The following is a 56237-nucleotide window of genomic DNA, read 5'->3' as shown; positions in this document are numbered from 1 at the left end:
CGCGCGCAGCGTGTCCTATGTTTCAGTTAGGGTAATCTCAAACGACCACTGGAGGCACCGCAAACATACATGTCCACTTGCGCATTCTGCGGCACTCAATCGCTTCTCGGTTCGCATTACCTCGCGCACCGGATAACGACGTTGCGCACGCGGACCGTCAAAGTATGCGAGCATTGCGCCGACGAAGCGCAAGACGCCGGTTACCGCGTTGCCGAACGCGAGCCGTCCATTCTTCCCGCGACGCTAGCGCCAGAATACAGATACGCCAGCTAAATCGCTGTAGGGCCGACTTTTATGGTCGGCCTTATTTTTTTTGCGCTGGGCAAGCGATGCTTGCCCTAGTACGAGAGATGGAAAAAAACGGGGCAAGCGATGCTTGCCCTCCTACATAATCGGAATTGATTACCAGTAGCGTTCCTCTTTCCAAGGGTCGCCGTTGTTGTGATATCCTCGGACTTCCCAAAAGCCCGGCTGATCCACGGCGCTGAATTCGACGCCCGTGCACCACTTCGTGCTCTTCCAAAAATAACGCTTCGGCACGAACATCCGCAGCGGACCGCCGTGGATCGGTTCGAGCGGTTTGCCCTCGTACGTGTACGCGAACAGGACGTCGTCGTCTAGCGCGACGCTCAGCGGCACGTTTGCCGAGTAACCGTTCGCCCCACTCGTCACGACGAACTTCGCGGCGGGTTTGACGCCGGCGAGCTTTGCGATCTCGGCGAAGGGAACGCCCTCCCACGTCGTGTCGAACTTGGTCCAGCGCGTCACGCAATGGATGTCGGTCCGTACGATTTTGGTCGGCAGCGACATGAAGTATTCCCACGTGAACACCTGCGGCCGCTCGACTTCACCGCTCACGGTGAACCGCCACTTCTTCGGGTCGAACGGTGGAACCGAACCGACGTGCAAGACCGGAAAATCGCGTGCGGCATATTGGCCGGGCGGCAGCCGGACGGCGAGATCATCGTTCGGAGACGGTTGAGACATGACAGCGGGTTCGCGCCGGACGCACAGCGCGCCTCGCAAAATGCCGGGGCGGGATAGGCGCGCGTATCTCGAGGTGTGCGGGACATGGCATGCGCAAGGCGAGGGCTTTGCGACGTGGCTTTGCGCTCTCCGACCGATAGTTACAATAACACGCATCATCGAGCAGAAAGTCGTCAAACGCATTCATGCCCGCTTCCCAACGCGGCGACGTCCGGGTTCCACTCCGGGCGCTCCTCATCCAAGGTCGACAGATCGACGCCGATCTCATCGTGGCCGAATTACGGCATGCGGGATTCGACGTCGAGCACGCACGCGTTGACGACGAAGCTTCCATCCGGCGCTCGCTTGCGTTAGGGACGTGGGACGTCGCCGTATGCGACTACGAACTCCCGCGATTGCACTCAAAAGATGTCTGCGCGATCCTGCGCACATCCGGTTCTGACGCGCCGCTAATCGTGGTGGCCGGCGAGCTGGATGCTTTGTCCGCCGCAAGCGTCATCAAGCGCGGCGCGTGCGATCTTATCCTTAAACACGATCTGACTTCGCTTCGCGCATGCATCGATCGCGAAATGGCGCGCCGCCAATCGCCGGCCGGACTCGAAGCCTCGCGCAACCGGCTCGAGCTTCTGACCGCCGTCGTCGCCGATTGGGATGCCGGCGTCGTCGTGTACGATGCGGAAGTGCGCGATGACGGCCTCGTCCGCATCGTGTATGCCAACGACGCGATCGAACGCTACACGGGTTACGTGCCGGCCGAACTGATCGGCCAGAGCCCCGCAATATTCTATCACGACGCGGAACAGAACGCCGCGCTTGGCAAGATTCGCGACGCCGTTCAAGCCGGCGTCGCGTCTTCGGTCCGCCACCGGCGCGACACGAGCGATGGCATCGTCATGTGGGTGGAGCTGACGACGTCGCCGATCCGCAGCGCGGACGGATCGATCCTCAACTGGATGACGATCCGGCACGACGTCAGCGAGCAGCAGCTGAACAAAGAGGCGCGCGTTGCGACCGAAAGCCGGCTCGCGCTGTTGATGTCGCAGTTGCCGGTCGCCGTATTGACGTACGATCGCGAAATGCGGGTCACATCGGCCTCCGGCGCGCAGCTTCCGGTGTTCCGCGGTCCGGTGACGTCGTTCGTCGGCCGCAACATCCGTGATCTATTGGCGAGCGACAACATATATACGGCCGCCATCGTGCAAATGCACGAGCGCGCGTTCGGCGGCGAATCTTCAACCCTCGTCGAAGACGAGCCGGGCGGTTCGGTCGAATCGTTTGTCGAGCCGTTTCGCGACGCAGGCGGCGATATCATCGGCTCCGTCTCGGTGCTCGTCGACGTAACCGTTTCACGGCGTGCCGAAACTGCGTTGCGCGCGGAAGAATCTCGATCCCGCATCATCCTCGACGAGATGCCGGCGACGCTGTGGACCGTCGACACCGATCTTCGCATCACGTCTTCGAAGGGCGCCGGCTTGGCCGTGCTCGGTCTGAGGCCCGAACAGCTCGTCGGCACGCTGCTGCACGAAATTCCGCGATCCGGCGAGTTCACCACAGAGACGCTCGAGGCGCATAGGATCGCACTGAACGGCGAAGCGTGCAGCTTCCTCGCTACGATCGGCGAACGCCGCCTCCGGGCGCACATCGAACCTTTACGCGATGCCGGCGGAACGATCACAGGAGCGATCGGCATTGCGCTCGACATCACGGCGGAGATGGAAGCGCAAGAATCGGTGCGGGCAGCCGAAAGCCGGTTGGCGCTTCTCGTGCGCCAATTGCCGGCGCTGATGTGGGCGACCGACAATGACATGCGCGTCACATGGACCGACGGCAAGGCGCTGAATAGCATCGGCCTCGACCGCGAGAACGCGGTGGGGATGGAATTGCAGACGTACTTCAAAGGCATCGATCCCGAGGTCGCGATCGAGCAGCATCACCGCGCAGCGCTGGACGGGATGTCGACGGAGTATTTCCAGGATTGGATGGGCCGGCTTTTCAACGTGCATTTGGAGCCGATACGCGCGGCCGACGGAAGCGTGAGCGGTGTGCTCGGCATCGCTATCGACGTCACCGATCAGAAGCGGGTTGAAGCCGAGCTAAGGAAAAGCGAAGTCTCACTCGCCGCAGCTCAGGAGGTCGCTCACCTCGGCAATTGGGAGCGCGATTTTCACTCCGGCGCGACAACGTACTCGGACGAGTGCTACAGGATCCTTGGACTCGTGCCGGGCCGAGACTCGATCGCGCCGGCCGGTTTTTACGAGTTCGACCATCCGGAAGACGTCGACGCCGTGCGCCGGACGATAGTCGAATCCGAGGCCAACCACGTCCCCTATAGCCTCGATCATCGCATCAAGCGGCACGACGGTGAGGTGCGCTGGGTTCACGAACAAGGCGGGTACGTGCTGGACAAGGACGGCGTTGCCCTGAAGCTCTTCGGCACGTTGCTCGACATCACCGAGCGAAAACACGCGGAAGAGCGGCTCGCGCATCTCGCGCATCACGACGCGCTTACCGATCTTCCGAACCGAGTGATGCTCGACGATCGTCTCGCGCAGAGCATCGCTCACGCCGGGCGCAACGGCCGCGTCACGGCGGTGCTCTTCCTTGACCTGGATCGTTTCAAGGACATCAACGACACGCTCGGACATTCGACCGGCGACAGGCTGCTCAAACGCGTCTCGGAACGGCTCTCGCAGTGTCTGAGAACCGGCGACACCGTGGCGAGATCCGGCGGCGACGAATTCATCATCGTGCTCGCGGATGTCGCGCACGTGGACGACGTGACGGTGGTCGCCAAACGAATCGTGGACTCGTTCACCACGCCGTTCTCCGTGGACGGCCGCGAACTCTATGCGAGCGCGAGCATGGGAATCAGCGTATTTCCGTTCGACGGACGCGACGTCGACAGCCTGATCCGGTTCGCCGATGCGGCCATGTACAAAGCCAAGGACGCCGGCCGCAATCATTTCCAATTTTTCACCGCGGACATGAACGCGAAAGCGTTGGCCCGGTTGACCCTCGAAGGCGATCTGCGGCGGGCGATCGACCGCGGACAGCTCGTGCTTCACTATCAGCCGGTCCTCAGTCTGGCCTCCGGATCCATCGTCGGCGCCGAAGCGCTGCTGCGCTGGAACCATCCCGAGCACGGCTTGGTGATGCCCGCCGACTTCATCCCACTCGCGGAGGAAACGGGTTTGATCGTGCCCATCGGCGAGTGGGTGCTGAATTGCGCCTGCGCACAAGCGCGCGCTTGGGACGCAAACGGTCACGATCCGCTGCGGATGATGGTCAATATCTCGGCCCGGCAGTTTCAAGAGAGAAACCTCGGCGAAGTGATCGACCGTGCTCTGGCCGCGTCCGGCCTGCCGGCGAATCGCCTGGAGCTCGAGATCACGGAATCGGTGGTCATGCGGGATACCGAAGAGACGATCCGCTCGCTCAAGAGCCTCAAGGCGAAAGGCCTCCGGCTTTCCGTCGACGACTTCGGCACGGGTTACAGCTCGCTCGGCTATCTCAAGCTCTTTCCGGTCGACACGCTCAAGATCGATCGCTCGTTCGTCCGCGATATCTCTGTCGATGCATTCGATGAAGCCATCGCTGCCGCGATCGTCGGTCTTGCGCGCAGCTTGCGCCTTCACGTGATCGCCGAGGGCGTCGAGACCCAGACCCAGCTCGCATTCCTGCGCCGGGTCGGATGCGACGAGATGCAGGGCTACTTGTTCAGCAAAGCGGTGCCGGCCAGCGAATTCGAAGCGCTGTTGTCCGAAGGGCGCAGGCTAGCGGCGAGCGCCTGAGGGCAGCGCGGCGATCATCTCCAAGGCGGCCGCCCTTGGATCGCGCGCTTGTGAAACCCAGCGCAGCACCGATACACCGCGTCCTCCCGCCGCGACGACCTCCGCGACGTTCGACGGCTCGAGCCCCCCGATCGCGAAAAACGGACGCGTGCAATGAGCTGCGGCGTAGCGAACAAGTGCGGTGCCGACTGCGGCGCGGCCAGGCTTGGTCGGCGTGGCATGCACCGGGCCGACACCTATGTAATCGACGGGCTCGCGTTCGGCGGCGCCGATCTGTTCGGGCGAGTGCGTCGACAGCCCCACGATCGCGGTCGGACCGACGAGGCGGCGCGCGAGCGACGGCGGGATGTCGTCTTGACCGAGATGGACGCCGTCCGCACCGGCGAGCACCGCGATGTCCACCCGGTCATTGACGATGAACGGAACGCCAAGGCGCGAGCAGACCTCTGAGCCCCGGATCGCCATCGAGAGAAGCCCGGCATCATCGAGTTCGCGATCGCGTAACTGCACCATGTCCACGCCGCCCGCGATGGCGGCTTCTAAGAACGCTTCGAACGGCCGAAGCGCGGGGCGCGCGTCGGTGATGAGATAGAGGCGCACCCGGTCGACCCGTGCAGGCACGGTCACAGCGTCAACCGCCGCCGACCATCTGCACAATCTCGATCGCATCGCCTGGGCCGAGAACGGTCGTCGGAAACTCTTCGCGAGAAAGCGGGGCGCCGTTCAATTCGACGATGACGATTTTTGTCGCGAGCTTGAGCTGGGCCGCGAGATCCGTGACGGTCGCGCCGTGCGGCACGGTGGTCGAACGTCCATTCACGCTGACGATGATGTTGTTCATGCGCGCGCCGCGCTCGCGGGTGCCTGCATGACTTCCCAATCCTTGAAGACGGGTTCGTAGCCCATGGCGCGGAGTCCGGAGGCGACGTCGTCCGGCGATCGCAGATCCTCCAGCTCGAACTGCTCGCCGGCTTCACCCGGATTTTCGTATCCGCCGGGTTCCGTGCTCGAGCCGGCGCTCATATGGGTGACGCCAAGCGGTGCGAGCCGATCTCGCAGGTCGGGCGCTTCTCGTGTCGAGAGCGCGATGCCGGCGGTCGGCAATGCCAGCCGGATCATGCAAAGGATGCGGACGAACTCCGCGACGCCGACGGGATGTGCGGGCGTGAAGCCGCCCTCCGCAGGATTGATGCGTGGAAACGAAACGTTGATCTGCGACCGCCAACAATGCCGTTCGAGCCAGCGCGCGTGCTGCAGGAGCGCAAGCGCTTCGAACCGCCAGTCCCCGAGACCGAGCAGCGCGCCGATTCCCAGATGACGTATGCCTCCGCGGGATGCGCGCTCGAGTGCGTCCATCCGCCAGGCGTAACGCTTTTTCGGCCCGCCGAGATGGTGCGCGGCATAGACGTCCGGATCGTAGGTCTCTTGATACAACACGACCCCGTCGCAGCCCGCGCCCACGTAGATCCGGTAGTCCTCTTCTTCGGCAGCGGCGATCTCCAACGCGACGTAAGCGGCATGGCGCTTGGTCTCACTCACGCATTGCGCGACGTAGTCGGCGCCGACCCGTTTGGGGTGCTCCGCGGAGACGAGCAGGATGTTGCGAAATCCGCGGTCCGCGAGCGTGCGCGCTTCCCGCGCAACTTCGTCGAGGCGCAACGTCTTACGCCGGATGTCCAGGCCCATCGAAAATCCGCAATACGTGCACGTGCACACGCATTCGTTGCTGAGATAGAGCGGCGCGAACATCTGCATGGTCAAGCCGAATCGCTCGACCGTGGCGCGATGGGCGAGCGTCGCGATCTCCTCGATCATATCGGCCGCGGCGGGCGAGATCAACGCGGCGGCCGCGTCGAGATTTTCGACACCTGAGGAGAGCGCGGCTCGCACGCCGCGTGCGTCGACGTGATCCGCGCGCGCGAGCGCGTCTCGTATCAACGTCGGTTGGAAGTTTTCGGAGAAAGTCATAGCGACGCCGCTAGCGCACGATCGGGGATAGAAAACCCGTGAGCGGGCTCGACGCGCTCCCCGCGGCGAACTCCGGAGCGCGGCCCGCAAGAAACGCGAGCCGGCCCGCGCGCACGCCAAGCGCGAACGCGCGCGCCATCGCTTCGCTGTCGGAAGCGGTCGCAACCGCGGTGTTGACGAGCACGGCGTCCGCGCCCATCTCCATTGCTGCGGCCGCGTGCGAAGGAACGCCCAGCCCGGCGTCAACCACCACCGGCACGTTCGCTTGCTCGATGATGATCGCGATGGCGGCCGCCATCTTGAGCCCACGGCCGGAACCGATTGGCGCGGCCAACGGCATCACAGCAGCAACGCCGACTTCTTCCAGGCGCTTTGCCAAGACAGGGTCGGCGTGTATGTAGGGAAGCACGGTGAATCCGTCTTGCACCAGCCGTTCGCACGCGCGCAGCGTCTCGATGGGATCGGGCATGAGATAACGAGGATCGGGTATGACCTCGACCTTGATCCACGGCGGAAGCCCAGCGCTGCGTGCGAGCCTGGCTAAGCGCACCGCCTCATCTGCCGTCGAAGCGCCCGACGTGTTCGGTAGGATGAGGATTTTCGAGCTGTCGATGTACGCCGTTATCGGATCCGAAGGCGCATCGAGATCGACGCGCCGCACGGCGACCGTCACCATCTCGGCCTCGGATGCCGCGATGGCGGCCCTCATCGCTTCGTTGCTCGCGAACTTACCGGTGCCGAGGATGAGGCGTGAGCGCAACGCCCTCCCGCCGATGATGAGCTGGTCGGACAACGTGGGGACTCCCTGAGGCGATGTGGGATAGAAGATGGTTCTGCGCGGGAATGAACGCTCCCCGCACCCGCGGACGCAGGAGATAGCCATGGCTGTCCGGCCATTCGACCCCGTCCAAGAGGCGCCGATCATCGTCGCCATACTTATTCCGGTTCTCATCCTGCTGGCCTTCGGCGGATTCGCATTTTTCGGGGCGCTCATGTCGCCGGCCGCGCTTTCGAGTCCGGCTACGATCCAAAACATCTTCACCCCAACGCTGCTCGTGGGATTTGGTCTTGCTGCGCTCGTGGGCTTGGTCTTGTCGCTGCTGTCAACCGGCGCCGTGTACGGAGCCTCCGCGGACGCGCTTGCCGGCCGGACGGTGGACTTTGCGTCGTTGATGACGAGCGGCCCGAAGCATGCCGGAAGCATATTCGTCTTCTACGTCATCATCTGCGGCGTCGGACTCGTGGCCGAATTGGTCGTTGCGCTGCTCGCCATGATTTCGCACGGCATCCTCGGCGTTTTCGGTTTCATCGCGCTTTTTGGAGCCGCCATCTACGCCGCGTTCCTCCTCATGTATGGGCTGCCGGCGATCGTCGTCGGTGGAAAAAACCCTGGCAATGCGATGCTCGATTCGGCGGATCTCGCTCGTGCCAACGTGGGCCCGACGTTGATCTTGATTCTGGCCGGTATCGTGCTCGCGATCGGCGTGGGAGTCGTGAACTTGGCCGCGTTCATCGCCCTTTTCTCAGTCCACTTCTACCACGCTGCTTTCGGGCGCACGCGTTGATACGAGCGCCGTTGCCGCCGCAAGCGCGACGCCGCCGCCCGGCGCCCCCTAAGGGAATTCACAGCCACGACGCCGTAGAAGATAGGCGATGGTCGCTCGACGGTAGTCAGCGTCCGCCTTACCGTGCATGAAGGAGAGCTGCGATGGCAGTCAACCGGACGTTCGATCCCGTCGCCGAAGCGACCGCGGCCTTTCAAGTCGTCGTCAAGAATTGGATGCTCGCGGTTCCGCAGTTGATCGTAGGGATCATCGTCGTCGTGCTCGCGCTTGTTCTCGGACTTGGAAGCATCATGGCAGCCGGCGGGTTAGCGGCCATGATGAGTCACGGCGACAACGGCGCTGGCTTGGCCGCACTCAGCAGTTTGATGGGCACGATTTGGATCATCGCGCTTGTCGCCGTCGTGTTGGGATTGATCGCCTGCGCCGCCACGATCATCGCTGCCAACGACGCCTTGGCCGGACGTCCGGTAGATATCGGAGGGGCCGCGGGCAAGGCCGTCGCGAACCTCGTCCAATTGCTCATCTTCGGGGTCATCATGGGCGTCGCGTGTGCGATCGTCGCCATCACGTTCATCGGACCGCTCATCATCGGAATCCTCATGATGTACGGCTTTCAGGCGATCGTCTTGGGCGGACAATCGGGCATCTCCGCGATCTCCGAGTCTTACCGGCTCGTGACGAAGAATTTCGGACCGAGCATCATCGCCGTGTTAGCCGCCATCGTCGCGTATATCGTGGGATTTGTGATCAACATGGTGCTCGGCATCATTCCGGTCATAGGCCAGATCATCGCGTTGATCGTCGGCGCGTTCATCTTCGCATACACCATAACCGTTATAACGCGCTTCTATTCGCTGCTTCAAAGCGGCGCGGTCGTGACTGCTACGCCCGTTCCGCCCATGATTCCGCCGGCCGCATCGTAGGCCTAGACTCCGCGCTGACCTATTTAGCGAATACCGAATCGGGTATGTCGATATTGAGCTTGTAGGTGCCGTAGTCGCTCACGACGTGCGCCTTGTATTGGGTCAGATCGAAATCGCCGATCGCTTTGCGTGGCAGCAAGAATCCACCGACCACGGCGTTTGTCTGGTGCACATCTATCGAGCCGCCGTCCTTATAGTGCCATCGTTCGCGCACGATGCCGTAGTCCGCAGGATCGACATCGACGATGACTGCAGCAACGTTGCCCGCCTTCTTGGGCACAAGTTTCAATTCGGTGTCTGAATTCAGGGTGATGTCGTACGTCTGCGGCCAAGTCTCCGGCGTGCCCAGCGTGCCGGCTAGATGCTTGAACGCATCCGCAAGCATCGGCACCGTGTCGAAATCGACGGCGCTTTTGTCCGGCCGTTTGAAATAGGCTTTGCCGTCAAGTCCCGTGTGCATCGAGAGAAACGAGTGCAGGTCGACATCGAAGTGCACCGGCACTTCGTACGATGTGAGCCCGGCATTGGGCGCCGCCATGTGTGCCAGCAGATCGCCGGCGAGCACCACGGCCAAAATTATTGCATGCATGGTCACCTAACGATTAACATCCGCAATGCGTTTCGGCGTGCCCGCTGACCCTCCGACCGTGGGGTGCCTGCGCCGGGGACGCGGCGGAATCGGGAAATATCAACTACCGCCGCTCGGATTCATCGGCTTTCACCGATTCATACACCCCGGCTTCCGGCACCCCACGGTCGGAGGGTCAGCGCACGTCCGACAACGTCGCGGTTATCGGCAGCGTGAGGTTGCTGGAGTGGACCGGCTGCACTTTGTCGGACGGATTGATGTAGTGCATCGCTTGGTTGACGGCGATCGCGGCTTCCGACGCGCCGCACGCGATGAGCTTGAGTTTGCCCGCGTGGCTCACGACGTCGCCTGCCGCGTAGATGCCGGCGACGCTCGTCTCTTGGGTCGCCGTGTTCACCACGATGCCGTTTCCTTCGACGGCTATGCCCCATTGTTTGAGCGTGCCGAGATCTGAGACGAACCCCAGCGCGCACAGAATGGCGTCGCATTCCAAGCGGTGCGTCTCTTTGGTCTTCTTGTTGACGATCGTCACGGCGCTGACGTGTGTGTCACCGTGGACCTCTTCGACTTCGAAGTCGGGCTGATGGATGTGCACTTTCGATGCGCGAAGCCGGTCGACGGTGGCGGCGTGCGCGCGAAACGCAGACCGGTGCACTACAGAGACGCTTGCGGCTCGCGGCTCCAACGCAAGCGCGTAGTCGACGGCCGAATCGCCGCCGCCCACGATCGTGACGCGAAGACCAGCAAATTCGTCGAACGCGCGCGCATAGTAGTTCAGTCCGGAGCCTTCGAAGCGCTCTGCAGTGGGCGCGGCAAGTTTGCGCGGCGAAAACGCGCCGATCCCGGTCGTGAGCACGATGGCTCGGGTGCGGTGCCGAGCCTTGTCCGTGACAATGGTGAAAGCGCCATCCTCATCTCGCGCAATATCGGTGACGCGCTCCTCGAGACATTTGGCGTGCGGCCATTGAAACGCTTGGTCCACGCATCCTTTGACAAGATCTTGCGCGACGATCGCTGGAAAACCAGGCATATCGTAGATGTATTTTTCAGGATAGAGCGCGTAAAGCTGGCCGCCGAGCTCTGGCAGCACGTCGATGACTTTTGCTTTTGCGCCGCGCATGCCGGCGTAGAAGAGGGCGAAAAGCCCACTCGGTCCGCCGCCGATCACGGTGATGTCAAATATCTCCATGACGGCCTCATTGGACGCCGGACTCGCGTTTCTTCCCGCACCGCGACAGGTGTCGCCGTTGCGACGGCCGTATGCCCCCGGCATGGCTACGGTAAAACAATACGGCGCGTGGCTCGCCGCCTTCCGCATTTTGATCGGCGCGACGTGGCTCATCCACGGCTACGGCAAACTGACCGATGCGCAATGGGCGCTGCCGAACGGCGACTGCTACCAATTTCTCACGGGCATGACGGCGCACACCGAAGGCTTTTATCATGATTTCATCGCCAACACCGTCTTGCCGCACGTCACCGTGTTCGCGACGATGGTCGAATGGGGCGAAACGCTGACGGGTGCGTCGCTCGTGCTCGGACTGTTCTCGCGCATCGGCGGCCTGGTCGGATTATTGCTGGCGCTGCAGTATTGGGCCGCAAAGAATGCCTTTGCCCATCTCGACGGCTATGCGGGTCTCGACATCATCACCGCGATCGCTTCGGCGCTCAATCTCGTATTGCCGACCGGCGCCGTGTTCGGTCTCGACGCGTTATTCGGACGCCGAAAAGGGGGCCGAACTCCTGGTTGACGAGCGTGCGCATCGAGGGGGAGGCTAGGTGCGTGTAATCGGGACGCCGAAGCCCGTTCGGCCACATGACTAGCGCTGGAGGACGGACATGCTGACCAAGGTCTCCCGACCAACTCTCGATGATCTCGGACTTTCTCCCGGTAAGCGCGCGCGACTCCATCGCATGTTGTACGAATATGGACCCGGCAACGGTACGCTCCTGTTCTTGCCCATCGATCAAGGCCTCGAACACGGACCGGTCGATTTCTTCGATAACCCCGACAGCATGGATCCGGACTTCGAGTATAATCTGGCGCTCGACGGCAACTATTCCGGCATCGCGTTGCACTACGGGTTGGCGGCCAAATATTTCAGCAAGTTCGCCGGCAAAATACCGCTTGTCCTGAAGATCAACGGCAAGACCAACATCCCAAGCGACGATGACCCGTTCTCGCCGCTCACCGCGACCGTCGAAGACGCCGTCCGTCTGGGCGCCGACGCGGTGGGATACACGCTTTACGTCGGTTCACCGTCGCAGGGGGAGGACATCGCCCAACTGACCGATGTGCGAAACGAATGCGACCGCTACGGAATGCCGCTCATCGTATGGGCATATCCGCGCGGCGCCGCCATCAAGACCAAAGGCGGCCAGGACTCGCTCTATGCCGTGGACTACGCGGCGCGCGTGGCGTGCGAAATGGGCGCCGACATCGTGAAGCTCAATGTGCCGAAGGTCGACGCCAACGATAAACAGCCCAAACCCTACGACACCATGAAGTTCACCGAAGAAGAAGCGCTGCGCAAAGTCGTGAAGTCGGCGGGTCGCACGCTCGTCCTCATTTCCGGCGGCAGCAAACTGTCAGACGATGATCTCATCCACAAAGCGCGCTTGGGCATGGAAGCCGGCGTCACGGGATTGATCTTCGGCCGCAATATGTGGCAACGAAAACACGATGGCGCGCTTGCGATCACGAGCCGCATTCACGAGATGCTGAAAGGCTACTCGGCCTAACCCGAACCAGTTGTAGGGGCCGACTTTTATGGTCGGCCCCGCTTGCCCCGTCCGTTCTGTAGGAGATGAGTTCCATGCGATTTCTCGTGCTGATCGACTACACGGATATGGAAGCCCGCGCGCGTACCGTCGACGCGCACCGGGCGTATGTGGCTGCCGCGCGTGCCAGCGGCGACATTTCCGAGTCCGGTCCTTTTGCCGATGGCAAAGGCGGCATTTACGTCTTGAAAGCGGCCGACGAAAGCGTCGCGCGAGCGTTCGTCGACGCGGATCCATACTATCGAGACGGAAAATTGAAGTTCACGATCCGCGGGTTTACGTCGGCGTTCGATCCGGCGTAAATGGGCAAGCGGAGCCGACCATAAAGGTCGGCTCCTACAGAACGGCGACTAGGCCTGTGCTTCTTTCCATATCGCGAGGAATGACCGAAGTATCCGGGCGGTCGCGCCCCAGATGAGGCCGCCGTCGATCCGGTGCGCCTCGAACTCGCGTATGACGCCGGCGATTTTGATGCGCTCCAATGTCCACGCGCCCGGTGCGCTCAAGTCCGCGACGCTGATGACGATCGGTCTTGCTACCTCCGTGGAGTCGGGGACTAGGGCCGGCATCGTCTCGATGTGGCCGACGACAGGCGTGATCACATAATTCGAATTGACGGCGTGCACGTCATCGAGGCAGCCGAGCACGGTGACGTCGGCCGGGTCTATGCCGAGCTCTTCCTTCGCTTCTCGTAGTGCTGCCGACACCGGATCGACATCGCTTTGCTCGATGGAACCGCCCGGAAAACATATCTCGCCTTTATGGTCCGCGACTTCCAACGTGCGCTCGAATAACAGGAGCTGTGGAGATTCCTCGCCTCCGACTATGGAGACGAGCACCGCCGCACGCCGGACCGGAGCCGGTCGATATCCGCCCGTATGATCGACATCGCGCTCGGCGTCAAAGATGCGCCGGGCCCTAGCGGCGATGATCGCGCGCAGTCGTTCGACGGAGCCGGCGCGCACGGATCAGTTGCTTGAGAATCGGACGTCGAAGGGTGCCGGCAACGACGACATCGGATCTGACTCGCGACGGGCACGCGCGGCGAGCAATCGACGCGTCTCGCTATCCAAGAGATCGAGTTCGTCACGCAGCCGGTCGGATGCGGAATCTGCCTCGAGCAATCGTTGCTTGGCGGCCGGCGCGACCTGCATCGCATCGGCGATGAGATACGATGATGCCGCCGCATCGGTCGGCAGATCGATACGGTCGATGTCGCTTTGCGGCACCGCAAGCAAAGCGCTTAGATACTCCTTGAAGTGATCCACCGCGCTTATGCGAAGGCGCTCCGCGGTTTCTGCATGGCCGACCGGCTCTTCCAAATATTCGACTTCGGCCGACAAGTACGGCTCTTTGGCGATGACGCGCCGTACGCGAAATCGACTGGTCCCGTGGGTGACGATGAAGAGCCGCCCCTGCGAGAGCATGGATACTTCGCGGATTTCGGCGGCCGTGCCGACATCGAATGGATCGAGCTCGTCGCCGATCTCTCGCCCTTGCCGGTCCAGAACGACGCCGAACGCAAGCCGCCCGGCGATGCACTCGCCGATCAACTGCTTGTAGCGTTCTTCAAAGATGTGAAGGCGCAGCGTGGCGCCCGGCACGAGCACCGTGCTGAGCGGAAAAAGTCCTAGTGTGAATCGCATATCTGTGGCGCGCGCGCCGGCTGGTTATTAGGCGTTGCGCGCGAACGCATCTTCCCAAGCTTGCGCGATGCGTTCGAGCAAACGCTCGTCGACGCGTTCGGGATCATCCTCGAAATCGTCGAGTTCCGTCACCATGCGCAGCAATTCAGGCAGGGCGACCTGCCCGGGGTCTTCGTCCGGGTGAGCCTGTGAAAGCTCGAAGCCGATGTCGTCGACGTCCTGCCATGTGAGGCCCATAACCCGTCCCTCCCCTCTTTTTGATTTAGCGGACCCGTAAGTTGGGCATCCGTCCGCCGCTGACCTTTGTCGCGCACCGCCGAACGATCGTCATACGCCGATCACGCTATAACCCGCATCGACGTAAAGGATGTGGCCGGTGACCGCCGTCGATAGGTCGCTCGCAAGGAATACCGCCGCGTTAGCGACATCGTCCTGCGTGACGTTACGTCGAAGCGGCGATTTTGCAGCCACTTCGGCGAGGATGCTCGTGAAGCCGCCGACGGCGCGAGCCGACGCTGTCTTTATCGGTCCGGCCGAGATTGCGTTCACGCGAACGCCGCCGAGTCCGCCGAGGTCTAATGCAAGATACCGGACGCACGCTTCCAGCGCGGCCTTGGCCACACCCATGACATTGTAGTTCTGAACGGCGCGAACCGAACCGAGATACGTCATGGCCATCACCGATGCGCGCGGCGCGAATAACGGGTTGAGCTCGCGGACCATCGCGACGAGCGAATACGCGCTGACATCGAGCGCGAGCGCGAATCCATCGCGCGATGTCGCAAAGAACTTGCCGGCCAGCTCTTCTTTGCGCGCGAAGGCGATGCTATGGAACACGCCGTCGAGTTGTGCTCCGTGCGCTTCCAAGAACGCGCGCAGCGAAGCGATGCTCTCGTCCTTGCCGACGTCGCATTGCGAAACAGCGGCTTGGCCGAGCTCTTCACCTAGCTTTTCGACTTCGCCCTTGGTGCGTTCGCCCTCATACGTCAGGACGAGCTTTGCGCCGTGGGCCGATAACGCCCTCGCGACAGCATACGCGATGCTCCAGCGGTTCGCGACGCCGGTCACGAGTATGGTTTTGCCGGCAAGCAACGTCATCGTCGGCTCTCGACGCGCGTTACGATTTGAACCGCGCCGTCGCGGCATTCCAATCGACGACGTTCCACCACATCGCGAGATAATCGGGCCGCTTGTTCTGGTGCTTCAAATAGTAGGCGTGCTCCCAGACATCGTTGCCGATCACCGGGTGCAAACCTTGCGACATCGGATTGTCTTGATTCGGCGTGCTCAGGATCTTCAATCCGCCATCCGAACCGCGCGCGAGCCAGACCCAACCGCTGCCGAATTGTTTCACTCCCGCGTCGTTGAACTGCGTTTTGAATTTTTCGAAATCGCCGAACGTCTTCGTGATCGCGTCGGCGAGCGGGCCGGTTGGGGCGCCGCCGCCACCGGGCTTCATGATGGACCAGAACATCGAGTGATTCACGTGACCGCCGCCGTTGTTCCGGACCGCCGTCCGGATGTCTTCCGGCACGGCGTTGAGGTCCTTAAGCAAGGCTTCGGCGGATTTGCCGCCAAGCTCGGCGTGTTTTTCTATTGCCGCGTTCAGATTGGTGACGTATGCGGCGTGGTGCTTGTCATGATGGATGGTCATGGTCTCTTTGTCGATGTGCGGCTCGAGCGCGTCGTAGGCGTACGGCAGTGGCGGCACTTCAAACGGCATGATTTCTCTCTCCTTCGATTTGGACTCTCACGGCTTCTTCGTGCAAAGGTTTGTGGGATTAGCCGCGCGGCGCGTAACTCCTCGGCGAACTGCGCCGTCCAGAGGGGACTCCGTCTTGACGCCGTTGTACCTTGTGCAGCGTCGCCAATGCAGATCACCGTTCGTCTCTTCGCTTTCCACCGCGAGGCCGCTGGTGTCTCCGAACTCATCGTGGAACTGCCTGCCGGTTCGCGCGCTGCCGATGCGCTGGCCATGTGCCGGCGATCGCATCCGGGTCTGCCGTCCTCGGACCGTGGAATCGCGTTTGCGGTGAACCGCGAGTTCGCGGAGCCGCAGACCACGCTGCGCGATGGCGATGAGGTCGCCGTGCTTCCCCCGGTCGCAGGCGGATGACCAAGCGCTTTCTGTTGAGCGGAGAACCTCTCGACGAAGCCGCGGTCGCTTCGACCGTCGCATCACCCGGGGCAGGCGCGCTCGTCACATTCGTCGGGCGAGTTCGCGCACGTTCGCTCGATCGCGACGTGAGCCGGCTCGAGTACGAGGCGTACCCGGAAATGGTCGAAGGCGTCTTCAAGCAGATAGCAGATGAGGTCCGTGTGAAGTTCGCCGTCGATGGGATCGCGATCCACCACCGCACCGGCGTCTTGTCGGTCGGAGACACGAGCGTGATCATCGCCGTCGCGGCCGAGCACCGGCAGCCGGCATTTGACGCGTGCAGATTCGCGATCGACAGGCTCAAGCAGATCGCGCCGATCTGGAAAAAAGAACACGGGCCCGACGGCGCCGTGTGGGTCGGCGACCGGCCGTGAGCGTTACGCCAACGGATGCCGCGAAAAGTCGGCCAGATCGACGCCTTTAGCGAAGAGCAGCCGCTGCAGCGCTTCTGCTCCCGACGTTTTCCGATACTCGGCCTCGCTCGCGAAGATCGGCACCACCCAGAGAAATCGCAGATGCAATCCGTCTAGCGTGAGATACTCGAACGCATCGCCTTCGAAGATCGCTGGCGCGGCCAACAACGCTGACATGCCGTGCGTGCCGGGTATCTCTTGCGCGAGCGAAACGATGCCCCACTCGTCGACGCGCGCGCCTTTCCCGCACGCGTGCGTCGCGCACACGGCGGTGAGATCGTAGAGCACGTCCTGCGCTTCTCGCGCGACCGAGAAATACTGCTCGGCGTGCGCGTGCCCGTTCTCTTCGGCTAACGCCATGCGGCCGTGCGCGTGGGCTGCCGCGTAGGTGTATACCTCGCGCTGTTCGCTCGGCGGAAACCGGTAGACGTTGGCCGAGCATCCGGTGCCGGGAAAGAACCGGTGCGCGGAGTCGTCGGACGTTCCGAATCGCTGCCCGTAGTGGTCGACGATGCGCGCCGCGGCGCGCTCGGGATCGAACGGAAGCACCACGGCCTGCAGCGCCTAGCCGCCCGGAACCGAGATGCCCAATGCGTTGGGAATGAGCGTGCCGATGACGTAGCCGAGCAATGCGGCGCTCGCGCCGATAGCGAACGCTTCGATTCCCGAGTGCCACTGGTTGGTCGACGCGGCTCTTGCCTTGACCACGCCGATGCCGAAGAGGGCTACGGCGGCGGCGAGAATGGATGCGGTCAACGCGGGCGGACCGTGCATGAAGGTGTAGGGGATGATCGGTATCGCGGCGCCGCCGAGAAACGACGGCGCCATCACCATCGCATCCTTGATCGCGCTGCTCGGTGTTTCAACGTCGAGTCCCAACTCCTCGCGCGCCATCACTGCAAGCATCTTGCGCGGGTCACGCGCGACTTCAAGCGCGGCGTCGCGCGCGAGCTCCGGCGCCATCCCTTGCCGTTTGTAGATCTCGACGAGTTCGGCCAGCTCTTCTGCCGGCCGCTCGCTGATCTCGCGCATTTCTCGTTGGATCTCCGATGCGGCCACGTCGTCTTCTGCCTTCGACGACAGGTACGAACCGGCCGTCATCGCCACCATGCCGGCGAATGCGGACGCGAGGCCGGCGAGCAGAATGACGCTGTTGCTTTGCGCGGCGCCGAAGATCGACGACACGACGCCGACCGTCGTGAGGATTCCGTCCTGTGCGCCGAACACGAGCTCGCGGATCCTCGAACGCGTGGCGATGCGCCCGCGCTCTTCGGTCACTTCCGCAGGCCCTGCCATCTTCTCCACGCCGTGTGCCGTGCGCGTCCACGAAGGCTGGGCAGCGTGCTGAGCGGGCGGCGGCGAGGCTGAAGCGACTTTCGCATTCAAGGTGTCGAGCGCGGCCTTGAACATGACCGTGTGATGCTCTTCGCGATTGAGCGCTAGCTGAAACGAAGCGACCGCATCCGGCCGGCCATCGTCTTCGGCCTCGCGGATGTAGCGAGGATATGTGACGCGGCTCTCGACCGCTTCTTCTTCTACGACTTGGCGCAGATTCTCAACGCTCGACTTCACGGCGCCAAGCGCTTGGAGGTGCATCATCGCATGGATGATCTCCGCCCCCGCGGCCTCCATGAACGCTTCGGCGACTTCCGGGTGGCCTTCGCGCATTGCCTGTTGCGCAAACGCGTTATAGAGACGATGGGTCTTCGCTTCGTCGATGAACGCCATCCAAAGATTGAGGTCGGTCTTGCTCACCGAAGATTTCATGCGTAGCCGTGCTTCAAGGGTGCGACCGCGCACTCATGCAGAGTCTGCAGGAAGCGCGAGAGGCGCGAGAAACGGAGGCGCATGAACGCGCCGGCTGGTTCGAATCTTCCCGCTGACATCGTCCCAGGCGGAGCCGAATTGCATCCGGTTCTGCGCGCGCTCCTCTACATCGTGTTCTGGTGGATCGGCACAGCGCTGCTCGTCGAACTAGCTGCGCAATTCGTCGGGCCTCTCGACCGCTATCACGTGACGTTGGACCAAAGCGCGAATCTATTCATCGCCGTGGCGTGCGAGTGCGCGGGCGCTGTCGGGATCGCGCTTCTGTTCCGGCGCTTCGTCGACCGCATGCCGGTCGGAACCCTCGGATTCACATTTCGCGTGCGCTGGCTGCGTCTGTTCGGCATCGGCGTTCTACTCGGGATCGGCATGCAGACGCTCGTGCTGATCTTCGAGAGCGCGCTTGGATTTGCTCGTACCGCGACGCCTCGATGGCAGGCAGGCGAATTCGGGTCGCTCGCCTATCTCATCCCACTGCTGTTGTTGGCCGCGCTGGCCGAAGAGATGCCGATCCGCGGGTATCTTTTCCAGAACTTGACGCAAGCGTGGGGAGCGTGGCCGGCGCTCATCGTCACGTCACTGTTCTTCGCATCGCTGCATCTCTTCAATCCGGGAGCGCACGCCGACATCGCTATGACGATTACCGGGATCGCAGTCGCGGGCGCGCTCTTCTGCGCGAGCGTCATGCTGACCGGATCCCTTTGGCTCGCACTCGGCTGCCACTTCGCGTGGAATCTATTCGAAGGCCCCATCTTCGGCTTCCCCGTGAGCGGCCAGTCGTTTGGAAGCGCGAACATCCTGACGCAATCGGTGACAGGACCAGACTGGTTCACCGGCGGTTCCTTCGGCCCCGAAGCAGGAGCGAGTTCGTTGATCGCGCTTGCGGCCGGGGCCGCCGTTCTCTACGCTCTTCATCGCCGCGGAGTGTTCGATGCCTAACGGATCACGCGCCCTTTCCACAGTTGACCGCGGCCGCTGAGCGCCCGCCACATCGATGCCCACATGACGGACGTGATGAACGCGCCGGCCAACGGCGCCGCAAGTGCGGTCCACGTCCGCGCTCCGATCGCGCGATCGCGCAACGCGCGAACTGCGACATTGGCGGCCGCGTTCAAAGCGCACCACACGACGAGGGTTCGCTCTGATCTCGCGAGAGGCCGTCGCAAAGCGGTGACCCCGAGCGACGCGAGCATCGGCAGCGGGATGATAAGCATCGCGCTTGCCGCGATGATGAACACCGACGCCACGATGGGATTCCGGCCCGTTCCCTCATAGACGTTCTTGCGCCAGCCCTCCCACATTTCCGCAAGGCCGCGATACATGCGCACGCTCACGAATTCGTGACCGTCCAGGAGACGCACCGTGAATCCAAAGGCCTTGAGGCGTTCGGCTAAAGCGCGATCTTCAGCGATCTCGTGTCGGACGCTCGCGTGGCCGCCGACGGTGCGGTATGCGTCGCGGCGGACGAGCACAAAACCGCCCCATACAAGCCCGACCTGCGATCGATGGTCGTGCACGAGCACGAGCGGATGGCCGGACATGACGACGGCCGCCATGGCGGGCATGACGATCCGTTCGAGCACGTTCCCGCACTCGAGGGACGCAGTGAGCGAACACGCATCCGCACCGAAATCGAGGCTCGCATCAAGCACTGCGGCAACCGTGCCCGGCACCATCCGCATGTCGGCGTCGCTGAACAGCAGCCATTCGCCTTGGGCGATCCGCGCGCCGCGATCCGCGGCCGCCGTCTTTCCCACCCATCCGGGGCCAGGCGACCCGCGCACCACTCGCACGCGAACATCCTCGCGCGCTGCAGCATCGGCGATGTGCGCGGTCGCGTCATCGGAAGCGTCGTCGGATACGATGATCTCGTGAACGCATGCATCTTGCGCCTGCGCGCATGCGAGCCAAGCGCTGACGTTTCGCGCTTCGTTTCGCATGGGAGCGATGATGGATACACGCGGTCTCGTGCGCGGACCTACGCTCCGCCGCGGACGCTCGCCGGCCCGCGGCCGGATGGAATAGCGGCGCGTTTCGCGAGCGTCAAGCGCAGCCCACAATGCAGCGATTCCCCACACGATAGCCGCTGCGGCTTCTACAGCCGAAAGCCATCCCAGGCCGCGCGAATCGCAGCGGCCCGATCTAGCGCCGCTCTTAGAACTCGCTGTCGTGGTCGTCCGTGTGGGTTTCTTCTTCCTCTTCTTCCTCGCCGTAGCCGTCTTCGAACTCTTCGTCGTCTTCGAATTCGTCGGCCTCAATGGTGACGTCGATCTCGTCGAAAAGCGGTTTCTCCGTACGCGGCGGCGCAGCGTCGCGGGCCTTCGGCGCCGGGGCCGGCTTTTGCGCGCCGGACTTCACCGCTGCGGGTTTCGCTTGCGCAGCAGGCGCTTTCTTCGGGCTTGCCTTTGCCGCAGCGGGCTTTTTCGCGGCGGGCTTTTTCGCGGCGGGCTTTTTCGCGGCCGGCTTTTTCGCGACGGTCTTCTTCGCCTTTACCGCCTTCTTGGGCGGCGCTTTTTTCTTGGCGGCGGCTTTTTTGGCCGGCGCCTTCTTCTTAAGCGAGGTCCGTTTTACGGACTTCTTCTTCGCCGGTTTGCGCGCGGCGGCGGCGCGTTTCGCGCCGGATCCTGTCCGCTTGGACTTCTTTGTCGCTCGCTTTTTTGTTGGCATTATCGGCCCTCCGGATGCCGCCTGAATGAAGTTCGGTTTCGTGCGAAATCGATCGCCCGCGTCAACCTCGGTCGCTAGCGTTGCGCGCCGATTGTCGGGCGGCGCTTCACTCTCCTGCCAGGTCCTTTCCGGCGGCGATCTCTTTGACGTCGGACAACACGCGCTCGGCATGGCCGAGCACGTCGACCTTTTCATACGCCTTGCGAACAACTCCGTCGCCGCCGATGACAAACGTCATCCGGGCCGCCGAACCCGATGACCCGACCGGAACGCCAAGCAGCCCGCAAACCGCACCGTTAGTGTCGGCGAGCAGAGGTACGCTCAACTCGAACTTCTCGTCGAACCTCTGATGAGAAGCGACGCTATCGGTGGATATGCCGGCGATGACCGCGCCGGCCCGGTTGAAGTCGGCAGACCGCCGGCTGAAATCGCGCGCTTCGATGGTTCAGCCGGAAGTGTCGTCTTTTGGATAAGTCCAGATGACGAGGATTTTCGATCCTCGATAGTCGTCCAGATCTATGCGGCCCGATTGCGTCTCGCACTCGATCTTCGGCAGCCGGTCGCCAGGCATCAAAGGCATTGCAACACCCTCAGAAGTTTTATGGACTGATCGGACGGACCTGAAACGGCTCGTCGGTCAAGGATTTCGTGAGCGTGGACCCGTCGACGCCGCTGAACGTGGCGAGCATGCGGCACGCGCCGACGTGCTGGCCGCGGACGTGCACTTGGCCTTCGTAAAGCGCGGGATTGCTACGAGCGAACACGGATGTGTGAAGAGTCCCGGTCGGGTTGGCATCGGAGGCTAGTCCGACTTCGACCTCGCCGACCCACGGTTTCCGGAAGAAGATCGCGACCGTCAGCACGTCGCCCGGCCGGTAGACGTCTTTGACGGGACTGAACTGCACGCGATCCACAGGCGGCTCCATGACGGCTCGTTCTGTTCGCGTCCGCACCGGGATGCCCTTGTGCGGCCAGAGAAGGCGCTTGCGATGGATGCGGCACTTCTCGAACGGCTCAGCGGCCTTGTCGGCGCGCGCAATGCGTTGATGTCGGCGGGCGATCTGCGTTCGTACGGCTACGACGCGTCGATCGAACGGGCGGTGCCCGAGCTCGTGCTACTTCCTAATTCCGCGGAGCAGGTCGCCGCTATCGTCTCCGCATGCTGCGCCGCTTCGGTGCCGTTTGTCGCGCGGGGCGCCGGCACAGGTTTGTCCGGCGGCGCGATCGCCGAAAGCGGCGGCGTCGTCATCGCGACGGCGCGCCTGAACCGCATTCTGGAAATCGATACCCGCGATCTAATCGCCGTGGTCGAACCCGGCGTCGTCAACGCCGCATTGAGCGCAGCCGTCGCGCTGCACGGCCTGCGATTCGTGCCCGACCCGTCGAGCATGGCGGCCTGCACGGTAGGCGGCAACGTCGCCGAGAACTCGGGCGGCCTGCACTGTCTTGCATACGGCGTCACATCGCAGCATGTGCTTGGCGTTGAAATCGTAACCGCGGAAGGCGAGATCGTGTGGCTCGGCGGCAAGACGCGCGAATCCTACGGCTACGATCTGCTCGGCGCGTTCATCGGCTCTGAGGGCACATGCGGAATCGCGACCAAGATCTGCGTTCGGCTCGTGCCGATTCCGGCTGGATCGAAGACGATGCTCTGCGTGTTCGACGACGTCGACGGCGCGTCGCATGCCGTGTCCGATATCATCGCATCCGGCATCGTCCCAGGCGCGCTTGAGATGATGGATGCGACGGCGACGGCCGCTATTGAGGCATTCGTTCATGCGGGATTTCCCTTAGACGCAGCGGCGATATTGATGGTCGAAGCGGACGGCGGCCCTGAGACCGCCGACGAGATCGCCGCCGCGGTTTCCGACGTGTGCACGCGCAACGGCGCGCGCGAAGTCCGCGTCGCCCCGGACGCCGAAGCGGCGGCGCGCATATGGAAAGGCCGCAAGAGCGCTTTCGGCGCGATGGGTCGTTTGAGTCCGAATTACTACGTGCAGGACGGTGTGATTCCGCGCAGCCGCCTGCCGGATATCTTGCGAGAAGTCGCAGCCATCGGCGTGCGCAACGGCGTGCGGATCGCGAACGTCTTTCACGCCGGCGACGGCAATCTGCATCCGCTCATCTTGTTCGACGACCGGATCGAAGGCGACCTCGACCGGACGATGAAGTCGGGCGCGGAGATATTGGAAGCCTGCGTCCGCGCCGGCGGCAGCATCACGGGCGAACACGGCGTCGGCATGGAAAAGCGCGACTGCATGAGTCTGCAGTTCAGCGCTGCCGATCTCAACCTCATGGCTTTGGTCCGCAGCGCCTTTGACGAACGCGGGCTCTGCAATCCCGGCAAGCTTTTCCCCACCGCTCGCCGCTGCGGCGAGAGCGCGCGCCACGTGGACCGCGGCGAGGTGGATCCTTCCGCTGTGCGCGCGGCCGGTGAAGCGTTTTGAGATCAAAAGCTAAGGGCATCGGGCCGGTGCCTTTTGACTCGACGTTGCGCGAAGCGGTCGCCGACCGTCTCACGGTTCACCCCGACGATTGTGCTGCGTATGCGGTCGCCGGCTGCGTTCCGACGGTGGTGGCGTCGCCGAAATCGTTCGAGCAAGCGGCGGCCGCCTTGCGCGCGGCTGCGTGCGAACGGGGCCGCGTCGCGATCCGAGGCCGCGGTACGAAATCGGACTCGCCGCCGCGCCCGCGCTCGCTCGACGTCGTGCTCGACGTCAGCGGCTGCGGCAAGACCATCGATATCCAGGCCGACGATCTCACCGCGCGCGTTTCCGCCGGTGCGCGCATGGCCGATCTTGAATCGGCGCTCGCTGCGTGCGAGCGCTTTTTCCCGTGTGATGTGCCGTTCAAGGCAGGGGCTTCCGTCGGCGGCGCGATCGCAGCCGGTCGCGGCGGTGCGCTTGGCCAGCGGTTCGGCGGCATGCGCGACAACGTGCTCGGACTTCGCGTTGCCCTCGCCGACGGCAGTATCGCATTCGCCGGTTCGCACGTCGTCAAGAGCGTGGCAGGGTACGACTCGCACAAACTCTTCATCGGTTCGCGCGGCACGCTCGGCGTGGTCGGCGAAGCGATCCTCAAACTCGCACCGGTGCCGCCTGACGAACGGGCGCTGGTCGCTCGCTTTGGCGACGCCGGGCGCGCAGCCGCGGCCGCGATGGACGTGGCCGCCGCGCCGGTTTTTCCGTACGCGACGACGCTGCACGATCCGCAAACGTCCGAGCGCGTGACCGCCCTTGCCGGCGCGACGAGAGCGGGCGAATGGCTTGCCATTTTCCGGTGTGGCGGCTTGCGCCGCGCCCTTGCAAAACAGCTCGACGACATCGCGCGGATCTGCAAGCAAAATGGCTGTCTCGCCACGGAGATCGCCGATCGAAGCGGCGTCCGGAGAGCGTGGACCGATGTCGCCGAACTTGCCGGCGGCTCCGCGTACCCTGCCGCGCGTTGGATCGCGTATCGCATCTCGTGCTTGCCGTCGCGCCTGGCGGCGGTGATCGATGCAGCGCAAAAAACTTGGCCGGGGGTGGAGCTCACGGCGCATCCCGCGCTGGGAACGTTGTTCGCGCACGTGCCGGCGTCCGCGCTTGCGGGTAGCGGTGTGCCGCTGGTGGACCACGCGCCTGTATGGAGAGCTGTCGAAGAAGCCGCCGGTCACGCCACCTGCACGTCAGCGCCGGTCGACGTCCGCGACGACGCACTGCCTCCGCGGGCGTATGCGCCGTACCGGCTGCTCCGCAGATTGAAGGATGCTTTTGATCCGGACGGCGTTCTCGACCCCGGACGGATGCCGGGCGGGATCTGACGACGGTGCACGACGTGAACGGCTATATCGGACCTGACAGGCCGGCGACCATCGACTTGGATACGTGCACACGCTGCGGGCTGTGCGAGCAGGCATGTCCGACGTTTCGTCTACTCGGCACGGAAGCGGACTCGCCGCGCGGCCGGATCTTCATGATGAAGGACGTCGAGCAAGGCCGTGCGCCCGTCGATGCATTCCTTGCAGAACACCTCTACGTTTGTTTGGGCTGCCGGGCTTGCGAAACCGCGTGCCCATCCGGCGTGCCGTTCGGCCGCCTTTTGGAATATGGCCGCGCTCAGGTCGAAGAGCGCGGTGAATTGACGCCGCGGCGTCGCGGCTGGCGCATTTTCCGCGCGTTCGCGACGGAGCGGGTCTTGCCGAACCGCGCGCTGACGAAGATGGTGCTGTGGCCTGCGCGCATGATCCAGCGATTTCCATGGTTGCGCGCAGTCGTGACATCGTTGCCGATGCCGGCCCGTCTGCGCACGCTTGTGTCGATGATTCCGGAAGCACCGCCGCCGTCGCCGCCGCTTCCGGAAATGGTGCCCGCCGTCGGCGAGCGGCGCGCGCGTATCGGTCTGTTCTTAGGCTGCGTGATGAACGAGCTGTTCGCGCACGTGCACGCCGCCACGGTACGCGTGCTGCGCGGGCAAGGTTACGAGGTCGTGACGCCGGCCGCGCAGTGGTGCTGCGGCGCCCTCAATCTGCACGCCGGCGAGCGGACGCACGCCCGCGTGATGGCGCGCGCGGTCGTCGACGCGTTCGCCGGCGCATCGTTGGATTTCGTCGCGGTCAACAGCGCCGGATGCGGCGCCGCGCTCAAGGAATATGGCGAATTGCTCCGTGACGATCCGGACTACGCGCAGCGGGCTCGGGCGTTTGCAGAGTCGGTGCGCGACGTGACCGAACTATTGCGGCCCTATTCGCCGGCTGGGGCCGATAACAAGACCAACCCTGCAAGTGAAGAGGTGGTGACGTATCAAGATGCGTGCCACTTAGCCCATGCACAAGGGATACGCGAAGCGCCGCGCGCGCTGTTGCGAAGTCTCCCAGGTATCCGGCTTGCAGAGATGGCGGATCCGGACCGGTGCTGCGGGGCCGCCGGACTGAACGCGTTGACGCATCCTAAGATGGCGGCGGCGCTGCTAGATGAAAAACTTGCGAACGCTGTTGCCACCGGCGCCGACACTCTGGTCGTCTGCAACCCCGGGTGCCACATGCATCTGCGCGCCGGCATCGCCGCTCGCGGCCTGAAGCTGCGCGTCCGGCACGCCGTCGATCTCCTCGACGAGGCATACGCCGCGAGTCCGCGTCCGCCGATAACTTAAGGTGTAGTCCACGACACTCGCCCGACGCCGGACGGTTGCAGTTCATGAAGCACGACATGCGAGGTGCGCGGGGCGCCCCGACGCTAGACCGCGCAGCCCTGCTGACAGTTGCTACTTCGCTCGGACACGCGGAGTTCTTCGACGAGCTTCGGCGCGCGCTGCAGACACGGTTTCACGCTGATTATGTCGCAATAGCAGTCGCCGACGGCGGCGAAATCGCGCGCTTCCGCACCATCTACTCCGCCGGCGGCGGCGCCGACGGCGCGCCACTCGTGATAGGCCCCGGCTTGTTCGCGCGCGCGTGCGACGCACCCACGGCCGTCATCGTGACCGCCGGCAGCGCCGACGCACATCGTCTGCCGTTCCCCGGCGGCTCGATGGCGATAGCGCCCTTGGGCGCCATCGGGCGCCGCTTCGGCGCGCTTGCCATCGCAAGCGCCGAACCGGCGGTCTTCGACGAAGACGGCGGTGACGATATCGCTGCGGCCGCCGACATAGCCGGACTTGTCGTCGGCGCGCTGGTCGCTTCTAACGAGGCGCGCGCACGGGGCGAAGAACTCACCCTCTTGCTCGACGCGACCCGCGCGCTTTCGACCGAGCGCGATCTCCGCAAGCTCTTCGAGCAATTTCGCGCATTGGTCGCAAGCGTGATGGATACGCAGACTTTTTTGATCGCGCTCGGATCGGTGGACACCGGCCGCATGCAGTTCCCGTACGCGGTGAGCGATGGCGAACCCCTCGAAATTCCCGAAGCGCCTTTCGGCGACTCGCTGTGCGGTCACGTCTTCACCAACGGCAAACCGCTGTTGATCCACACCACCGATGACTTCCTCGCGTATCCCGGACATCTGGCAGGCAAAGGCAGCGAAGCCGCCGCCGCTGTCTACGTCCCCATGAAGGTCAACGACCGCACCATCGGTGTCATCTCCGTTCAGAGCGAGCATCCCGCCGCATATACCGAGCGCGATCTCGAGCTTCTCCTCGCGATCGCCGAACAGGGCGCGATCGCCGTCGAGAACTCGCAATACCTGCTGCGCGCGGAGCACCGCGCGCGCGAACTCAAACTGCTGGCTGAGGTTTCGCGGGCGCTTTCGGCACAGCTTTCGCTCAAAGCGCTCTGCCAGACCGTGTGCGGCGAAGTACGACGAGTCATGGACGCTTCAGTGTTTCTCGTCAGCTTGACATCTGCCGACCGTCAGACGATGCACGTGGAATATTGCGCGCAGGGCGAGGAGATACTGGATCTGCCGGACTACCCGATAGCCGGCACGCTCGCCGAAAAGGTCGTGAGTTCCAATCAAGCCGTCGTCGTCCAAAACCGGGGAGAGCTCTCCGCAAGTCCCCATCAAGTCCTCAAAGCGGACGAGCGCGCGGTTCGGTCCCTCGCGATGGCGCCGCTGCGGCTGGCCGACGTCTGTATCGGCGTGATGACCGCGCAGTCGTACGACGAAGGCGCGTACGGTGAGCCGGCCGTCCGTTTGCTCAGCGCGATCGCCGAGCAGATGGCGTTGGCGGTCCAAAATGCACAGCTCTTCCGCGAGGCGCAAAATCGCGCCGACCGCGATCCCCTGACCAATCTATACCATCACCGCTATCTCAAGACGCGGCTGGACGAAGAGCTAGCGCGCGCGCGCGATGCGCAGACGGGGATCGCCGTCATCATGCTCGATCTCGACGATTTCAAACAAGTGAACGATACGTACGGCCACCTCGCAGGCGACGAGGCGCTGCGCATGCTGACCACGGTGCTCCACGCGACGTGCCGGAGCGGCGACATCATCGGCCGCTACGGTGGTGACGAGTTCATGGTCATCTTGCCGGACACGCCTCACGATCGAGCTCTCGTCATCGGAGCCAGGATTCGCGACGCCGTGGCGGATCGCCAGCTTCGGCTGCCCGGCGGGATCTCCGTGCCGCTTCGCGCATCTCTCGGTTTGGCTTCGTACCCGGCGGACGGCGCGACCGCCGCCGAGCTCATCGCAAAAGCGGACGCCGGATTATATCAGAGCAAGCGGCACGGAAGACCAAGCGCCGCGCTCCAGCGTATCGGCACGATGGAGCTTCGTCTCGAGGGCGCCTTCACACCGGTCGCCGAGCTTATCGCGGCGTTACTCGCCCGCGACCCGGACTCTCGCTCCAGACTCGAAAACATCAACCGTCTCGCGAAAGACTGCGTCGCTTCGTTCGAGCTCTCCCCGCCGGAGGCGGAGGCGCTGCTGCTTGCAAGCGTGCTGCGCGACATCGGAAAGATCGCAATTCCCGATCATGTGCTGCGCAAGGTCGGCCCGCTCACTCCGGCCGAGTACGAACTCGTCAAGCGTCACTCGATGATCGGCGCGATGCTCGTCGAGAACATTCCTGGGTTCGAACTTGTGGCAAGCGCCATCCGTCATCACCACGAGCGGTACGATGGCAGCGGCTACCCAGCGGGCCTTGCCGGAGATGCGATTCCGCTCGTCGCGAGGCTGTTGGCGCTGCTCGATTCGTTCTCGGCGCTTACTTGTGACCGTCCCCACAGGCGGCGCGTCTCGGCCGCGCTGGCGTGTGCCGAGCTTCGGCGAGCCATCGGGACGCAATTCGACCCGGCCTTGGTTGAACGTTTTGTCGACCTAGCCGCAGTCGCCCGGCATTAAAGCGTCCGATAACCCTACATAGTGGACACGCGTGCGATCGGCCGGATGCCGTTCTATTCCTCTTTACTCTCGCTTGCCGTCGACCGGCCGCGCAGCGAATTTTTTGCGTCGCTGCACGAAGCTTTGGCGGAGCGCGCGACGGTTGATCTTATCGAAGCGGTCGGCATCGATGCGCACGGCGTGTTGCGTCCGCTTTATCGCGCAGCATCGGCGCACGTCGCGAGCGATCTTCAATGCGATCAATACCTGATCGACGCCGCCTTGGAATCGGGCCTCGCACAGGCCACCGGCCGGGCGGGCTTGGATTCACCGCTCATGAGTCCGGTCAAGCAGCGCGAATCGTCGTTCGTGGTCGCGCCTCTGCATGCGGATGGCGTGGTGACGGGCTATCTCGTCGCGGGAGCGGCGAAGCCGGATGCGTACGGCGACGCAGAATTCGGTGACATCATGACGGCGGCGGATGTGACGTCACTCGTGGTCGCCGAGCGGCAGTCGTCGGAAACGGCGCGGTCGCGCGATGAAGAGCTTCGCGTGCTCCTCGACACCGCCCGCGCGCTTTCATCCGAGCGCGACCTGCGCAATCTGTTCGGCCGCATCCATGACCTCGTCGGCGGCATCATGGACGCGTCGACTTTTTTCATCGCGCTTGTGAAATGGGATGCCGGAACGGTCCTCATCCCCTATTGCGTCGATGTCGGCCATCGAATCGACGGCGGCGAATACGCGATCGAAAATTCGGCCACCGGGTACGTCCTGCGCAAGGGTCAGCCTATGATACTCCGGACTCTCGATGATTGGACGAGCATGCCGGAACTCACCTCAGGTGAGGGCGAACCGGTGCAGTCGGCGCTGTTCTCACCGCTGCGCATCGGCGACCGGATCATCGGCGTCATCTCGGTGCAGAGTCCGGCGCCGCGCGCGTACACCGACCGCGATCTGACCTTGCTGGTCGCTGTGGCCGAGCAAGCCGCCATCGCCGTCGAACATTCCGAGGCGCTCATGCGAGCCGAACAGCAGACCCGAGAGCTTCAGCTGCTTGCTGAAGTGTCTAGGGCGCTCTCGGCCCATTTGAGTCTGCCGACGCTCTATCGTACGGTATGCCGTGAAGTGCGACGGGTCATGGACGCGGTGGTCTTCTTCGTCGAATTGTTGAGCGACGACGGCACGACTTTGTCGCTCGAGTACGGCCTTGAGGGCGACGTCGAGTTCACGATAGAACCCGTTCCGCTCGCTCGATCCATCGCCGATCGAGTCGTGCGATCGAACGCGCCGCTCGTGCTTCATTCGCAGGCGGAGATCTACGCCGAGCCGTTCCGCATGCTCAACCTAAATGAAGAATTCGTGCGCTCGATCGCGATGGCTCCGTTGCGTCTCGGAAGCACGTGCCTCGGAGTGATCTCGGCTCAATCGTACAAAGAACGGGCGTATGACGAGTCCTCGGTCCGGCTGTTGGCGGCGATCGCGGAACAGATGGCGCTCGCGGTGCAAAACGCGCGCATGTTCGCGGATGCCGAAAACCGTGCGGATCGCGATCCGCTCACGAACATCTATCACCACCGCTACCTCAAGACGAGGCTCGAAGAAGAGGTCAAGCGCGCCGAGCGTTCGGGCGCGACGTTCGCGGTCTTGATGCTCGACATCGACCGCTTCAAACTGGTCAACGACAACTTCGGCCATCCGGCGGGTGACGAAGCGCTGCGCAAGCTGACGGCCGTTCTGCTCGCGACTTGCCGCGCGTCCGATGTCGTGGGCCGTTACGGCGGCGACGAGTTTCTCACCATTCTCGTCGATTCGGACGAGGCCCACGCCCTCAACGTCGCCGAGCGGATCCGGATCGACCTTGCGACCGCGGTGCTCGATCTCGACGGAGCACACATCCCGCTCTCGGCGTCGATCGGCGTTGCCGAGTACCCGCGCGATGGACGAAATGCCGGCGACCTCATCGCAAGAGCCGATGCGGCGTTATACCAAAGCAAACGTTCGGGCGTGCCGGTCGGCGGGCCGCAAGCCCCGACAATGGCGCCTATCAAGCTCAAGGGTAACTTCGCGCCGGTCTCGGAGCTTCTCGCCGCGCTCCTGGCGCGCGACCCCGCGACGCGGACTCATCTCGAACAAGTGAACCAGTTGGCCGAGCGTTATGCGAGCGCGGCCGGTTATTCAGAGGCCGAAACCGAGGTGCTGCTCCTCGCAAGCGTGCTGCACGATGTCGGCAAGATCGCCATTCCCGATCAAGTGCTCTGCAAACCATCGGGCCTGACGGCGGACGAACGGCGGCTGGTGAAACGCCACCCTGAGGTCGGCGCGATGCTGCTCGAGCATATCCCCGGCTTCAGCGATGTCGCGCAGGCAGTGCTCCACCATCACGAGCGTTACGATGGACTTGGCTATCCGCGAGGGTTCGCAGGCGAACAGATCCCAAAACTATCCCGGGTGGTGAGCATCATCGACGCATATTCAGCGATGACCGACGACCGGCCGTATCATAAAGGCATGTCGCAGGCCGCCGCGCTGGCGGAGCTGCACAACAATGCCGGCACGCAATTCGATGGAGAGATGGTGGAGTTGTTCGCGAGCATGCTTTGATTGGGGTTGAATAAAAATAGGGCAAGCGATGCTTGCCCTATTACAGAAATGGAATTGTTTTAAATTAGTCCTCGATGATTTCGATGATCCCGTCGCACGGAATGCCCAGTTGCGTGAGCGAGACTTGGAAAAAGCGCCGCGTGAGCTCGTGCGAGGCCGAACGCATGCGCTCGTACGAGGCGTCTTTAGTGGGCGCGATGATGTTGCCATCGGCGACGCCTTCGAAATAATCCCGCACTGCTTCCACCGCGGATGTGACCGGCCGCTGGTCCGGCGTCCATTCGCGATCGTCGGAAGGCAGGCGCAATGCCGGCGGCGGCGTGCAGCCGAAGCACGTAAACGAGTATTCCAGCCGGGCAAGATTGTAGCTATCCGCTGCGTCGTTGAATGTCTTCACCAGGTATTGCATGTGCTATCCTCCGCGGGGTAGGTCGCTCGCCATTCCGCTCTCTTTGTAGTATCGGCTCCGAACGTAGCGCCCGACCTATCACTGCGGGCGCCGAGATGGGAAAGTGATAACCCGCACCGTCGCCTCCGCATCGCGGTCACAGGGGAGTGAGACGAACGTCCTGCGTGAGCGTCGCATTCGGCACGATCACCGCATTCGTCTGCCATGGCGCGTAATGAGCGGCGCTCACTGAAACCTGAATCGTGCCTGCTATCACGCGGTCTACTTCGAAGTATCCATCCGCGGTCGACGCCGCGGTTCTCTGCGAACCATCTGCCTGCGTCACTTGAATAGCCGCGCCGCTCACCGGGCCGCTCGGACCGGTGACGACGCCCGTGAGCGTGCCTACCGGCACGGCGGCCGGCTGCGTTTGGCCGCCGTTGCAACCCGCAAGCGCGGAAGCCAGCAGTATGCAAATGAGCGTGCGCCGGATCATCATCTTCGTCTCCTCTGTAGAACACGCGTACTAGGGCAAACATCGCTTGCCCGGTTCTTTTCGACGCTCGTACTAGGGCAAGCATCGCTTGCCCAGTTCTTTTCGACGCTCGTACTAGGGCAAGCATCGCTTGCCCAAATGGGTGAGCGCTGCTCACCCTAGTACGGGCTGCTCACCCTAGTACGGAATGCTCACCCTACACCTACAACGCTACGGGGCAAGCAAAGCGTGCCCTCCTAGACGATAATATTGGAGCTAGGCCTTAGCGGCCCTCAGCGATAAGATTCCGCCATGGATGCTCATTTCGCCGTCACCGCGATCGTAACGGCATTCACGATTATCGACCCCTTCGGGATGGCGCCGCTGGCGCTGTCGATGACGGCGACGATGCCGTCCGCCACGCGGGCGCGCGTCCTCAATCGCGCCGTCATCGTCGCGGGTTGCATCATCGTGTTCATGGCGGCTGTCGGCGGAAGGCTGCTTGGCTACCTCGGCATCACGTTGCCCGCATTTTCAATCGCCGGCGGCATCCTGCTCCTGCTCGTCGCCATCGACATGCTGTTCGCGCGCCCCCCCGCGGCCAAGAAGTCGCCGGACGACGAACGCGACGCCGACCACGATAATGTCGCCGTCTTTCCGCTCGCGATTCCGATGATCTCCGGACCCGGGACGATCGCGACGGTGCTCCTCCTCGTGTCGCTCGCCGGCGCCGACAAGGTCAAGCTCGCGACGGTCTACGGCGCATTTGCCCTTGCGCTGTTCGTCACGTGGGTGAGCATGCGCGGCGCCGAGAAGCTTCTCCAATTGGTAGGGCGGACCGGAATCCAGGTGGTGAGTCGAGTGCTCGGCATCATCCTCTCGGCCTTAGCGGTTCAATTCATCCTCAACGGTCTGGCCAAGAGCCCTCTCTTCCATTTAGTACAGCCGTAGTAGGGAACCCATGCTAGTCGCAATCCAAATACACTACCTGATCGCCCTCATCGTGTTCGCCGCGCTCATCGTCGGTTTGTTCACGCAATTCGGGCGGCGCGTCGCATTGTGGTCGCTCGGCGCGCAATTGCTCGCAGGCCTCGCGCTCGTTTTCATGGGCTTACGGCCGAACTTTTGGCATCCGGTGCTCTGGCTCGCAACTGCCCTCTTGACGCAAGCGGCGATCGTCACCGGCAAGCTTGGCAAACCGAACTCGTCGACGGTTTTCCTCATCGTGCTCGCACTGTGCTGCGCGGCGGGCGCCTTTTATGTCGGATTGATGTCGCACCGCTAGTTCAGCCAAAAACCCCGCGGGTCGCAATCGCGAATGATGCGCAACTCCTCTTGGCTCGGCGGCGGCGTCGAATCGCAGCCCGCCTCCACCCGCAGCGCCCAACCCGTCTTTGCGCGCACGTCGGCCACGCTGACGCCGGGGTGAGCGGACGCCAAATACGCTTCACCGGATTGTCCGTCGAACCGCAGCACCGCCATCGTCGTGATCACGGCCGACGGTCCCCCGCGCGGCAAGCCCTCGCGGATGCGCCAGTCCCCGCCCGTGCCGTTTCCCGGTGACGTCACATAGGAGACGCGCTCGGGGAGCCGGCGCAGATCGTGATCGACGATCACCACGAAGCGTTTCGCCAGCGACGCGATGTCGCCGGCACCGCCGCTGCCGGGCAGTTTCACCGCCGGCCGCGCCGGATCGCCGACGTACGAGGTGTTGAGGTTGCCGAATCTGTCGACCTCCGCGCCGCCGAGAAAACCGAGATCGACGTCGCCGCGCTGCAAAAGACCCATGACGGTGTTCATGCCGCAGCACATGCGCGCGCCCTCGATGTTGGGAGGATCGCCCATCGTATAGAGCAATTCGGCGGACGGCGTTTCTCTGATGACTCCGTTTTCGAAAAGACCGACGGCGTCCGGCGCGTGCGTCCGTTTTGCGAGGGCGAACGCGAGCAGCGGCAGACGCATGCCGACGAAGACGACTTCACCATCGCGGATCTCGCGGGCGGCCGCGGCGATCATCAACTCAGCCGGCTTATATCCGGAAGTCATGACGCGCTATAGTTGACGGGCGCGGCCGGGTGCTGACCGTGCACGCGCAGGCGCGCGACTCGATCGGCGCCCAGCTTGTCGAGATATCGCGATCGGTCCGCAACGCCGTCGATCCAGCCGGCGCGCCACTGCGCGAAACCATCCGCCGTTTTCGTGGCCGCGTGGTACTCGAGAAAAAACTCGTGGTCGCGTCCCCATCGGCCTTGCACGGGCGAAGGGTGGGCGCCGCCCGGCTCGCAGACCACCGCGGTGATCTTGTGCGGCGGCGCGAGCACGCGATTGGGGTCGCTCTCGATGACATCGTGCGAAACGATCTCCTCGGCCACCACGATGACGCGCTTAGCCGCCAGCGCTCCGTCCGCCATCACGCCAAGGTTGCCCCACGCATGGGCGCCGCCGAACTCGTCCGCGCGCTGTACGTGGACTATCGTCACGTCCGGCTCTATCGCGGTCACGAACAAGAGGCGCTCATCCGACAGCGGCGACGACCCCACGCGCAGATCGGGATTTGTCGTGGGCAGGTCGGAACCCAGGAGAGTCTTGGTGGGCAGGAACGGCGCGCCGAGCGAACCCGCGAGCAGTGCGAGCGCCATCGTGAAATTCGAATGATCCCGGATTTCAATGCCGCGCGGCTCGCCGCGTTCCGCCGCTCTGCGATAGCAGTGGCCGAGTCCGGCGCTGACGTTGCCCGCCCACGCGGCGTCGACCCGCGCGACACAGCCGGCGCCGATGAGCTGATCGAAGAGAATATCGGAGATCGGGCCGATAAGGGTGAGGTCGCGCCTGTTTTGGCGGACCATTTCGTGGCCCGCCGCGAACGGAATGAGCGCTTCGAGACCGAGTCCGAGAGCAACCGAAGAGCCGTCGGTTATGAATTGACCGACGGCTTCGGACATCGACATAAGTTTGGACTGCATGATCGGCGCGAGCGGCAATCCTACGGGCTTATTCGTTCGTGAATTTGGCCATCCGCTTCTCGACGTATGCGTTCAGGCCTTCCTTCGCATCCTTGCTTTGGAACAGCAACTGCTGTAGCTCGCGCTCGATCGCTAACGCTTCGGAGAACGGCACTTCTGCGCCCGATTGCACGGACCGCTTGATGTTGCCGACCGCCTTCGCCGCCTTGTTAGGCGTGCAGAACTGCTTGGCGTACGTGAATATCTGGTTCATGAAGGCGGGGCCGTCGCCTTCGAACACGTCGTTGACAATGCCGAGCTCTTGCGCCTCTTCGAACGAAAACGTGCGGCCGGTGACCATCAGTTCGATCGCTTTCGACTTGCCGACGATGCGCGTGAGCCGCTGCGTGCCGCCGGTGCCCGGCAACACTCCGAGCGCGACTTCGGGAAGTCCGATCTTGCCCGCGTTGCTGCGCGCGATGCGGATGTCGCAGGCCATGGCGATCTCCAGACCGCCGCCGACGGTGTGCCCGTTGAGCGCGGCGATGATCAGCTTCGGGGTCTGCTCGAACCGTATCAACGTCTCGTTGGCGTGCAGACAGAAGAAATATTTGAAATTCGGATCGACGGTCTGCAACATGCCGATGTTCGCGCCGGCGCAGAAGAACTTCTCGCCCGCTCCGGTCAGCACGACTACTTCGACGTTTTTGTCGAAGCGCGCCTTGAGAATGGCGTCGTCGATCTGGCGCATCATCTCGTGCGTGTACGTGTTCGCGGGAGGATCGACGAGCGTGATCACGGCGACGTGATCGCCCTCGAGCCGGTACTCGACAAGGGTTTTGTTTTCGACTGCGATTGCCATTGGTTCTCCTCAGCTCGGCAGGCTGGGCAAGCGTTGCTTGCCCTAATACTAATTTGAGATATTGATTAAGCAGCCTTCGGCGCCACCCAGTCGTCGCGCTTGCAATATTCCAGGACGAGTTTCTCGTCCTCATCGGTGGGCAGCACGTCGCGCAAATACTCCTCGTACTGATCGCTGTCGATCATGCGGCCGTCCACCGAGTAATGCTTGCCGGCGAACTCGCCGATGGTCCGGTTGAAGCGGATGTCGGGTGTGTACAGCTTTTCGTCCCCGGGGATGATGAGGTTTATCTGGTCGACGATCTTCTTGCATTCGTCGTAGTACAGCTCGCGTGCGTAGACGTTGAGCCGCTCTTTGTCCGCCGGTCCCATCTCTTTGTCTTCGAGGGGCCTGCCCTTGATTCCCCAGATGTAAGCCCATACCGCGCTCGACGAGTGGTCGTTGCCGAATAGATCGAGCGAACCCGAGAGCCATTTGTTGTGATACTTCTGCTGCAGCTTCACCGGAATGACGCCCGCCTTGGCCACCCGCTTGAGACCCGTCACACCGGTGCCGAGATGGAACGACTCCTCGCGCAACATCGGGCCCATGCTGCGCGATAGCGGCGCGAAGCCCGAATGCGACAGCATCTGCAACTGGTATTTGCCGTCACGGTCCATATAGTTCTGATAGGCGTAGAGGTCGAGCCAATGCTTCACGGTGTTGTTGAACGCGTTCAGGAGGCGCGTGCCCTTGTCCGCGCGACGCATCAACATCTTCTCGGCTTCAATTCGGCCGTCGTTGCCGAAATTGTTCACGAGCAGGTGGCACATCTGATAGCCGTGCCGCGTCTCTTCGATGAAGACGCGGCAGATCGAATACATGTCGTATTCAGAAGGCGCGTTGCCGAGCAAGAGTTTTTGCTGCTCGTTGGACGCGAATTCGGTGTCCCCTTGATAGATGATCATGTTCAAGACGGCATCGCGCATGCGCTGGTCGGGAATCTCGAGGACCTTCTCCCACTTGCGATTGCCGGCGAAATCGCCGAATTCGATCTCGTCGAACTTCAAGTCGCCGTATTTGGCTTCGAGCTGATAGCCGCCGAGGACGCGCTGGAATATCTCGGGATCGACGTCGATCCCCTTTTGCCATTCCCGCATGACCTCGATCCAATCGTCAAATGTCTTGATGCGCGCCATCGCTTGAGGCCTCCGCCAGAGTGTGTTATAATTTGCACGGTCGTGCAGATTTCGACGCACGTAATTGTAGCAGGTTTTGGAGCATGACGCAAGGCGACGTGCGCCCCGCGGCGTTCCCTAGCATAGAACCGTTGCGTCCGCGGTCCATGCTTTTTACCTTGTACGGCGACTACGCCTACCCGCGCGGTCAGGCGATCGGACTCCAGAGCCTCGTCACCTTCGGCGCCCGGCTGGGCATTGGAGAGACTGCCGTGCGGTCTGCGGTGGCGCGGCTTTCGCGGCAAGATTGGCTCGAAGCGCGCAAAGCAGGCAACCGCTCCGCGTACGGACTGTCCGAGGCGGGCCGGCGTCTCATCGATGAAGGGACCCGCCGCATCTACCAACCACGTTCTCGGACATGGGATGCGCGCTGGTGTCTCTTGACCTACTCGATACCGGAGGCTCGACGCGCGGCGCGCGACCGGATCAGGCGCCAATTGGCTTGGCTCGGCTTCGGTTCTCTCGGCGGAGGCACGTATGTCAGCCCTCGCAAGGTCGAAAGCCAAGCTCGTGCGCTCATCAGCGCGCACGGCGCAGACCGATTTGCGCGCATCTTCTCGGCGCACTTGTCCGGCGCGGGCGCCGATGCGGACCTCGTTCGTCAGTGCTGGAATCTTGCCGCCATCGGCAAGCGTTACGACGCGTTCGTGGCCCACTACGACCCCATGCGCCGCCGCGATGTGCGGCGCGCGCGCGCGGGCTCGCTTTCCGACGCCGACGCGTTCACGGCCCGCTTCGCGCTCACGCACGACTTTCGGCGCTTTCCGTTCATCGATCCCGATCTGCCTCGCGAGCTGCTGCCGGCGGCGTGGTCCGGCTTTCGCGCGCGCGCGCTCTTCGATGATTACCACGGGATGTTGACCGACGGTGCGCTGCGATTCTTCGATGGAGTGAGCATTGGCATCTGAATCGGTCGCCCAGATCGCGCACGACGTGTGGCGCATCACGCTGCCGTTGCCATTTCGGCTCCGCGCCGTCCATCTGTATCTGGTGCGCGGCGAAGGCGGGTATTCGCTGATCGATGCCGGTCTCGACACGCAGGCGGCTCGCGATGTGTTCGATGACGCGCTTCGTGCGCTCGGTGTCCGACAATCGTCGATCGTCCGGCTCTACGTGACGCACATGCACCCAGATCATATCGGCATGGCCGGACGCCATGCCGCTTCCGGCGCTCGAGCGTTTATCGTTCGCGATGAAGAGCGCCGGGCACGCTACATTTGGGGTTCTGCGCCGCTCGACGATTGGGTCGCATTTCTGCGACTCCATGGGATGGCTGCGGGCGCGGCGAGCGGCGCCATGCGTGCGGCCGCCGACCTGCGCGCCTGCGTGACTTTGCCGGAACGGTTCGAACACGTCGCCGATGGAGATGTCGTGCAGGTCGGCGACAGGTCATGCCGCGTGGTGTGGACGCCCGGGCACAGCGATCATCACTACGTCTTGGTGGACGACGCCGGTGAGACGATCTTCGCGGGCGACCACTTGCTGCCGTCGATCACCCCTAATATCGGTCTCTATCCGGAATGCCGGCCCGATCCGCTCGGCGACTATCTATCGTCGCTCGAGCGCTTCACGCGGGAATCGGGCTACTCCGTGCTGCCCGCGCACGGAGACGTGTATCGCGACCTTCCGAAGCGCATCGTCGAATTGCGCGCGCACCACGACGACCGCTTGGGGGGCGTACGCGGGTGCGTAGCCGACGGCGAGCTTGCGGGCGTGACGGCGGCCGACATCGTGGCCAAGTTTTGGGGCGACAAGCTTTCGGCGCACGAAGTCCGCTTTGCGCTTGTCGAAGTCGCTGCGCATCTCGAATACCTGCGGCTTCGGGGCGAGGTGGCAGTAACGCCGACGGACGGCGTGAGCCGTTACCGATCGGGGTAGTCGTAGACGCCGCGACCAGCCTTGCGGCCGAGGCGGCCGGCCTTGACGTATTTGACGAGCAACGGGCATGGACGGAATTTCTCACCGAGCGACGCATGGAGGTACTCGAGTATCTTCAGGCGCGTGTCGAGACCGACGAGATCTCCCATTTCGAACGGACCCATCGGATGGTTGAGGCCGAGCTTCATGGCTTTGTCGATGTCGCGCGCCGATGCGACGCCTTCCATCAACATGTAGAAAGCTTCGTTGCCGATCATCGCGTTGATGCGGCTGGTCGCAAAACCCGGCGCCTCATTCACCAGCACCGTTTCCTTCTTGCACGCCGTGGCCGCTTCGAGTGCGGCCTCGTACGCGAAGTCGGAGGTCTCAAGGCCGCGCACGATTTCAATCAGCTTCATGATGTGCGCGGGATTGAAATAGTGCATGCCGATCACGCGCGACGGCTGCTTCACCGCGGTGGCGATCTCGGTGATGGATAGCGCCGAGGTGTTGGTGGCGAACACCGCGCTCGGCGAACAGACCAGTTCGAGTTCGCGCAGGACCGCGTGTTTTATCTGCATCACCTCGGGCACGGCTTCGATGACGAGTTCGGCAGGTGCGGCGGCCGTCAGCGATGTGGATGAGGTGATGCGGGCGCGAATTGCAGCGGACTCATGCGCGGTGAGCTTGCCGCGTTCGACACCAGCCGCGAGATTCTGGTCGATGCGAATCAGACCCGCAGCGACGGCCTCGGCGGACGCGTCGATCAACACGACGTTGAAACCGCCTGCGGCCAGGCTATGGGCGATCCCATTGCCCATCACTCCCGCGCCGAGCACGGCGCAGGTCTTGATCATGACGCCGGATCCTCGCGCTTGGTCCGGCCGCCTGCGCTTTGCAGCCAATCGATGCCGCTCGCGTACTGCGCGACTTGCCGAACGGCGAACGCGAATCGTTCCCAGACGGCGTCGCGCCGGATATTGACGCACCCGCGTCCGACATCCTCGATATAGGCCAGCGCGGCGCGCACCTGGACGTTGGCCTGCGGCCAGGAATCGCGAAAGCCTTCGTCGAGCGGAAGATATGCGCCGAGACGAGCGATGATGGGAGCGGACATCGCATCGGGATTGGCCATGCCCAGCTCAAGGCGAGCGAGGACGTATTCGGCGATCGCCCTGTTGAGGCTAGTGAGGAGCAGTCGCAGCCGGACTCGCATCGAAGGCACCGCGCCTTTCATCAGGATGTGCGGCGGATGAACGCGAACGTCTCCTGCGCACGCCGCCCGCCACCTTCGAGTGAGAGTCCCATGCATCATGCCTCCTCGTCCCCGAACTTCGCGTCGATCCGGCGCGCCGGCGCAAGCGACGCCGTCGCCGTCGTTCGCATTGCGGTGGATGCATACTCGACCACGGCGTGGCTCGCGCGCATGCCGCCATTGACCGTCGGCGACGTCAAGAAGTTTCTTCTGCGCTCCGACAATGGCGCGTTTGTGGCCACCGTCGACGGCGACGATTGCGGTACGGTTTCGTTCGCACTCGACGGCCGGGTTATGCAGCTCTTCCGGCTTGGCGTGCTCGAAAAATTCCGGCGGCGCGGCGTCGGCGCACAACTGGTCGCGGCGGTGGAGAACTTCGCTCGAGCGCACGGCGGTTCGGTCGTCTATCTTCAGACGCATCGCGAATTAGGATTGGTGCCGTATTACGAGCGGATGGGTTACGCAGTCGACGACGAGCAGCCGGATCCCGCGGTCGGCAACGCGCTGATGCGCGTCGACATGCTTAAAGTCTTGTAAATTCATTTTAGTAGTAGGGTGAGCAACGCTCACCCCGTCTTTTGTAGTAGGGTGAGCATCGCTCACCCAGCATCGCTTGCCCCGTCTTTTGTAGTAGGGTGAGCGACGCTCACCCATTTTTGGGCAAGCGATGCTTGCCCTAGTACGGTTGCCCTAGTACGGTTGCCCTAATACACCAATTCGACTGCTACGGCGTGAGGAACAGCGTGTCGCGCGTGGCTGCGGTGACGGCGGCGTCGGAGAACGGCGTGGGTCGATAGCGGTTCTCGACCCAGTCCTGCAGTTGATCGCCGTAGTGCGCATCGCTCCAGTTCCCCGACTCGCCTAACGTCAACACCATGGACGAATGATCCCAGTCGGCGCTGTCGGCGAGAAGCCGCATCGACGGCCCGAAATCAGGTTTGGCTTGAAAGACGGTATACGGATCTCCCGGCTGCGGAACCGGTTTGAAATTGAGCAAGATGTCGAGCGGCTTGACGCCGAGCGGATGATCGAAGATGGCGGCGTCCTGCGTGCCCCACGCCGGCAGCGCGTCGAGCCCGGCGCTCGCGCCCACATTCAGCGATTTCGCGACGTTTGCCGCCGCGATCGGAATCGCCGCCACCACCGTCGCCTGGGTCACACCGATCGAAGCCATCGATTTGTCGCCGTCAAGGGCGCGCTCGAGCGCCGCGACCGGATGGAATTGCGCGAGAAACGGCTTGTATTCCGCGCCGAGACGACGTTCAAACATCATCCTTGCGAGCTCCTCACGTTCGGCCGTGAGAAACGTCGGCACGCGCGATTCGATCGTGGCGCGGCCGTCCCAGGACGATAGCTGCGCGGCGACGCGCCTCAAAGTCAGATCCGGTGAGCCGCTCAACGCCTGCGCCGTAAGCCGCGCGAGAAGCTCGTCGGGGTGATCGTAGTTGTCCGACTGAAGCGCGCCTGCAGCCTCCGGCGTCCATTTGGGCCGTAGAGCAAGGAGCGCATAGATCCGATCCACACGATAGGGCGGCGCGTACAAACCTGTCGACAGGGCCGGTCTGTAACTGGGAGTTGTGAGTTCGTTGTTGGCTGTGGCGAGCACGCCGGCGGGCGGATCGAGCGCATGCGGCATGAGTGCGAACGGCACATCGCCGCGCCACGACTGCCGAGGGTCGGTGCCGTCGGCTGGCAGCCAGCCGTCGAATCCGGCGCGCTCCGGCAGCCTTCCAGCATCTTGATAGCCGACGTGGCCATCGATGTCCGCATAACCGAAATTGAGATTGGGACCGACGAGCTGCGAAAGCGCGGCGCGAAATTCCGTCCAGTTCGAAGCCAGATCGAGGCTGCGAAGCGCGGTCGCGTGGTCCGGGTCGCGCAACGCAGTCCACGCGAGCGCGTAACCCACCCGCCCGACGCGTTTCACAAGCGGTCCTTGACTGGTGACGAGCACGTCGATCACTTCATCCGGATGGCCTTTCACCGGAACGCGCTCGACCCGGTGATCGGCCTTGCGCCACGAACGCCCGACGAGGTATTCGTCGGACTTGGCGTCTGCAAAGTGTTCCACAAAAAGATCTTGCGCATAACCGTATGCGCTCGTGACGCCGAATGCGATGCGCTCGTTGTGTCCGAGCGTGACGCCGGGCACGCCCGGAATCGTGAAGCCTTCGACGTCGAACCCCGCACCTTTGAGCTGCACGATCCACCACGTGCTCGGCACGGAATGCGACAGGTGCGTGTCGTTGGAGAGCACGGGCTTGCCCGTCGTCGTGCGGCGCCCGGAGATGGCCCAGTTGTTTGACCCGGAATCTTGGACGTGATCCGCACCGGAAATGTCGGCGCCGAGCGGCGCGCCGATCCATCCGAGGAGGGCGGTGCGGTCGACACCGCCGTCCAGTTTTTTGTCTTCGCCGCCGTAGCCGGGAATGTAGTGCTCGAGCGACGGCACAGAGTCGTTGGTAAGCGATCGCATCGACGCAACACCGATGCGCTTGGCGAGCGCTTCGCGCAGCGCCGTCGTCTTCCACTCGTCGTCCAGACGCTGCTCCATGAGCTTGACGATCGAGAGGCTGTCGACAATGGTCCACACCGGCGGGGGGTACGCGAGCAGGCGAAATTCAAGCGGCGGCGATTGGCTTTGCGCGTATGCGTTGACCCCATCGGCGTATGCGCCCCAGTCGGCGAGTTCTCTCGGACCGAGAGCCGCCGCGTCGCGTTGCGCCGCCTCAGTGAGGCCGAGCGTCGCGTAGTAGCGGTCCAGCGGAAGGGCTTCGGGCCCGACGACCTCCGAGAGCCGCGCTTGCGCTTCGCGGCGCAAGAGATCCATTTCCCACAGCCGATCCTGCGCGCAGGCGTAGCCGTTGCCGAAGAACAGATCGGCCTCCGTTCCGGCTGACACGTGCGCGATGCCGCGCTCGTCGCGGCGGATCGTGACCGGTCCTTTCAAGCTTTGGATCACCACGTGGCCGTCGATCTTCGGCAACGCCGATCTCACCCACCAGACCGCGACCAGCACGACCGCGAGCACCGCGATGCAAACCACGCCCGCGACGATCTTCAGGCCCAACCGAAATCCACGCGAAAGTCTGCCGCGCCTCATTTCAGCGACACGTCCGTCCGTGCGAAAATACCAAAGCGGACTTGGGCTTCAATGCGGCCACGCCGATGTTCGTCCAAACACCTTTCAAGTATAACATGCAATTGCAGGACACCCGCACATCACGCTCGCAGCGAGGCCATTGGTCCGCGGCCCGCGCCGGCACCTGCAGCCGCTCGCGTCATATGTCATGATCCACGTAGTAGCCGCCGCGAAGGCGCTGCACGATGCCGATCGCGACGCGCGCGCCGTCGCCGGCCGAGATGGACGCCTGGCTCGGCAAACCGGTGATGCGGCCGACGGCATAACAATCGGGGACCGCGGTAAGTCCGCCGGAATCCACCGTGACGAATTTGCTGCCGAATCCGCCCAGCTCGAGTCCGAGTGCGGTCGCGATATCTGTACGCTTGTTCGACGCGAGCACTAAATAGCTGCACGTGACACGCTCGCCTGCGACGTCGATCGAAAAACCGTCGGCTTCGCGTGTCGCTGCGTGAACGCGATCCGCGCGCACTTCGACGCCGAACCGTTGCACTTGACGGCGTCCGAGTTCGAGGAGCTCTGCGCCGCCAATGCCGTCGGGAAATCCGAGATAGTTGTTCACCGTCGCCACGCGCCGCAAACTGGATTCGCCAGAGTCCAAGAGCACCGTCCGCACGCCTGCTCTACCCAAGAACAACGCCGCCGAAAGGCCTGCGACTCCGCCCCCGACGACCGCGATGTCAAAATCGTTCAATTTTCAGCCGGCCCCACAGGTAGGACGAGAAGCGCGCACCGAATATTGTCCGGCGATGAGCGCCAGACCGCCGCCTGTTTTGGTTATCATTGTCGTCGCTTTCGCGGCGACGCTGTACGCTCCCGCGTTTGGAAGCGATTCAACCCCCGCGCCGCTTCCGGCGTCGAGCCCGGTCGCCCCGAGTCCGGTGCCATCGTCATCCGCATCGGTATCTCCGCTCGCGCCACTGAGCTTGACCGCGACTCCGGATCCATCGTCCACGGGTGCCTACCCCCGAGTGCTCGGCCATATCATCGCAAGCGCGGCTTGCATTCGCTTTGTGGACCACTACAACGTCGCCGCAGCCGTCATCACCGCAAACGACACGCGCATCGTCACCGTCGACACCACGCTCGACGACATCGCCGACGATTATTACCGCCGCGACGGCGCGCTGCGCGCCTACGAAGACCGGCTGAAGCTCATCGACAACGTGGCGCAGATGCAAAAATCCATTCCGGTCGAGCAGTCCGCGGTGAACGACATGCTCGCGCAAGCCAAAGAGACGAAAAATCCCGCGCGTCAGGAAGCGTTGCAAGAGAGCGCATCGCAGCTTCAAAAATCGGTCGACCGGCAGCGCGCGCTCGCCTACGATCTCGCGAACGTCGTCCACGTCTTGATGGACAAGCATGGCTCCGAAGATACGATGGCCTCGAGGATCCAAGCCGTGCTGCTGCCCGGCGAGAACTTCAGTCTGCATCCTGGAGACGATCCGATACCACAGCCGGGCGACGGCGGATTGCTCGACCGCAGCGCTCCGCCGAAGAACCAGACCACCGCGCAAGACGTCATGCAATACAGCCGCCAGAAGTCGATCATCGGCACCGCGGAGACCAGAGCGGCGAGCGCGGCGACCCGCGTGGTCACGACGTGCGTCCAAGAATCCGACGGTACGCCGGCCGGCCAAGCGCAGCCGGCCCCAACTCCCACTCCTTAGAAAAGACGCGGCGCCGTCGTATCCGGCGGCACTTCTTCTCCAAGCCGGGCCGCTAGACTCCGGACCGTCGCAGGCGAGTGGCCCTCATAGTGGTTGTTCGCGTAGCCGTAGACATCGCGCACCGCGCCGCGGAGCCGGCGGATGAGGCGTTCCCACACATCGATCGACCGCGTGCGGTCGATTTGCACGTGATCGTACTTCGTGACCTGACGGTCGCCGAGCCAGCGCAAGTACGCGAACGGCGCGGGCGGATCTCGCGTCAATTCGTCGGCTATGCGGGAAGCTAGGCCGAGCGTGGAGTGCGAGCCTTCCGTGACCGCGAGCGTGAACGCGCGGCGGCGCGCGAGGCGGAAGAGATCGTCGTCGTACCAGCGTTCGTCGCGCAGTTCCAGCGCGATCGCGCAGTCTTCCGGCATCTGCGTTTCCATGAACGCGAATAGGGCGTTCCTATTTTCCGGGCTGGGATCGAAATCGGGCGGGCACTGCACGAGGATGGCCCCGAGCTTTGGGCCGAGCAGTCTCGCGCGGTCGACGAACTCCGCGAACGGTCCTTCGGCGTCGCGCAACCGGCGCACGTGCGTGATCTCGGACGGCGTCTTGAGCCCGAACCGGAATCCGTCTGGCGAACGCCGCCGCCAGCCCTCGAACGTCCGCGCTGCGGGCGTGCCGTAGTACGTCGAGTCCACTTCGACGGTCCGGAGTGCACGGCCGTATTCGGTGAGCATGTCCTTGACTTGCGTGCCGGGCGGGTAGAAGTTGCCGACCCAATCGGCGTATTGCCAGCCTTGGGTTCCAAACCAAATGCGCGCATCCACCTCGCCGGGATTTGCCGCGCGACGTTGGAATTGCTCCTGCGGTGCCTGCATCTTCACTTCGCACGATCGATCCCACGCGCTTGTCGCGGCTGCGCCGCGTGATCCGTCGCTGGTTTGCCGAGAACGCACGCGATCTGCCTTGGCGGCGGTCGCGCGATCCGTATCGCGTGCTTGTGTCCGAGTTCATGCTTCAGCAGACGCAAGTGGATCGCGTCATCCCCAAATACGTCGCGTTTCTCGCGCGCTTTCCTGACCTCCGGACACTTTCGCGCGCGCCGCTGGCCGACGTGCTCCGGTCGTGGTCCGGCCTAGGCTACAATTCGCGCGCCAAACGATTGTGGGATTGCGCCCGTGCGATTGCGGCGCAGCACGCTTGCTGTGTGCCAGCCGATCCTTCCGTCTTGTGCACGCTGCCCGGTGTCGGCCGCTACACCGCCTGCGCGATCGCATCGTTCGCGTTCGGCGCGAGAGAGCCGGTCGTCGATGTGAACGTGCGGCGCGTGTTGTCGAGAACGCTGCTCGGGTGCGACGGAACCGACGGGGTCACGGCGTGGTCGCTCGCCGCATCGGCGCTGCCGCGCCGCGATCCTGGCGCATGGAGCGAGGCGCTGATGGACCTGGGCTCGCGCTTCTGCCGGGGCGTGCCGAAATGCGGCGCGTGTCCTGCGCGCCGCGCGTGCGCGTTTGCGGCGCGCAACGCCGACCTCGACCGCGGCGGAGACGATCGTAGCACACCCGGCGCAGCGCCCGACCTGCGTCGATCGCGGCAGCGTGAGAAGTTCGCCGGCTCGCGGCGCTACTATCGCGGACGAGTCGTTCGCGCTTTGGCAAGCTCGCCTTCGTTGAGCTTCCTCGCGCTCGGCGAGCAGGTAAAGGACGGCTTTGCGACAAGCGACCTGCCGTGGTTGCGCGAGCTGCTGTCGGATCTCGAACGCGACGGATTGATCGCGCTGAACGAGCGCGGCAGCCGAGCAGCGCTGCCGTAAGACGAAATGCCATCCTCGACATTTTGCGGAAGACGTATGCGAATGCGCGCACGGCGCTTCGATACAACTCGGATTTCCAGCTGCTCGTCGCGGTGATCTTGTCCGCGCAATGCACGGACGCGAGAGTCAACATGGTGACGCCCGGTCTGTTCCGCCTTCACCCCGATGCGGCATCGATGGCCGCGCTTGAACCTGACGCGCTGGAACCGCTCATCAAGACCTGCGGGCTCTTCAAATCCAAAGCGAAGAACATCGTCGCCACCAGCCGGCTTCTCGTGGCCCGGCACGGCGGTCGCGTGCCGCAGACGATGGAAGAGCTGATCGAGTTGCCCGGCGTCGGCCGGAAGACCGCCAACGTGGTTCTTTCGGTGGCCTTTGACAAAGCCGCGATCGCGGTCGACACGCACGTCTTTCGCGTCGCGAATCGCCTAGGGTTGACCAAAGCGAAAAATCCCGCGCAAACCGAACTTCAATTGATGAAAGTGATCCCCGAATCGGAATGGTCGGACGCGCACCATTGGCTCATCCATCACGGGCGCGAGATCTGCCATGCTCGAAATCCCGAATGCGCCCGCTGTCCTCTGCGCGAGTTGTGCCCGAGCGCCAAGAAGTTCCTGAAGCGCAAGCGGACCGCGCAAGCCCCGGCATCGCCGCGGCCGCCGCGTTGAAGCGCGCCGTTTTATCCCCGCGCAGCACGACGCACGGCGTGCCCATCTTCTCAAGCTCGTCGACGAAGCGCGCGTTCATCCACTCGCGGATTTCGCGGCCGTCGCGCGTGCTGTCGTCTTCGAATGGAACATCGGTGCCCGTCAAGAGATAAAGATCGATCTGGTTGGGGAGCTCACCCCACGCGCCGGGCGCGGGCGGCGCACCGAGGTAGCGCTCGTACCAGATGCGGGTCGCGAATTGATCGGTGTCGCAGATCAGCACTCGATCCGCGTTGCGCGCCGCCTCATCCTCACGCCGCGACTGCTCGCGCGCGATGTGCGCGAACTTAAAAGCGCGCCACGGCAACCGGATGTCTCGCGCAAGCTTCGACTCGGTATATTCGCGGCCATACTCGGCCACCCACGTCGTATCGAACGCGTTCGCAAGCTCGCGGCACAACGTCGTCTTTCCGGTCGACTCGGCGCCGACCACGCAGACTCGCCTCACGTAGTGGGCCCACACGCATGGCGCCAGAAACCGGAGATTTGCGAGCGGATCGGCACGGGTCGTCGTGGCAGATATGCGCACGCCCGATCGCGCGACGTCGACCTGCACGTGCTCGCAACCCGCGAATCGCGCGAAATCGTCGCCGTAGTCCTCGGACGTGAAGATGACGCCGGGAGCGCCGCCGAGCAGCGCCGTGGCATAACGGGCCCAATGCTCGGACGTGTCGCACTCGGGCGGGAGATCGTCGATGCGACGAACGGTGACGTCGGGATGCATCTCGCGCAGCCATTTCACGCGCAATTCGCCGGGAATCGTTTGGCCGGCCATGTCGCACACGAAGACGGTGAGCTCGTCGCATTGACCGCGCGCGGCGTCGATGAGCACGCTGTGCCCGAGATGCGGCGGCATGAACTTGCCCACGATCAGCCCCCTACGCATGTGCGGGCTGGAGCTCTGCTTCGTGCGCCGTCATCGACCTGCGCCATTGCGACACGCCCGCGACGCACATCGCGAGATAGATCGCGTACAGTACGGCGGTGTGTCCGAGGTGCTTGAACGCGAAGAGACCGACCGAGATCACATCGACCGCGATCCAAACAAACCAGTTCTCCAAGTACTTTCTCGTGAGCATGTACTGCGCGACGAGGCTCATAGAAGTGATGAGCGCATCCAGGAACGGCGCCGCATCTCTGATGGTCGCGAGATACACCGACGCGCCCCACGTCGCGGCGGCGCACGCCGCGCAAAGCGCGATCCACTGGGGCCACGGCGTGCGCGATACCTGCTCCTGGGTTCTCGCTTCGCCGCCGAACAGCCACATGTACCAGCCATAGAAACCAAGCACCGCGAACGCCAACTGGAGCGACATGTCGGCGAAGAGCCTCGCCTGCAAAAAGACGACGACGTAGAAGACGCTATTCGCGATGCCGATCGGCCAGTTCCAGATGTTCTCGCGTACGGCGAGCCAGACGCAGGCACCGCCCGCGACGAAGCCGAGGACTTCGATGGGAGCGGACGAGATCAGGCGGAGCCACGACGCATAGAGAAGCGCGGCCGACACGGCGGCGCCGGCGATCCAACCGGCGCGCTCGAGCCCGCTCATGCGCGGAAAAAACTTGGATGCAACAAGAAGCGGCGGGCCACGCCGCGCAGCGCCGTGCCGCGGTCGATGGTGCCGATGCCGTACCCTATCGCGCGGCTTGCTTGGCCGGGATTCTCGCGCGCGCGCCGCACGACGACGTCGAACAACCACGCGCTCTTCGCTAGATTCTTGAGCACGCGACCGGCGCCGAGATACCCGCCGACCGTGCTGCGCCACTCGCGTTCGTGTGGCTGGAGCGCCTGCCTCGAAACGTCGCCGGCGCGCAGTCCCGCCGCCGCCGCGCGCGCGGCGCTGATGCCGGAGACGAGTGCGGTATAGATGCCTTCGCCGGTCAGCGGATCCACAAGCGACGCCGCGTCTCCGGTCAGCAATGCGCCGTCGAACACCGTGCGGCGGCGAGCGCTCGCGACCGGCAGCGGCCATCCCGCCGCGCGTCCGATGGGCTTCGCAGCCAAGAAGCGGTCGGCCATGCCGGGCGCGCTGCGGACGAATTCATCGAGGATGTCGCGCAGTTTGCGCTTGTCGCGGCGCAGTTCGCCAAAATAAATCCCGACGCCGACGTTGGCGGTGCGCTCTCCGGTCGGGAACACCCACCCGTAGCCGGGCAGCAGCCGTCCGTCGAAGTAGTGGAGCTCCATGTCGTCGCGCAGGCCTTCGACGTCATCGTAGTAGCCGCGCAGCGCATAGCCTATGTGGCGCGGCCCATTTTCCTTGAGTCCAAGAGCTTTGGCGACGATCGAGTGCGCGCCATCGGCGCCGATCACGACGCGGGTCCTTATTTGCCGAACCCGGAGCCCGTCTGAAACTTCGACGCCGGCGATTGCACCTCGTTCGCGCAGCAATCCGGTCACCGTCACGTCTTCGCGCAATACGGCGCCCGCCTTGACCGCGGTCCGTGCCGCGTGCTCATCGAGCACCACGCGCGGAACGATCCACGATTCCAAGCGCTCGCCGTGCGATCCGCGCGGTGGTTCGGCCGAGAACCAGCCGCCGCCCGGACCGGAGATCAATCCGCCGTATGTCTTTCGCGCGCGTCCGCCAAAGGCGTCGAACGTCACACCCATCTCGCGCAGAATATCCACGGCGTGCGGGGCGACGCCGTCTCCGCACGTCTTGTCTCTTGGAAACCGGCCGCGCTCAAGCAGCAGCACGTCGGCTCCCAAGCGCGCGAGCGTATGTGCGGCTGCCGCACCCGCCGGGCCGGCGCCGACGACGACGACGTCAGCCGCCATCGCGTATAGCGCGGATCTCCGCGACGACCGCATCGACTTCTTCGAGCGTGTTGTAGAAATGCGCGCCGATCCGGATGCCGGCGCCCGGCCTGAAATCGACGATGAACTTCCGCTTGATCAATTCCGCACACGCTGCTTGCGCGCCAGGAAAATCGACACTGACGTGGCCGCCGCGCTGCGCTGGGTCGTGCGGCGAATTCACGGTGAGGCCAGCTTCGAGCGCCCGCTCGACCGCGCGCGCCGTGAGCTCCATGCTCCGGACGCGAATCGCATCCACGCCGATCTCGGCGATCATCGAGTAGCCGGTGAGCGCCGCATAGAGCGCTGCCGGGTTTGGCGTTCCGCCCGCATACCGCCAGATGTCGTCGGCGAGGTCGATGTCGAACGAGAAATCGAACGGGCGCTTCTGGCCGAACCAACCCAAAGAAGTGGGCACGAGCGATTTCACCAGATCCGGCCGCACGTAGAGGTACGCGGCGCCTGGGCCGCCGCACAGCCACTTCACGCCGCCGCCGACGACGGCGTCAACATTCCACGCAACGGCATCGACGGGAACGGTGCCCGCCGACTGATACGTGTCCAAGATGACCAGCGCGCCGACACGGTGCGCCTTCTCCACGATGGCCCGCACGTCTTGGATATACGAAGACTTGAAGATGACGTGCGAGATCGGCACGGCCAGCGTGCGCTCGTCGATAGCGTCGCACATCGCTTGCGTGTCGATCGTCACGCCGTCACCGCTCTTGACGATCTCGACGTCCGCTCCTCGCGCGCGCTGCGCCCACCAGTTGTAGTGGACCGTCGGAAAGTTCAATTCGCTGTAGACCACCTTGTTGCGGCGGCCCGAAAAATCCAAACACGAGATGAGGATGGACTCGGCGATCGAGACGTTTTGGAGCATCGTGATGCTGCCGGGCGGCGCGTTGATGATCTTCCCGACGACGTCACCGACCGATGTGACGAGCGGCAGCCATTTTTCCCAAGCGACCACGCCTTCGCCCGCCCAATCGTCGGCAAACTCTGAGAGGCGCGCGCGCGTACCGGCGGGCATCGCGCCAAGCGAATTTGAGACGAGATACGTGCAAGAGGAAAGGATGGGGAATTCTGATCGAAGCGCGAGCAGCGGGTCAACAGCGGCTTTCATGCTGCTTTGAATTCGCTTCGCGTGTGGCGCTCGACCTTGGCGCCGTCAGATCAATCGAAGCGCGGCTCGACCCCTGATCCGCCGATCTTCTTCGCCTGGAAGAGCGCGGCGTCCGCAGCGCGCAGCAGCATGTTCACCTGCGACCCCGCTTCGGGAAATGACGCGCAACCCATCGAGACGGTGACCGGCGATTCCGATACCTGCGACGGCCAATCCGCTTCTGCGATGGCAGCGGTGAGCCGGTCCGCCAACATCAGCGCATCGCCGAGCTGCGTCTCCGGAAGCACGAGGATGAATTCGTCACCGCCGTAGCGTGCTACCACGTCGGAGCCGCGCACGCTCGCCGCCAAACAGTTGCCGGTCTTCTTGAGAACTTCGTCGCCGATGCTGCGGCCCTGCTGCTCGTTCACGAGCTGAAGGCCGTCGACGTCGGCCATGATGATCGAAAACGGCCGCTTGCGGCGGCGGGCTTCGCTCAGGCGCTTCTTCAAAAAGTCTTGGGTGAACCGGTAGTTGTAGAGTCCCGTCAGCGGATCGGTGATGGCCATCTGCGACGCTTCGTCGAGCAGCCGGGCATTGTTCATGGAGAACGCAAGCTCGTCTGCGACCGCGTGAAAAAGATTCTGCTCTTCGAAGCTCACCGACCGGCCGTCGAAGCCGACCACTTGGATGGCACCGACGATGGTGTCGCCGATGAGGAGCGGCTTGCTGATGGCCATCGAGAGCGCGAAGATATCGCGATCGGCGAATGCCGGGAACTCGATGCGGCGCGCATCGGCTTGACCGAGCACGATGGTCTGCCGGACCAGGACGCTGCTGCAGACCGGGCCCTCTTCTCCCGTGGCAGTTGCGGGCACAGATATCGATTTGGCGGCTTCCGCTGTGAAGCCACGCTCCGCCACCGAAAGCAGTTGACTCGCAGGAGCATCGAACAGGTAGACGCGTCCGGCTTCAAGTGCCAGCACCTCGAGGATCTTATCGAGCCCTTTTTGCGCGATCGCCGTGACGCCGACTTCGCGGCCGAACGTCCGCGCCACATCGCGCATCACGCCCAGCGCATGGTTTTGCCGCAACAAATTCTCTACGCGGTTGCGAACCGCCGCCCCGTCGCGCCCGTAGGCGACCAGGCCGACCCCTTCACCGCCCGCGTCGCCGGCCGTCACCGGCGCGACGAAAAGTTCGACGGGTTGTCCGCCTCGATTGCGGGCGGCTAGCTCCAGCGCGCGCGCGCGTTCGCCGCGCGAAAGTCTGGAAATGACCTCGCGAACCTCGTCGCGCCGGTCGGGCGGCACCGCCGGCGATTCGACGAACGCAGTTCCTACGACGTCGGCCGACAACATGGCGAACGTCCGCTCGGCGCCTTCGTTCCATCTGGTGATGTTGCCCCGTTCATCGATTTCGATGACGGCGTCGGATGTCAGGCGTAGAACGTTGTCGAGCAACGCGCCGGACTGGCGGGCCCGCTCGTAACGCCGCGCGGCGAGCACGGCTTCAGCGCCCTGAAATCCAAGCCGGAGCAGTACGTCATCGTCGCCCGGCTCGCTTTCGGCGGGAATGCCGAAGAAGAGCGAGACCGCGCCCACGGTCTTGCTCCCCGACACGAGCGGAAACGACACGACTTCCGAAAAGCCGTGCATGAGCGCCTGACGCTCCCATCCATGACGGAGCCACGCGGGATCGTTGACGACATCGGTGCTTCGGACGACGCGCTGTTCGCGCGCCGCCCAGACGGAAGGGTAGGTCGTGAACGCCGGATCGTTGGTGCCGAACGACGCGCTGCCGAGCTCGCCGGGCTCCTTCCATCCGCCGACGGCGGAGAGCACCTCGCGTTCGAGCGCATACGTGATGGCGAATGCCGCGCCGGCGAATTCTCCCGCTATCTGCGCGATGCTTCGCGCGACTTCGCGAAGATCGAGACTGCGCGAAATGCGCGGTGAGTCGGGGCGGCGGCGTTCGGCGCGGGCTGCCGACAACTCGCGCCTGCGCGCGATTTCGGATCCGACTGCGCGCGCGAACCAAAGCAGCGCGTCGGTCTGGCGGGGATCGAAAGCTTTTGGATCGTCGCTGTACAGCGCGAGTGCGCCCAGCGCATCGGCTCCGGCCATCAGCGGAATCGCGGCGGCGCTATGCACCGATTCCCATCCCGCGAGCAGCCGAAGGAGTGCATCCGGGCTGCCGAAGGCGGGTTCGCGTTCCACGACCACCGACGAACCTTCGATGGCGCTGCGCACCATTGGGTCGGTTGTGAGTTCCGGCCAATCCGAGTCTACGGCATCTGCGGGAAGCTGCCGCTCGCCGGCGCAAGCGATGATCCGAAGGTTCCCGCCTGACGTCGGTTTGATGATCGTCGCGCACGTCACGTGAAATAAAGCGGCGACTCCCTCGACTGCGACGCGCAAGATGCCCGCCTCGTCGTTCGCTCGCGTTGCGACGTGGATCAGTTTCAATAGACCAGCCTCGACGTCTGCTAAAGCCTCGCCGTGGCCATCGCCATTTCCGGGTGTCGCCCGCATGTATATGTTCCGTCCGGCACAGCGGCCGTCGCAACATCATGCATTGACGGTTTTCCGAGCCGATTGTACGTTAACTTTAACGAAAAGGGACCTTAGCTTCGTGAGTCGCCTGACCTCTTAGCGTAGGCGCGTGCCGAAGTAGCGCAGGACGAACGGCCCAAAAATCGAGGTTGAGCGGGACGTGCCAAAGAACGCACGCCATATGGAAGCACTGAACGCGTCTGTGGCGTTCGCAGATCTGCTCGCGAAAAGCGATCGCGATGCCGGCGCGTTTCCGCTCGATCGCGCATGTCTGCTCGTGAGCGCGGCGATCGATCCTCAAACCGACATCGAGGCATGCGCGACCGTTCTCGACGAGCTTGCCGAGCGCGCGGCGGCCATCGCCTATCGATCCAGCGAACCCTATGCGCAGACCTCCGCGCTGATCGATTCGATCTTCTCGCTGGGCGGCTTTCACGGGAACGTCTTGGAATATGGCGCTTCGAACAACAGTCTACTCGCGCACGTGATCGCAGACCGCACGGGCATTCCGATCACGCTTTCGATCGTGCTCATGGAAACGGCGCGGCGGATCGGCCTTCGGCTGGAGGGCGTCGGACTGCCGGCACATTTCGTGGTCCGCTTTCCCGATCCCACAAGCCGGCTATTCATCGATCCGTTCCACGGCGGCGCGGTCATCGACGAGTCGGATTGCCGCGCGCTCGTCGAGCGGGTCTACGGCGGCAAGCTGACGTGGCGCGATGATTTTCTCGACAGCGTCGAACCGCGCGCGATCCTCAAGCGATTAGTCCTGAACCTGAAGAACGCGCTCTCGAACGAGAAGAATTACGTCGCGGCTCTGGCGGCGATCCAACTTCAGCTCGTCATCGATCCGGACGACCCCGCGGAGCTTCGCGATCGAGGAATCATTCTAGCGCGACTGCACAGATACGAAAGCGCGATCTCGGATCTGGAAGCGTACCTTGCGCGCATGCCGGATGCCGGAGACGGCGACCACATCCGCAACACTGTCCGCTACTTGCGACGCGCGACCTCTTACTGAAGCAGCAACCGCCCGTCACGGCTCACAGCCGCAGGTCCGCGAATCCGGACGGAAGCGGTACGGGCGAACGTCCAAATGGGTCGACCGGTAACTTCGGAGTCGCGTGCGGCTTGAGCGGCCTATGGTCTGGCTTGTGCTTCGGAGCCGCCGTCTCGCGCAGCAGGCGATCACCGCAGATAGTGCCCACGTAAGCGCCCTCGGCGCTGAAAACGCGCGAATCCCTGAGAAAACCGACATAAGCGCCGTTTGCCGCGAAGACATTCCAACGATCGACGAAAGCGACGAACTGGCCCTTAGAGCCGAATAGATGTTTCGAATTCACGAGAGCGGGGTTTTAGGCGACTTCGGACGCCGTCCCCCCTTCGTGATTGCGACAGAAGTGGTCGCAGGCATGGGCATCGAACCGGGGCGCATGACTGAATTCGATCGCCGCCGCAGGACCTTTGTCGACAAGATGGGTGACGCCGTCGCCGTTTTCCCGAGCTCTCCGGCCGCATACCGTTCAAACGATGGGGATTTCGACTTCCGGCAAGATTCGGATCTTTACTATCTCACGGGCTTTGAAGAACCGGAATCGGTTCTCGTGCTCGCGCCCGGACACAAGACGGAAAAGTCGATATTGTTCGTGCGCCCGCGCAATCGTGAGCGAGAGACGTGGGATGGCCGCCGGGCCGGCCCTGAAGGCGCCGTGCGCGACTTCCACGTGGACGCGGCCTATCCGATCGAAGAGCTCGGTAAACGGCTCGGAGAGTTTCTCGAAACGTCCGACACGCTGTATTATG

Annotated in this window: 60 protein-coding genes and 1 pseudogene; 24 read left to right on the top strand and 37 right to left on the bottom strand. The window is 63.5% G+C overall.

The annotated features are described in order from the left end of the window. Positions 1–402: 402 nt before the first annotated feature. Complete coding sequence (locus VII69_01990; GenBank protein ID HEY5093867.1) at positions 403–987, bottom strand: sulfite oxidase-like oxidoreductase; 585 nt, start codon at positions 985–987, stop codon at positions 403–405. Positions 988–1172: 185 nt separating this feature from the next. Here VII69_01990 and VII69_01985 point away from each other — a divergent pair, with 185 nt between their 5' ends. Beyond that, complete coding sequence (locus tag VII69_01985) at positions 1173–4778, top strand: EAL domain-containing protein (GenBank protein HEY5093866.1); 3606 nt, start codon at positions 1173–1175, stop codon at positions 4776–4778. On the opposite strand, the gene thiE is transcribed toward VII69_01985, so the two are convergent. The 4 genes from thiE to VII69_01965 are packed head-to-tail and all read right to left on the bottom strand — an operon-like array spanning position 4761 to position 7629. After that, the gene (thiE, locus tag VII69_01980) at positions 4761–5405 is read right to left on the bottom strand and encodes a thiamine phosphate synthase (GenBank protein HEY5093865.1); all 645 of its coding nucleotides are present in this window, start codon (positions 5403–5405) and stop codon (positions 4761–4763) included. The genes VII69_01985 and thiE overlap by 18 nt on opposite strands. 4 nt (positions 5406–5409) lie before the next feature. Next, positions 5410–5619 carry a sulfur carrier protein ThiS gene (thiS, locus tag VII69_01975; protein HEY5093864.1) on the bottom strand — a complete coding sequence of 70 codons (210 nt, stop codon included), beginning with the start codon at positions 5617–5619 and terminating at the stop codon, positions 5410–5412. Further along, on the bottom strand, positions 5616–6746 hold the full coding sequence (gene thiH, locus VII69_01970) for a 2-iminoacetate synthase ThiH (GenBank protein ID HEY5093863.1): 1131 nt from the start codon (positions 6744–6746) through the stop codon (positions 5616–5618). Before thiH ends, thiS begins: the two co-directional genes overlap by 4 nt. A gap of 10 nt (positions 6747–6756) precedes the next feature. After that, a complete protein-coding gene (locus VII69_01965; protein HEY5093862.1) occupies positions 6757–7629 on the bottom strand; it encodes a thiazole synthase in 873 nt (290 codons plus the stop codon). Between VII69_01965 and VII69_01960 the strand changes: the two genes are divergently transcribed. Together VII69_01960 and VII69_01955 are read left to right on the top strand one after the other, a co-directional pair. After that, positions 7628–8311: a hypothetical protein gene (locus VII69_01960; protein HEY5093861.1), complete on the top strand. Its 684-nt coding sequence runs from the start codon at positions 7628–7630 to the stop codon at positions 8309–8311. The two genes, VII69_01965 and VII69_01960, sit on opposite strands and share 2 nt — an antisense overlap. 143 nt (positions 8312–8454) lie before the next feature. After that, positions 8455–9234, top strand: a complete 780-nt coding sequence (locus VII69_01955; protein ID HEY5093860.1) for a hypothetical protein — start codon at positions 8455–8457, stop codon at positions 9232–9234. Positions 9235–9253: 19 nt separating this feature from the next. Here the strand turns inward: VII69_01955 and VII69_01950 are convergent, their stop codons facing one another. Further along, positions 9254–9829 carry a hypothetical protein gene (locus tag VII69_01950; GenBank protein HEY5093859.1) on the bottom strand — a complete coding sequence of 192 codons (576 nt, stop codon included), beginning with the start codon at positions 9827–9829 and terminating at the stop codon, positions 9254–9256. A 169-nt stretch (positions 9830–9998) separates the two neighbouring features. Then, complete coding sequence (locus VII69_01945; GenBank protein ID HEY5093858.1) at positions 9999–11012, bottom strand: NAD(P)/FAD-dependent oxidoreductase; 1014 nt, start codon at positions 11010–11012, stop codon at positions 9999–10001. Here VII69_01945 and VII69_01940 point away from each other — a divergent pair. From VII69_01940 to VII69_01930, 3 genes are all read left to right on the top strand, one after another. Then, positions 11011–11574: a DoxX family protein gene (locus VII69_01940; GenBank protein ID HEY5093857.1), complete on the top strand. Its 564-nt coding sequence runs from the start codon at positions 11011–11013 to the stop codon at positions 11572–11574. The genes VII69_01945 and VII69_01940 overlap by 2 nt on opposite strands. A gap of 88 nt (positions 11575–11662) precedes the next feature. Then, positions 11663–12565 (top strand): hypothetical protein, encoded by a 903-nt coding sequence (locus VII69_01935; GenBank protein ID HEY5093856.1) that lies wholly within the window; start codon positions 11663–11665, stop codon positions 12563–12565. A gap of 74 nt (positions 12566–12639) precedes the next feature. Continuing rightward, a complete protein-coding gene (locus tag VII69_01930) occupies positions 12640–12906 on the top strand; it encodes a YciI family protein (GenBank protein HEY5093855.1) in 267 nt (88 codons plus the stop codon). Between the two features lie 48 nt (positions 12907–12954). On the opposite strand, the gene VII69_01925 is transcribed toward VII69_01930, so the two are convergent. The 5 genes from VII69_01925 to VII69_01905 all read right to left on the bottom strand — a co-directional run bounded on the left by VII69_01925 (position 12955) and on the right by VII69_01905 (position 15973). Next, complete coding sequence (locus VII69_01925; protein ID HEY5093854.1) at positions 12955–13569, bottom strand: CoA pyrophosphatase; 615 nt, start codon at positions 13567–13569, stop codon at positions 12955–12957. A 3-nt stretch (positions 13570–13572) separates the two neighbouring features. Further along, positions 13573–14250: an LON peptidase substrate-binding domain-containing protein gene (locus VII69_01920; GenBank protein HEY5093853.1), complete on the bottom strand. Its 678-nt coding sequence runs from the start codon at positions 14248–14250 to the stop codon at positions 13573–13575. Positions 14251–14277: 27 nt separating this feature from the next. Further along, the gene (gene iscX / locus VII69_01915; protein ID HEY5093852.1) at positions 14278–14487 is read right to left on the bottom strand and encodes a Fe-S cluster assembly protein IscX; all 210 of its coding nucleotides are present in this window, start codon (positions 14485–14487) and stop codon (positions 14278–14280) included. Between the two features lie 90 nt (positions 14488–14577). After that, complete coding sequence (locus VII69_01910) at positions 14578–15348, bottom strand: enoyl-ACP reductase (GenBank protein ID HEY5093851.1); 771 nt, start codon at positions 15346–15348, stop codon at positions 14578–14580. Positions 15349–15367: 19 nt separating this feature from the next. Next, positions 15368–15973 (bottom strand): superoxide dismutase, encoded by a 606-nt coding sequence (locus VII69_01905; GenBank protein HEY5093850.1) that lies wholly within the window; start codon positions 15971–15973, stop codon positions 15368–15370. Positions 15974–16120: 147 nt separating this feature from the next. Here VII69_01905 and VII69_01900 point away from each other — a divergent pair, with 147 nt between their 5' ends. Further along, on the top strand, positions 16121–16366 hold the full coding sequence (locus tag VII69_01900) for a MoaD/ThiS family protein (GenBank protein HEY5093849.1): 246 nt from the start codon (positions 16121–16123) through the stop codon (positions 16364–16366). Next, complete coding sequence (locus VII69_01895) at positions 16363–16782, top strand: molybdenum cofactor biosynthesis protein MoaE (protein ID HEY5093848.1); 420 nt, start codon at positions 16363–16365, stop codon at positions 16780–16782. Before VII69_01900 ends, VII69_01895 begins: the two co-directional genes overlap by 4 nt. A 3-nt stretch (positions 16783–16785) precedes the next feature. Here VII69_01895 and VII69_01890 read toward each other — a convergent pair whose 3' ends face one another. Beyond that, the gene (locus VII69_01890) at positions 16786–17370 is read right to left on the bottom strand and encodes a suppressor of fused domain protein (protein HEY5093847.1); all 585 of its coding nucleotides are present in this window, start codon (positions 17368–17370) and stop codon (positions 16786–16788) included. A gap of 15 nt (positions 17371–17385) precedes the next feature. Beyond that, positions 17386–18588: a VIT1/CCC1 transporter family protein gene (locus tag VII69_01885; GenBank protein ID HEY5093846.1), complete on the bottom strand. Its 1203-nt coding sequence runs from the start codon at positions 18586–18588 to the stop codon at positions 17386–17388. An 81-nt stretch (positions 18589–18669) separates the two neighbouring features. Here VII69_01885 and VII69_01880 point away from each other — a divergent pair, with 81 nt between their 5' ends. Beyond that, positions 18670–19584, top strand: coding sequence for a type II CAAX endopeptidase family protein (locus VII69_01880; protein ID HEY5093845.1), 915 nt, complete (start codon positions 18670–18672; stop codon positions 19582–19584). On the opposite strand, the gene VII69_01875 is transcribed toward VII69_01880, so the two are convergent. The 5 genes from VII69_01875 to VII69_01855 form a co-directional block, all read right to left on the bottom strand. Next, entirely contained in the window at positions 19581–20723 is a 1143-nt protein-coding gene (locus VII69_01875) for a glycosyltransferase family 2 protein (GenBank protein HEY5093844.1), read from the bottom strand. The genes VII69_01880 and VII69_01875 overlap by 4 nt on opposite strands. A gap of 76 nt (positions 20724–20799) precedes the next feature. Then, the gene (locus VII69_01870) at positions 20800–21312 is read right to left on the bottom strand and encodes a hypothetical protein (protein HEY5093843.1); all 513 of its coding nucleotides are present in this window, start codon (positions 21310–21312) and stop codon (positions 20800–20802) included. Positions 21313–21418: 106 nt separating this feature from the next. Beyond that, complete coding sequence (locus VII69_01865) at positions 21419–21754, bottom strand: peroxiredoxin (protein HEY5093842.1); 336 nt, start codon at positions 21752–21754, stop codon at positions 21419–21421. A gap of 3 nt (positions 21755–21757) precedes the next feature. Next, complete coding sequence (locus VII69_01860) at positions 21758–21892, bottom strand: hypothetical protein (GenBank protein HEY5093841.1); 135 nt, start codon at positions 21890–21892, stop codon at positions 21758–21760. 19 nt (positions 21893–21911) lie between these two features. Further along, positions 21912–22265, bottom strand: a complete 354-nt coding sequence (locus tag VII69_01855) for a hypothetical protein (GenBank protein ID HEY5093840.1) — start codon at positions 22263–22265, stop codon at positions 21912–21914. Between the two features lie 36 nt (positions 22266–22301). On the opposite strand from VII69_01855, the gene VII69_01850 reads away from it, so the two are divergent. Genes VII69_01850 through VII69_01830 form a run of 5 tightly spaced genes read left to right on the top strand, consistent with a single transcriptional unit; the run spans position 22302 to position 31658 of the window. Beyond that, entirely contained in the window at positions 22302–23759 is a 1458-nt protein-coding gene (locus VII69_01850; protein ID HEY5093839.1) for an FAD-linked oxidase C-terminal domain-containing protein, read from the top strand. Between the two features lie 26 nt (positions 23760–23785). Then, positions 23786–25114: an FAD-binding oxidoreductase gene (locus VII69_01845; protein ID HEY5093838.1), complete on the top strand. Its 1329-nt coding sequence runs from the start codon at positions 23786–23788 to the stop codon at positions 25112–25114. Positions 25115–25128: 14 nt separating this feature from the next. Continuing rightward, positions 25129–26442 carry a heterodisulfide reductase-related iron-sulfur binding cluster gene (locus VII69_01840; protein ID HEY5093837.1) on the top strand — a complete coding sequence of 438 codons (1314 nt, stop codon included), beginning with the start codon at positions 25129–25131 and terminating at the stop codon, positions 26440–26442. A 44-nt stretch (positions 26443–26486) separates the two neighbouring features. After that, positions 26487–29075 carry a diguanylate cyclase gene (locus VII69_01835; GenBank protein HEY5093836.1) on the top strand — a complete coding sequence of 863 codons (2589 nt, stop codon included), beginning with the start codon at positions 26487–26489 and terminating at the stop codon, positions 29073–29075. Between the two features lie 21 nt (positions 29076–29096). Then, a complete protein-coding gene (locus VII69_01830; protein HEY5093835.1) occupies positions 29097–31658 on the top strand; it encodes a diguanylate cyclase in 2562 nt (853 codons plus the stop codon). 64 nt (positions 31659–31722) lie between these two features. Here the strand turns inward: VII69_01830 and VII69_01825 are convergent, their stop codons facing one another. Next, positions 31723–32067 carry a hypothetical protein gene (locus VII69_01825; GenBank protein ID HEY5093834.1) on the bottom strand — a complete coding sequence of 115 codons (345 nt, stop codon included), beginning with the start codon at positions 32065–32067 and terminating at the stop codon, positions 31723–31725. 136 nt (positions 32068–32203) lie between these two features. Continuing rightward, entirely contained in the window at positions 32204–32545 is a 342-nt protein-coding gene (locus VII69_01820; protein HEY5093833.1) for a carboxypeptidase-like regulatory domain-containing protein, read from the bottom strand. A 288-nt stretch (positions 32546–32833) separates the two neighbouring features. On the opposite strand from VII69_01820, the gene VII69_01815 reads away from it, so the two are divergent. Next, complete coding sequence (locus tag VII69_01815) at positions 32834–33472, top strand: MarC family protein (protein ID HEY5093832.1); 639 nt, start codon at positions 32834–32836, stop codon at positions 33470–33472. A gap of 10 nt (positions 33473–33482) precedes the next feature. Beyond that, complete coding sequence (locus VII69_01810; GenBank protein ID HEY5093831.1) at positions 33483–33806, top strand: hypothetical protein; 324 nt, start codon at positions 33483–33485, stop codon at positions 33804–33806. On the opposite strand, the gene VII69_01805 is transcribed toward VII69_01810, so the two are convergent. The 4 genes from VII69_01805 to VII69_01790 form a co-directional block, all read right to left on the bottom strand. Beyond that, positions 33803–34567: a CoA-transferase gene (locus VII69_01805; protein ID HEY5093830.1), complete on the bottom strand. Its 765-nt coding sequence runs from the start codon at positions 34565–34567 to the stop codon at positions 33803–33805. The two genes, VII69_01810 and VII69_01805, sit on opposite strands and share 4 nt — an antisense overlap. After that, positions 34564–35484, bottom strand: a complete 921-nt coding sequence (locus VII69_01800; protein ID HEY5093829.1) for a CoA-transferase — start codon at positions 35482–35484, stop codon at positions 34564–34566. Before VII69_01800 ends, VII69_01805 begins: the two co-directional genes overlap by 4 nt. 28 nt (positions 35485–35512) lie before the next feature. After that, positions 35513–36325: an enoyl-CoA hydratase/isomerase family protein gene (locus VII69_01795; GenBank protein HEY5093828.1), complete on the bottom strand. Its 813-nt coding sequence runs from the start codon at positions 36323–36325 to the stop codon at positions 35513–35515. A gap of 65 nt (positions 36326–36390) precedes the next feature. Then, complete coding sequence (locus VII69_01790; GenBank protein ID HEY5093827.1) at positions 36391–37503, bottom strand: Phenylacetic acid catabolic protein; 1113 nt, start codon at positions 37501–37503, stop codon at positions 36391–36393. Positions 37504–37649: 146 nt separating this feature from the next. Between VII69_01790 and VII69_01785 the strand changes: the two genes are divergently transcribed. Both VII69_01785 and VII69_01780 read left to right on the top strand, forming a co-directional pair. Further along, positions 37650–38450 (top strand): PaaX family transcriptional regulator C-terminal domain-containing protein, encoded by an 801-nt coding sequence (locus tag VII69_01785; protein ID HEY5093826.1) that lies wholly within the window; start codon positions 37650–37652, stop codon positions 38448–38450. Beyond that, the gene (locus tag VII69_01780) at positions 38440–39420 is read left to right on the top strand and encodes an MBL fold metallo-hydrolase (protein ID HEY5093825.1); all 981 of its coding nucleotides are present in this window, start codon (positions 38440–38442) and stop codon (positions 39418–39420) included. The genes VII69_01785 and VII69_01780 overlap by 11 nt, the downstream gene beginning before the upstream one ends. Here VII69_01780 and VII69_01775 read toward each other — a convergent pair. Together VII69_01775 and VII69_01770 are read right to left on the bottom strand one after the other, a co-directional pair. Further along, complete coding sequence (locus tag VII69_01775) at positions 39405–40256, bottom strand: 3-hydroxyacyl-CoA dehydrogenase NAD-binding domain-containing protein (protein HEY5093824.1); 852 nt, start codon at positions 40254–40256, stop codon at positions 39405–39407. The two genes, VII69_01780 and VII69_01775, sit on opposite strands and share 16 nt — an antisense overlap. Further along, positions 40253–40714: a hypothetical protein gene (locus tag VII69_01770; protein ID HEY5093823.1), complete on the bottom strand. Its 462-nt coding sequence runs from the start codon at positions 40712–40714 to the stop codon at positions 40253–40255. Before VII69_01770 ends, VII69_01775 begins: the two co-directional genes overlap by 4 nt. Here VII69_01770 and VII69_01765 point away from each other — a divergent pair. Continuing rightward, complete coding sequence (locus VII69_01765; protein ID HEY5093822.1) at positions 40706–41191, top strand: GNAT family N-acetyltransferase; 486 nt, start codon at positions 40706–40708, stop codon at positions 41189–41191. The genes VII69_01770 and VII69_01765 overlap by 9 nt on opposite strands. 187 nt (positions 41192–41378) lie before the next feature. On the opposite strand, the gene VII69_01760 is transcribed toward VII69_01765, so the two are convergent. From VII69_01760 to VII69_01750, 3 genes are all read right to left on the bottom strand, one after another. After that, the gene (locus VII69_01760; protein HEY5093821.1) at positions 41379–43757 is read right to left on the bottom strand and encodes a penicillin acylase family protein; all 2379 of its coding nucleotides are present in this window, start codon (positions 43755–43757) and stop codon (positions 41379–41381) included. 178 nt (positions 43758–43935) lie between these two features. Then, on the bottom strand, positions 43936–44490 hold the full coding sequence (locus VII69_01755) for an NAD(P)/FAD-dependent oxidoreductase (protein HEY5093820.1): 555 nt from the start codon (positions 44488–44490) through the stop codon (positions 43936–43938). Between the two features lie 3 nt (positions 44491–44493). After that, the gene (locus VII69_01750; protein HEY5093819.1) at positions 44494–44751 is read right to left on the bottom strand and encodes a hypothetical protein; all 258 of its coding nucleotides are present in this window, start codon (positions 44749–44751) and stop codon (positions 44494–44496) included. Positions 44752–44767: 16 nt separating this feature from the next. Between VII69_01750 and VII69_01745 the strand changes: the two genes are divergently transcribed. Continuing rightward, positions 44768–45466, top strand: coding sequence for a hypothetical protein (locus VII69_01745; protein ID HEY5093818.1), 699 nt, complete (start codon positions 44768–44770; stop codon positions 45464–45466). On the opposite strand, the gene VII69_01740 is transcribed toward VII69_01745, so the two are convergent. Beyond that, on the bottom strand, positions 45463–46332 hold the full coding sequence (locus tag VII69_01740; GenBank protein HEY5093817.1) for a DUF72 domain-containing protein: 870 nt from the start codon (positions 46330–46332) through the stop codon (positions 45463–45465). The genes VII69_01745 and VII69_01740 overlap by 4 nt on opposite strands. Between VII69_01740 and VII69_01735 the strand changes: the two genes are divergently transcribed. Together VII69_01735 and nth are read left to right on the top strand one after the other, a co-directional pair. Next, positions 46323–47267: an A/G-specific adenine glycosylase gene (locus tag VII69_01735; GenBank protein ID HEY5093816.1), complete on the top strand. Its 945-nt coding sequence runs from the start codon at positions 46323–46325 to the stop codon at positions 47265–47267. The genes VII69_01740 and VII69_01735 overlap by 10 nt on opposite strands. Continuing rightward, positions 47183–47776: pseudogene (gene nth / locus VII69_01730) on the top strand (endonuclease III). The gene VII69_01735 and the pseudogene nth overlap by 85 nt, the downstream one beginning before the upstream one ends. Before the next feature lie 13 nt (positions 47777–47789). Here the strand turns inward: nth and VII69_01725 are convergent. Genes VII69_01725 through VII69_01705 form a run of 5 tightly spaced genes read right to left on the bottom strand, consistent with a single transcriptional unit; the run spans position 47790 to position 54413 of the window. Further along, positions 47790–48860 (bottom strand): AAA family ATPase, encoded by a 1071-nt coding sequence (locus VII69_01725; GenBank protein HEY5093815.1) that lies wholly within the window; start codon positions 48858–48860, stop codon positions 47790–47792. Further along, the gene (gene pnuC, locus VII69_01720) at positions 48853–49524 is read right to left on the bottom strand and encodes a nicotinamide riboside transporter PnuC (GenBank protein ID HEY5093814.1); all 672 of its coding nucleotides are present in this window, start codon (positions 49522–49524) and stop codon (positions 48853–48855) included. Before pnuC ends, VII69_01725 begins: the two co-directional genes overlap by 8 nt. Beyond that, complete coding sequence (locus VII69_01715) at positions 49521–50756, bottom strand: geranylgeranyl reductase family protein (GenBank protein ID HEY5093813.1); 1236 nt, start codon at positions 50754–50756, stop codon at positions 49521–49523. The genes pnuC and VII69_01715 overlap by 4 nt, the downstream gene beginning before the upstream one ends. Next, positions 50746–51900, bottom strand: a complete 1155-nt coding sequence (locus tag VII69_01710; protein ID HEY5093812.1) for an aminotransferase class V-fold PLP-dependent enzyme — start codon at positions 51898–51900, stop codon at positions 50746–50748. The genes VII69_01715 and VII69_01710 overlap by 11 nt, the downstream gene beginning before the upstream one ends. Positions 51901–51950: 50 nt before the next feature. Next, positions 51951–54413, bottom strand: a complete 2463-nt coding sequence (locus VII69_01705) for a diguanylate cyclase (protein ID HEY5093811.1) — start codon at positions 54411–54413, stop codon at positions 51951–51953. A 202-nt stretch (positions 54414–54615) separates the two neighbouring features. Between VII69_01705 and VII69_01700 the strand changes: the two genes are divergently transcribed. After that, positions 54616–55455 carry a tetratricopeptide repeat protein gene (locus tag VII69_01700; protein ID HEY5093810.1) on the top strand — a complete coding sequence of 280 codons (840 nt, stop codon included), beginning with the start codon at positions 54616–54618 and terminating at the stop codon, positions 55453–55455. A gap of 22 nt (positions 55456–55477) precedes the next feature. Here the strand turns inward: VII69_01700 and VII69_01695 are convergent, their stop codons facing one another. After that, complete coding sequence (locus VII69_01695) at positions 55478–55777, bottom strand: hypothetical protein (protein HEY5093809.1); 300 nt, start codon at positions 55775–55777, stop codon at positions 55478–55480. Between the two features lie 42 nt (positions 55778–55819). Here VII69_01695 and VII69_01690 point away from each other — a divergent pair. After that, on the top strand, positions 55820–56237 hold a 418-nt coding region (locus VII69_01690; GenBank protein ID HEY5093808.1), incomplete at its 3' end, for an aminopeptidase P N-terminal domain-containing protein.

Source organism: Candidatus Eremiobacteraceae bacterium, from assembly GCA_036511855.1.
Taxonomy (GTDB): domain Bacteria; phylum Vulcanimicrobiota; class Vulcanimicrobiia; order Eremiobacterales; family Eremiobacteraceae; genus JABCYQ01.
The sequence above is the reverse complement of the archived record's forward strand: the minus strand, read 5'-3'. Positions and strand labels throughout refer to the sequence as shown.

Bases quoted from the DNA above. Each gene is read 5' to 3' on its own strand.
- VII69_01770 (HEY5093823.1), bottom strand. From the start codon at position 40,714: ATGATGCATGGGACTCTCACTCGAAGGTGGCGGGCGGCGTGCGCAGGA.
- VII69_01775 (HEY5093824.1), bottom strand. From the start codon at position 40,256: ATGATCAAGACCTGCGCCGTGCTCGGCGCGGGAGTGATGGGCAATGGG.
- VII69_01895 (HEY5093848.1), top strand. From the start codon at position 16,363: ATGACCAAGCGCTTTCTGTTGAGCGGAGAACCTCTCGACGAAGCCGCG.
- VII69_01965 (HEY5093862.1), bottom strand. From the start codon at position 7,629: ATGGCTATCTCCTGCGTCCGCGGGTGCGGGGAGCGTTCATTCCCGCGC.
- iscX (HEY5093852.1), bottom strand. From the start codon at position 14,487: ATGGGCCTCACATGGCAGGACGTCGACGACATCGGCTTCGAGCTTTCA.
- thiH (HEY5093863.1), bottom strand. From the start codon at position 6,746: ATGACTTTCTCCGAAAACTTCCAACCGACGTTGATACGAGACGCGCTC.
- VII69_01945 (HEY5093858.1), bottom strand. From the start codon at position 11,012: ATGGAGATATTTGACATCACCGTGATCGGCGGCGGACCGAGTGGGCTT.
- VII69_01785 (HEY5093826.1), top strand. From the start codon at position 37,650: ATGCTTTTTACCTTGTACGGCGACTACGCCTACCCGCGCGGTCAGGCG.
- VII69_01910 (HEY5093851.1), bottom strand. From the start codon at position 15,348: ATGACGTTGCTTGCCGGCAAAACCATACTCGTGACCGGCGTCGCGAAC.
- VII69_01920 (HEY5093853.1), bottom strand. From the start codon at position 14,250: ATGCGATTCACACTAGGACTTTTTCCGCTCAGCACGGTGCTCGTGCCG.
- VII69_01710 (HEY5093812.1), bottom strand. From the start codon at position 51,900: ATGAAAGCCGCTGTTGACCCGCTGCTCGCGCTTCGATCAGAATTCCCC.
- VII69_01715 (HEY5093813.1), bottom strand. From the start codon at position 50,756: ATGGCGGCTGACGTCGTCGTCGTCGGCGCCGGCCCGGCGGGTGCGGCA.
- VII69_01960 (HEY5093861.1), top strand. From the start codon at position 7,628: ATGGCTGTCCGGCCATTCGACCCCGTCCAAGAGGCGCCGATCATCGTC.
- VII69_01860 (HEY5093841.1), bottom strand. From the start codon at position 21,892: ATGCCTTTGATGCCTGGCGACCGGCTGCCGAAGATCGAGTGCGAGACG.
- VII69_01835 (HEY5093836.1), top strand. From the start codon at position 26,487: ATGAAGCACGACATGCGAGGTGCGCGGGGCGCCCCGACGCTAGACCGC.
- pnuC (HEY5093814.1), bottom strand. From the start codon at position 49,524: ATGAGCGGGCTCGAGCGCGCCGGTTGGATCGCCGGCGCCGCCGTGTCG.
- VII69_01700 (HEY5093810.1), top strand. From the start codon at position 54,616: ATGGAAGCACTGAACGCGTCTGTGGCGTTCGCAGATCTGCTCGCGAAA.
- VII69_01795 (HEY5093828.1), bottom strand. From the start codon at position 36,325: ATGGCAATCGCAGTCGAAAACAAAACCCTTGTCGAGTACCGGCTCGAG.
- VII69_01805 (HEY5093830.1), bottom strand. From the start codon at position 34,567: ATGACTTCCGGATATAAGCCGGCTGAGTTGATGATCGCCGCGGCCGCC.
- VII69_01935 (HEY5093856.1), top strand. From the start codon at position 11,663: ATGCTGACCAAGGTCTCCCGACCAACTCTCGATGATCTCGGACTTTCT.
- VII69_01955 (HEY5093860.1), top strand. From the start codon at position 8,455: ATGGCAGTCAACCGGACGTTCGATCCCGTCGCCGAAGCGACCGCGGCC.
- VII69_01825 (HEY5093834.1), bottom strand. From the start codon at position 32,067: ATGCAATACCTGGTGAAGACATTCAACGACGCAGCGGATAGCTACAAT.
- VII69_01930 (HEY5093855.1), top strand. From the start codon at position 12,640: ATGCGATTTCTCGTGCTGATCGACTACACGGATATGGAAGCCCGCGCG.
- VII69_01820 (HEY5093833.1), bottom strand. From the start codon at position 32,545: ATGATGATCCGGCGCACGCTCATTTGCATACTGCTGGCTTCCGCGCTT.
- VII69_01810 (HEY5093831.1), top strand. From the start codon at position 33,483: ATGCTAGTCGCAATCCAAATACACTACCTGATCGCCCTCATCGTGTTC.
- VII69_01850 (HEY5093839.1), top strand. From the start codon at position 22,302: ATGGATGCGGCACTTCTCGAACGGCTCAGCGGCCTTGTCGGCGCGCGC.
- VII69_01760 (HEY5093821.1), bottom strand. From the start codon at position 43,757: ATGAGGCGCGGCAGACTTTCGCGTGGATTTCGGTTGGGCCTGAAGATC.
- VII69_01815 (HEY5093832.1), top strand. From the start codon at position 32,834: ATGGATGCTCATTTCGCCGTCACCGCGATCGTAACGGCATTCACGATT.
- VII69_01900 (HEY5093849.1), top strand. From the start codon at position 16,121: ATGCAGATCACCGTTCGTCTCTTCGCTTTCCACCGCGAGGCCGCTGGT.
- VII69_01800 (HEY5093829.1), bottom strand. From the start codon at position 35,484: ATGCAGTCCAAACTTATGTCGATGTCCGAAGCCGTCGGTCAATTCATA.
- VII69_01905 (HEY5093850.1), bottom strand. From the start codon at position 15,973: ATGCCGTTTGAAGTGCCGCCACTGCCGTACGCCTACGACGCGCTCGAG.
- VII69_01870 (HEY5093843.1), bottom strand. From the start codon at position 21,312: ATGCCAACAAAAAAGCGAGCGACAAAGAAGTCCAAGCGGACAGGATCC.
- VII69_01740 (HEY5093817.1), bottom strand. From the start codon at position 46,332: ATGCAGGCACCGCAGGAGCAATTCCAACGTCGCGCGGCAAATCCCGGC.
- VII69_01985 (HEY5093866.1), top strand. From the start codon at position 1,173: ATGCCCGCTTCCCAACGCGGCGACGTCCGGGTTCCACTCCGGGCGCTC.
- VII69_01885 (HEY5093846.1), bottom strand. From the start codon at position 18,588: ATGAAATCTTCGGTGAGCAAGACCGACCTCAATCTTTGGATGGCGTTC.
- VII69_01705 (HEY5093811.1), bottom strand. From the start codon at position 54,413: ATGCGGGCGACACCCGGAAATGGCGATGGCCACGGCGAGGCTTTAGCA.
- VII69_01990 (HEY5093867.1), bottom strand. From the start codon at position 987: ATGTCTCAACCGTCTCCGAACGATGATCTCGCCGTCCGGCTGCCGCCC.
- VII69_01940 (HEY5093857.1), top strand. From the start codon at position 11,011: ATGACGGCCTCATTGGACGCCGGACTCGCGTTTCTTCCCGCACCGCGA.
- VII69_01790 (HEY5093827.1), bottom strand. From the start codon at position 37,503: ATGGCGCGCATCAAGACATTTGACGATTGGATCGAGGTCATGCGGGAA.
- VII69_01765 (HEY5093822.1), top strand. From the start codon at position 40,706: ATGCATCATGCCTCCTCGTCCCCGAACTTCGCGTCGATCCGGCGCGCC.
- VII69_01725 (HEY5093815.1), bottom strand. From the start codon at position 48,860: ATGCGTAGGGGGCTGATCGTGGGCAAGTTCATGCCGCCGCATCTCGGG.
- VII69_01880 (HEY5093845.1), top strand. From the start codon at position 18,670: ATGAACGCGCCGGCTGGTTCGAATCTTCCCGCTGACATCGTCCCAGGC.
- thiS (HEY5093864.1), bottom strand. From the start codon at position 5,619: ATGAACAACATCATCGTCAGCGTGAATGGACGTTCGACCACCGTGCCG.